50 protein-coding genes and 1 pseudogene (2 of these 51 cut by a window edge) are annotated in these 57,671 nt (G+C 55.4%); 20 read left to right on the top strand and 31 right to left on the bottom strand.

Features of this window, described 5'->3' with window-relative positions; all coding sequences use genetic code 11:
* Window positions 1-1,481, top strand: partial view of an aconitate hydratase AcnA gene (acnA, locus tag NYE74_RS27850; RefSeq protein WP_213510793.1) — the 3' portion only. It extends 1,237 nt beyond the left edge of the window; 1,481 of the gene's 2,718 nt are visible here — the last part of the coding sequence; its start codon lies beyond the left edge, outside the window; its stop codon occupies window positions 1,479-1,481.
* 94 nt (window positions 1,482-1,575) lie between these two features.
* Here the strand turns inward: acnA and NYE74_RS27845 are convergent, their stop codons facing one another.
* Window positions 1,576-1,794, bottom strand: coding sequence for a GNAT family N-acetyltransferase (locus NYE74_RS27845; protein ID WP_036626176.1), 219 nt, complete (start codon window positions 1,792-1,794; stop codon window positions 1,576-1,578).
* Between the two features lie 338 nt (window positions 1,795-2,132).
* Between NYE74_RS27845 and NYE74_RS27840 the strand changes: the two genes are divergently transcribed.
* Genes NYE74_RS27840 through NYE74_RS27830 form a run of 3 tightly spaced genes read left to right on the top strand, consistent with a single transcriptional unit; the run spans window position 2,133 to window position 5,287 of the window.
* Complete coding sequence (locus tag NYE74_RS27840; protein ID WP_124333259.1) at window positions 2,133-2,528, top strand: GntR family transcriptional regulator; 396 nt, start codon at window positions 2,133-2,135, stop codon at window positions 2,526-2,528.
* Window positions 2,529-2,530: 2 nt separating this feature from the next.
* Window positions 2,531-3,631: a DUF1648 domain-containing protein gene (locus NYE74_RS27835; protein ID WP_036626182.1), complete on the top strand. Its 1,101-nt coding sequence runs from the start codon at window positions 2,531-2,533 to the stop codon at window positions 3,629-3,631.
* A 48-nt stretch (window positions 3,632-3,679) separates the two neighbouring features.
* Window positions 3,680-5,287, top strand: coding sequence for an alpha/beta hydrolase family protein (locus NYE74_RS27830; RefSeq protein ID WP_341005354.1), 1,608 nt, complete (start codon window positions 3,680-3,682; stop codon window positions 5,285-5,287).
* Window positions 5,288-6,104: 817 nt separating this feature from the next.
* Here the strand turns inward: NYE74_RS27830 and NYE74_RS27825 are convergent.
* Complete coding sequence (locus tag NYE74_RS27825) at window positions 6,105-6,851, bottom strand: IclR family transcriptional regulator (protein ID WP_036626188.1); 747 nt, start codon at window positions 6,849-6,851, stop codon at window positions 6,105-6,107.
* 333 nt (window positions 6,852-7,184) lie between these two features.
* Between NYE74_RS27825 and NYE74_RS27820 the strand changes: the two genes are divergently transcribed.
* Window positions 7,185-8,192, top strand: coding sequence for an alpha/beta hydrolase (locus NYE74_RS27820; protein ID WP_082208107.1), 1,008 nt, complete (start codon window positions 7,185-7,187; stop codon window positions 8,190-8,192).
* A gap of 64 nt (window positions 8,193-8,256) precedes the next feature.
* Window positions 8,257-10,080: a Fe-Mn family superoxide dismutase gene (locus NYE74_RS27815; protein ID WP_155620830.1), complete on the top strand. Its 1,824-nt coding sequence runs from the start codon at window positions 8,257-8,259 to the stop codon at window positions 10,078-10,080.
* A gap of 85 nt (window positions 10,081-10,165) precedes the next feature.
* Here NYE74_RS27815 and folE read toward each other — a convergent pair whose 3' ends face one another.
* The 6 genes and pseudogenes from folE to NYE74_RS27785 all read right to left on the bottom strand — a co-directional run bounded on the left by folE (window position 10,166) and on the right by NYE74_RS27785 (window position 14,664).
* The gene (gene folE / locus NYE74_RS27810) at window positions 10,166-10,759 is read right to left on the bottom strand and encodes a GTP cyclohydrolase I FolE (RefSeq protein WP_036626194.1); all 594 of its coding nucleotides are present in this window, start codon (window positions 10,757-10,759) and stop codon (window positions 10,166-10,168) included.
* A 119-nt stretch (window positions 10,760-10,878) separates the two neighbouring features.
* Window positions 10,879-11,115: a YneF family protein gene (locus NYE74_RS27805; protein ID WP_036628819.1), complete on the bottom strand. Its 237-nt coding sequence runs from the start codon at window positions 11,113-11,115 to the stop codon at window positions 10,879-10,881.
* Window positions 11,116-11,201: 86 nt separating this feature from the next.
* Window positions 11,202-12,242, bottom strand: a complete 1,041-nt coding sequence (locus tag NYE74_RS27800; protein WP_036626197.1) for an HD-GYP domain-containing protein — start codon at window positions 12,240-12,242, stop codon at window positions 11,202-11,204.
* A 102-nt stretch (window positions 12,243-12,344) separates the two neighbouring features.
* Window positions 12,345-13,502 (bottom strand): annotated as a pseudogene (queG, locus tag NYE74_RS27795) (tRNA epoxyqueuosine(34) reductase QueG); the annotation flags it as partial.
* A 96-nt stretch (window positions 13,503-13,598) separates the two neighbouring features.
* Entirely contained in the window at window positions 13,599-14,039 is a 441-nt protein-coding gene (gene rnhA, locus NYE74_RS27790) for a ribonuclease HI (RefSeq protein ID WP_036626200.1), read from the bottom strand.
* A 181-nt stretch (window positions 14,040-14,220) separates the two neighbouring features.
* The gene (locus NYE74_RS27785) at window positions 14,221-14,664 is read right to left on the bottom strand and encodes a GNAT family N-acetyltransferase (protein ID WP_036626203.1); all 444 of its coding nucleotides are present in this window, start codon (window positions 14,662-14,664) and stop codon (window positions 14,221-14,223) included.
* A 583-nt stretch (window positions 14,665-15,247) separates the two neighbouring features.
* On the opposite strand from NYE74_RS27785, the gene NYE74_RS27780 reads away from it, so the two are divergent.
* Window positions 15,248-15,862, top strand: a complete 615-nt coding sequence (locus NYE74_RS27780; protein ID WP_341005353.1) for a superoxide dismutase — start codon at window positions 15,248-15,250, stop codon at window positions 15,860-15,862.
* Window positions 15,863-15,896: 34 nt separating this feature from the next.
* Window positions 15,897-16,112: a hypothetical protein gene (locus tag NYE74_RS27775; RefSeq protein ID WP_036626209.1), complete on the top strand. Its 216-nt coding sequence runs from the start codon at window positions 15,897-15,899 to the stop codon at window positions 16,110-16,112.
* 112 nt (window positions 16,113-16,224) lie between these two features.
* Here NYE74_RS27775 and NYE74_RS27770 read toward each other — a convergent pair whose 3' ends face one another.
* The 3 genes from NYE74_RS27770 to acpS form a co-directional block, all read right to left on the bottom strand.
* Window positions 16,225-17,004: a family 16 glycosylhydrolase gene (locus tag NYE74_RS27770; RefSeq protein ID WP_326045020.1), complete on the bottom strand. Its 780-nt coding sequence runs from the start codon at window positions 17,002-17,004 to the stop codon at window positions 16,225-16,227.
* A gap of 684 nt (window positions 17,005-17,688) precedes the next feature.
* Window positions 17,689-19,134 (bottom strand): A/G-specific adenine glycosylase, encoded by a 1,446-nt coding sequence (mutY, locus tag NYE74_RS27765; RefSeq protein ID WP_278737900.1) that lies wholly within the window; start codon window positions 19,132-19,134, stop codon window positions 17,689-17,691.
* A 17-nt stretch (window positions 19,135-19,151) separates the two neighbouring features.
* The gene (acpS, locus tag NYE74_RS27760) at window positions 19,152-19,553 is read right to left on the bottom strand and encodes a holo-ACP synthase (protein ID WP_036626218.1); all 402 of its coding nucleotides are present in this window, start codon (window positions 19,551-19,553) and stop codon (window positions 19,152-19,154) included.
* 573 nt (window positions 19,554-20,126) lie between these two features.
* Here acpS and NYE74_RS27755 point away from each other — a divergent pair.
* Complete coding sequence (locus NYE74_RS27755; RefSeq protein WP_036626221.1) at window positions 20,127-21,038, top strand: AraC family transcriptional regulator; 912 nt, start codon at window positions 20,127-20,129, stop codon at window positions 21,036-21,038.
* 86 nt (window positions 21,039-21,124) lie between these two features.
* Here NYE74_RS27755 and NYE74_RS27750 read toward each other — a convergent pair whose 3' ends face one another.
* Genes NYE74_RS27750 through NYE74_RS27735 form a run of 4 tightly spaced genes read right to left on the bottom strand, consistent with a single transcriptional unit; the run spans window position 21,125 to window position 24,584 of the window.
* Window positions 21,125-21,901 carry a VOC family protein gene (locus NYE74_RS27750; protein ID WP_124333262.1) on the bottom strand — a complete coding sequence of 259 codons (777 nt, stop codon included), beginning with the start codon at window positions 21,899-21,901 and terminating at the stop codon, window positions 21,125-21,127.
* Entirely contained in the window at window positions 21,898-22,713 is an 816-nt protein-coding gene (gene proC, locus NYE74_RS27745) for a pyrroline-5-carboxylate reductase (protein WP_036626227.1), read from the bottom strand. The genes NYE74_RS27750 and proC overlap by 4 nt, the downstream gene beginning before the upstream one ends.
* 18 nt (window positions 22,714-22,731) lie before the next feature.
* On the bottom strand, window positions 22,732-23,556 hold the full coding sequence (locus NYE74_RS27740) for a MetQ/NlpA family ABC transporter substrate-binding protein (RefSeq protein ID WP_036626229.1): 825 nt from the start codon (window positions 23,554-23,556) through the stop codon (window positions 22,732-22,734).
* 2 nt (window positions 23,557-23,558) lie between these two features.
* Window positions 23,559-24,584, bottom strand: coding sequence for a uroporphyrinogen decarboxylase family protein (locus tag NYE74_RS27735; RefSeq protein ID WP_340925716.1), 1,026 nt, complete (start codon window positions 24,582-24,584; stop codon window positions 23,559-23,561).
* A gap of 226 nt (window positions 24,585-24,810) precedes the next feature.
* On the opposite strand from NYE74_RS27735, the gene NYE74_RS27730 reads away from it, so the two are divergent.
* From NYE74_RS27730 to NYE74_RS27720, 3 genes are all read left to right on the top strand, one after another.
* Window positions 24,811-25,845, top strand: a complete 1,035-nt coding sequence (locus tag NYE74_RS27730) for a methionine ABC transporter ATP-binding protein (protein WP_036628822.1) — start codon at window positions 24,811-24,813, stop codon at window positions 25,843-25,845.
* A complete protein-coding gene (locus NYE74_RS27725) occupies window positions 25,839-26,498 on the top strand; it encodes a methionine ABC transporter permease (protein ID WP_036626235.1) in 660 nt (219 codons plus the stop codon). Before NYE74_RS27730 ends, NYE74_RS27725 begins: the two co-directional genes overlap by 7 nt.
* A 459-nt stretch (window positions 26,499-26,957) precedes the next feature.
* Window positions 26,958-27,566 carry a 3'-5' exonuclease gene (locus NYE74_RS27720; RefSeq protein ID WP_036626238.1) on the top strand — a complete coding sequence of 203 codons (609 nt, stop codon included), beginning with the start codon at window positions 26,958-26,960 and terminating at the stop codon, window positions 27,564-27,566.
* A gap of 144 nt (window positions 27,567-27,710) precedes the next feature.
* Here the strand turns inward: NYE74_RS27720 and nadE are convergent, their stop codons facing one another.
* The 3 genes from nadE to NYE74_RS27705 form a co-directional block, all read right to left on the bottom strand.
* Window positions 27,711-28,520, bottom strand: coding sequence for an ammonia-dependent NAD(+) synthetase (gene nadE / locus NYE74_RS27715; protein ID WP_036626240.1), 810 nt, complete (start codon window positions 28,518-28,520; stop codon window positions 27,711-27,713).
* Window positions 28,521-28,684: 164 nt separating this feature from the next.
* The gene (locus NYE74_RS27710; RefSeq protein ID WP_036626242.1) at window positions 28,685-29,119 is read right to left on the bottom strand and encodes a BrxA/BrxB family bacilliredoxin; all 435 of its coding nucleotides are present in this window, start codon (window positions 29,117-29,119) and stop codon (window positions 28,685-28,687) included.
* A 199-nt stretch (window positions 29,120-29,318) separates the two neighbouring features.
* Window positions 29,319-31,019 (bottom strand): two-component system sensor histidine kinase NtrB, encoded by a 1,701-nt coding sequence (locus NYE74_RS27705; RefSeq protein ID WP_036626244.1) that lies wholly within the window; start codon window positions 31,017-31,019, stop codon window positions 29,319-29,321.
* A gap of 190 nt (window positions 31,020-31,209) precedes the next feature.
* Between NYE74_RS27705 and NYE74_RS27700 the strand changes: the two genes are divergently transcribed.
* Window positions 31,210-32,496: a BaiN/RdsA family NAD(P)/FAD-dependent oxidoreductase gene (locus NYE74_RS27700; protein WP_036626246.1), complete on the top strand. Its 1,287-nt coding sequence runs from the start codon at window positions 31,210-31,212 to the stop codon at window positions 32,494-32,496.
* Window positions 32,497-32,959: 463 nt separating this feature from the next.
* Here NYE74_RS27700 and NYE74_RS27695 read toward each other — a convergent pair whose 3' ends face one another.
* Window positions 32,960-34,231 carry an ABC transporter permease gene (locus NYE74_RS27695; RefSeq protein ID WP_155620832.1) on the bottom strand — a complete coding sequence of 424 codons (1,272 nt, stop codon included), beginning with the start codon at window positions 34,229-34,231 and terminating at the stop codon, window positions 32,960-32,962.
* Window positions 34,232-34,245: 14 nt separating this feature from the next.
* Entirely contained in the window at window positions 34,246-34,950 is a 705-nt protein-coding gene (locus tag NYE74_RS27690; protein ID WP_227872940.1) for an ABC transporter ATP-binding protein, read from the bottom strand.
* A gap of 263 nt (window positions 34,951-35,213) precedes the next feature.
* Here NYE74_RS27690 and NYE74_RS27685 point away from each other — a divergent pair, with 263 nt between their 5' ends.
* Window positions 35,214-35,684, top strand: coding sequence for a MarR family winged helix-turn-helix transcriptional regulator (locus NYE74_RS27685; RefSeq protein ID WP_036626252.1), 471 nt, complete (start codon window positions 35,214-35,216; stop codon window positions 35,682-35,684).
* Window positions 35,685-35,749: 65 nt separating this feature from the next.
* On the opposite strand, the gene NYE74_RS27680 is transcribed toward NYE74_RS27685, so the two are convergent.
* The 3 genes from NYE74_RS27680 to NYE74_RS27670 form a co-directional block, all read right to left on the bottom strand.
* On the bottom strand, window positions 35,750-35,923 hold the full coding sequence (locus NYE74_RS27680; protein ID WP_164815280.1) for a hypothetical protein: 174 nt from the start codon (window positions 35,921-35,923) through the stop codon (window positions 35,750-35,752).
* A gap of 21 nt (window positions 35,924-35,944) precedes the next feature.
* Complete coding sequence (locus NYE74_RS27675; RefSeq protein ID WP_036626254.1) at window positions 35,945-36,289, bottom strand: hypothetical protein; 345 nt, start codon at window positions 36,287-36,289, stop codon at window positions 35,945-35,947.
* 99 nt (window positions 36,290-36,388) lie between these two features.
* Entirely contained in the window at window positions 36,389-37,918 is a 1,530-nt protein-coding gene (locus tag NYE74_RS27670) for an MDR family MFS transporter (protein ID WP_371861034.1), read from the bottom strand.
* Between the two features lie 391 nt (window positions 37,919-38,309).
* On the opposite strand from NYE74_RS27670, the gene NYE74_RS27665 reads away from it, so the two are divergent.
* Both NYE74_RS27665 and NYE74_RS27660 read left to right on the top strand, forming a co-directional pair.
* A complete protein-coding gene (locus NYE74_RS27665; protein ID WP_155620833.1) occupies window positions 38,310-40,265 on the top strand; it encodes an Ig-like domain-containing protein in 1,956 nt (651 codons plus the stop codon).
* Window positions 40,266-40,915: 650 nt separating this feature from the next.
* Window positions 40,916-42,112: an IS4 family transposase gene (locus tag NYE74_RS27660; RefSeq protein ID WP_115311341.1), complete on the top strand. Its 1,197-nt coding sequence runs from the start codon at window positions 40,916-40,918 to the stop codon at window positions 42,110-42,112.
* A gap of 514 nt (window positions 42,113-42,626) precedes the next feature.
* Here NYE74_RS27660 and NYE74_RS27655 read toward each other — a convergent pair.
* The 5 genes from NYE74_RS27655 to NYE74_RS27635 form a co-directional block, all read right to left on the bottom strand.
* Window positions 42,627-43,823 carry an IS4 family transposase gene (locus NYE74_RS27655; protein WP_115311341.1) on the bottom strand — a complete coding sequence of 399 codons (1,197 nt, stop codon included), beginning with the start codon at window positions 43,821-43,823 and terminating at the stop codon, window positions 42,627-42,629.
* An 846-nt stretch (window positions 43,824-44,669) separates the two neighbouring features.
* Complete coding sequence (locus NYE74_RS27650) at window positions 44,670-46,283, bottom strand: ABC transporter ATP-binding protein (RefSeq protein ID WP_341005351.1); 1,614 nt, start codon at window positions 46,281-46,283, stop codon at window positions 44,670-44,672.
* Window positions 46,280-46,882 carry an ECF transporter S component gene (locus tag NYE74_RS27645; protein ID WP_213511183.1) on the bottom strand — a complete coding sequence of 201 codons (603 nt, stop codon included), beginning with the start codon at window positions 46,880-46,882 and terminating at the stop codon, window positions 46,280-46,282. The genes NYE74_RS27650 and NYE74_RS27645 overlap by 4 nt, the downstream gene beginning before the upstream one ends.
* 95 nt (window positions 46,883-46,977) lie before the next feature.
* Window positions 46,978-47,730: an energy-coupling factor transporter transmembrane component T family protein gene (locus tag NYE74_RS27640; protein WP_063836334.1), complete on the bottom strand. Its 753-nt coding sequence runs from the start codon at window positions 47,728-47,730 to the stop codon at window positions 46,978-46,980.
* Window positions 47,731-47,747: 17 nt separating this feature from the next.
* Window positions 47,748-48,314 (bottom strand): GNAT family N-acetyltransferase, encoded by a 567-nt coding sequence (locus tag NYE74_RS27635; RefSeq protein WP_124333267.1) that lies wholly within the window; start codon window positions 48,312-48,314, stop codon window positions 47,748-47,750.
* A gap of 222 nt (window positions 48,315-48,536) precedes the next feature.
* Between NYE74_RS27635 and NYE74_RS27630 the strand changes: the two genes are divergently transcribed.
* On the top strand, window positions 48,537-49,499 hold the full coding sequence (locus tag NYE74_RS27630; RefSeq protein WP_341005350.1) for an alpha/beta hydrolase: 963 nt from the start codon (window positions 48,537-48,539) through the stop codon (window positions 49,497-49,499).
* Here NYE74_RS27630 and NYE74_RS27625 read toward each other — a convergent pair.
* The gene (locus NYE74_RS27625; protein ID WP_051985710.1) at window positions 49,481-49,681 is read right to left on the bottom strand and encodes an aspartyl-phosphate phosphatase Spo0E family protein; all 201 of its coding nucleotides are present in this window, start codon (window positions 49,679-49,681) and stop codon (window positions 49,481-49,483) included. The two genes, NYE74_RS27630 and NYE74_RS27625, sit on opposite strands and share 19 nt — an antisense overlap.
* Window positions 49,682-49,889: 208 nt before the next feature.
* Here NYE74_RS27625 and NYE74_RS27620 point away from each other — a divergent pair, with 208 nt between their 5' ends.
* Window positions 49,890-50,396: a GAF domain-containing protein gene (locus NYE74_RS27620; protein WP_155621315.1), complete on the top strand. Its 507-nt coding sequence runs from the start codon at window positions 49,890-49,892 to the stop codon at window positions 50,394-50,396.
* 531 nt (window positions 50,397-50,927) lie between these two features.
* Here the strand turns inward: NYE74_RS27620 and NYE74_RS27615 are convergent.
* The gene (locus tag NYE74_RS27615; RefSeq protein ID WP_341005349.1) at window positions 50,928-53,171 is read right to left on the bottom strand and encodes an endonuclease MutS2; all 2,244 of its coding nucleotides are present in this window, start codon (window positions 53,169-53,171) and stop codon (window positions 50,928-50,930) included.
* Between the two features lie 593 nt (window positions 53,172-53,764).
* Between NYE74_RS27615 and NYE74_RS27610 the strand changes: the two genes are divergently transcribed.
* Entirely contained in the window at window positions 53,765-55,639 is a 1,875-nt protein-coding gene (locus NYE74_RS27610) for an LTA synthase family protein (protein ID WP_036626270.1), read from the top strand.
* Window positions 55,640-55,806: 167 nt separating this feature from the next.
* Here the strand turns inward: NYE74_RS27610 and NYE74_RS27605 are convergent, their stop codons facing one another.
* Window positions 55,807-57,219, bottom strand: a complete 1,413-nt coding sequence (locus tag NYE74_RS27605) for an MATE family efflux transporter (RefSeq protein WP_213511179.1) — start codon at window positions 57,217-57,219, stop codon at window positions 55,807-55,809.
* 151 nt (window positions 57,220-57,370) lie between these two features.
* Here NYE74_RS27605 and NYE74_RS27600 point away from each other — a divergent pair, with 151 nt between their 5' ends.
* Window positions 57,371-57,671, top strand: partial view of a helix-turn-helix transcriptional regulator gene (locus tag NYE74_RS27600; protein ID WP_036626272.1) — the start only. The gene runs 605 nt beyond the window's last position; only the first 301 of its 906 coding nucleotides appear in the window; the start codon lies at window positions 57,371-57,373; its stop codon lies beyond the right edge, outside the window.

Genomic DNA, 57,671 nt, shown 5'->3' with positions numbered 1-57,671 from the left:
ACAAAATCGGGCAATCGGTGGCGGTCAAACATCCGGACGGTTCCACCAGCGAGCTGAAAACCGGCGCGGTCGTGATCGCGGCGATTACGAGCTGCACGAACACGTCAAACCCGAGCGTTATGGTGGGCGCCGGCCTGCTGGCGAAAAAAGCGGTCGAACGCGGCCTGAAAAAGCCGGGCTACGTGAAGAGCAGCTTGACGCCGGGCTCCCTCGTCGTAACCGAGTACCTGCAAAAAGCCGGCCTGATCGAGCCGCTCGAAGCGCTGGGCTTCCACGTCGCCGGTTACGGCTGCGCGACCTGCATCGGGAACTCCGGTCCGCTGCCGGAGGAAGTCAGCGCGGCGATCGCCGATAACGACATGACCGTGGCCGCGGTGCTGTCCGGCAACCGGAACTTCGAAGGCCGCGTGCACGCTCAGGTGAAAGCCAACTACCTGGCTTCCCCGCCGCTCGTCGTCGCTTACGCTTTGGCCGGCACGGTCAATATCGACCTGCAAAACGATCCGATCGGCTACGACGGGAACAACCAGCCGGTATATCTGAAGGATATCTGGCCGTCTTCGGCGGAAATCAAGGAAGCGATCGCCGCATCCTTAAGCCCGGATATGTTCCGCCGCAAATACGAGCATGTGTTTACGCAAAACGAGCGCTGGAACGCGATTCCGGTACCGCAAGGCGAACTGTACGAGTGGGATGAAAAATCGACGTACATCCAGAACCCGCCGTTCTTCGAGAAGATCGGCGAAGGCCTGTCCGATATCGCCGACATTCGCGGTGCGAGCGTACTGGCCCTGCTCGGCGATTCCGTGACGACCGACCATATTTCCCCGGCCGGCAACATTTCGCCAAGCAGCCCGGCGGGCAGCTATTTGAGCGAGCGCGGCGTCGAGCGCAAGGATTTCAACTCCTACGGCTCCCGCCGCGGCAACCACGAGGTGATGATGCGCGGCACGTTCGCCAACATCCGCATCCGCAACCAGGTAGCGTCGGGCACGGAAGGCGGCGTAACGAAATATTTTCCGGAGGGTGAAGTGATGTCGATCTACGACGCCTCGATGAAATACCAGGCGAACGGCCAGAACCTCGTCGTCATCGCCGGCAAAGAGTACGGCACCGGCAGCTCCCGCGACTGGGCGGCCAAAGGCACGTACCTGCTGGGCGTCAAAGCCGTCATTGCCGAAAGCTTCGAGCGGATTCACCGCAGCAACCTGGTCGGCATGGGCGTTCTGCCGCTGCAGTTCCAGGAAGGCACAAGCTGGAAAACGCTGGGTATCGACGGCACGGAAACGTTCGATATCGCCGGCCTTAGCAATGACGTGAAGCCAGGTCAGGAGTTGACCGTAACGGCGACCCGCCAGGACGGCAGCACGTTCCAGTTCCCGGTCATCGCCCGCCTCGACAGTATGGTCGACGTCGATTACTACCACAACGGCGGTATTTTGCAAACCGTGCTGCGGCAGATGATCGCGGCAGGCGTGTGATTTTTGCGGAAATCTCCGAGATAAAAGTTTGAATGATAAAGCGCGAGTGCGAAGGGCTGAACGCCCCTTGCAACTCGCGCTTTTGTTTTTTAGATTATATATCGTTTAAGCTGCTTACGTAATAGTGAAACTCCGCCGTAATTGCGAATCCGGCCTTTTGATACAGGCTTAACGCGTTTTGATTTTGCGTGATCACGCTCAGACGAATGCGGGGCAGCTTTTTCCCAAGAAGCAGCCGCACGGTTTGCGAAAGAATTTCCCGCCCGAAGCCTTTTCCCTGACAGGCAGGAAGGACGCAGAAATCATGAATCACAGCCGTACCGTCCGGAATATGATTAACCCGGACTGGTCAAAATCTTTGCATAGCTGCTCCAGCTCTTTATTTTCTCGGGGTACTTTGTGCGTCATCTGGCGATCCCCCTCATCTACGGAAGGAACCACGCTGTTTATGGACAAGCAGGGGTTATCCTCCCCGGTAAATTTGTCCGCTGTCTGTAAGCTGCCATAGCTACCGCCTCCACTTCATGCTAATTAGGACCATCATACCTTTTACAGGACGATACGGGAATAGCAAGACCTGGCTCTTTCAATTTTTAGTTCCACGTGTTATATTATAACTATAACAGTTGTAACAAAGGAGATGCCTTACCCTTGATCATGAAATTGGATTTGCAGTCGGAGGTTCCCATTTATACGCAGCTGGTGAACCAAATCATCGAAGGGATTGCCAGCGGCAAGCTGAAATTGGGGGAACCTCTCCCCTCGGTGCGCAGCCTGGCCTCCGATATCGGCGTCAACCTGCATACGGTCAACAAGGCCTATACCCTGCTGAAGCAGGAAGGTTACATTCAAATCCACCGCCAAAAAGGCGTCGTCGTCGATCCCGTCGGCATGCCGCCGGTTACCGCGGAGTTCCTGGAGAAGCAGGAGCGGGAAGTGCGGCCGATTGTGGCGGAAGCCATTTGCCGGGGCATGAACAAGGAAGAGCTTCTGCAGATGGTGGAACGCATTCACCACGAAATTACCCAATCCGAAAGGAGCGAATAAAGATGCAATGGATGTCCGCTTTGATGCTGATCTTGATGTTTGTGCCGCTTTTGGCTTCACTCGCTTTTATGCCCTACTTGACGAGGGAAACGGTCAGCTTCGGGGTGTCCGTCAGCGAAGAGCAATATCGCAGCGAACCGTTGCGCCGGATGCGCAAGCAGTACGCCGTCCTCAGCTGCGCGATCTATACGGCCCTGCTTCTGTTTTGCATCGCCGGGATGCTAAGCGTAGAAGGGAACGGGCAAGGCGGAGTATTCGCCATATTTGTCACGGTTACGATCGTCGTTTCGATTTTGCTGAATATAAGCTTTTATTTCCGGATGAAAAAAATCCGTCCGACGCTTCCTTCCGTCCAGGCGCATAAAGCTCTGTTGGCGGTGGACACCGGATTTCACCGGCAAAAGCTGACTTTTTCCGGCAGATGGTTTCTGATTCATGTCCTGATCATAGCCGTAAGCGCCGCAATCATGCTCATGAACTACGAGGCCGTTCCCGATCCGGTCGCCATGAAGTTCGATTTCGCGGGCAATGTCGTCAGCAGCGCGGCCAAATCGTACCGCGTCGTCCTGTTTCCTAGCGTCATGCAGGCGATCATGACCCTGTTGTTCTGGTTCGTCAACTGGAGCATTCAAAAGAGCAAGCAGCAAATCCACGCCGGCAACCCCGAGCAATCGGTCCGGCAAAATGCGGCCTTTCGCCGCAGATGGTCGCTGTTTACGATTTTGTCGTCATTGGCGCTTGTATTCATGTTTTCGTTTATACAGGTTAATATGCTTCATCCGCTTGACACAAACATCGTCACGCTCGTCAGCCTGATTGTTCCGGTTTTTATCGTGTTGTTTGCGATGGTGCTGTCTGTTGCAACGGGCCAAGGCGGAAGCCGGCTGGGAAGATCGGCCGAAGCTTCGGCGGCCGCGCCGCTGAACGATGACCGCTATTGGAAGCTCGGAGCGTTTTATTTCAACCCGCAGGACCCTTCCGTTTTTGTGGAAAAACGATCCGGCATCGGCTGGACGCTCAACTTCGCAAACCCGGTCGGTTGGTTTGTGCTTGCCGGCATCGCCGCCGTGATTATCGGTTCCAGCCTGTTTTTCAAGAACTGACCGGCCAAATAAATGAATTAAGAGGTAAATCCCAAGGAGGAGACGATGATGAACAAACATCCCAAAAAAGTAAAACACGCCGTTGCCGCTACCCTGGCTTTAAGCCTCGCCGTGCCCACAGCATCCGCGTTGGCCGCCGAGCAAAGCAGCGCGGCGCTTGAACCGGTAAGAGAAACCGCAACTAAGCTTGGCGCCGAGGTATCGTGGGAACAAAGCACCCGCACGATAACCGTAACAAAAGGCAGCCATGTCCTGAAGCTTGAGGCCGGCTCGGACCGGGCGGTTCTGGATGGCGAAACCGTCGCCCTTAACCAGCCGGTCCGCCTCTCCGGCGGCCGGACGCTGGCCGACGCCGGTTTGATCGCCAAAGCGCTCACCGGCGATAACGGGCAAACGGAGGATGCGGCCGATTTGTTCCTCGAAGCATTGCAGGCCGGAGACGGGGCCAAAGCCGCCGAGTACGTAAGCGAAGCATCCGCCTATGCGCTGCCGGCCGCCCTGCTGGACCGGCTGTGGAGCAACTACGAGGCCATGTTCGGCAAAACAGCGGGCGAACCAGCCAAAAGCGAAAGCTTGAACACGGTGCACCGGAATGTAACGTACTCTTTCCAAAGCACCATCGTTCCGTTTCAAGTTACGCTGCGTCTGGATCAGAACGGGAAGATCGATGATTTATACATCGCCGCGGCCTCCGCTTCCGCTTATCAAAAGCCGGCTTACGACAATCCCGCGGCTTATAGCGAACGGGAAGTTACCATCGGAAGCGGCCCGATGGCGCTCCCCGGCACCTTAACCGTGCCTGCGGGAGAAGGCCCCTTCCCGGCGGTTGTGCTCGTCCACGGCTCCGGCCCGCACGACCGCGACGCCACGATTCTGGGGGCCAAGCCGTTCCGCGATCTGGCCGCCGGTCTCGCCGCCAAGGGCATCGCTGTACTGCGGTACGACAAAGTGACCTACGAGCATTCCTTCAAGGTGGCGGCCGATCCGAAATTTACGCTCAAGCAGGAAAGCGTTGACGACGCTTTGGAAGCGGTGAAACTGCTGCAAAACACGTCCGGCATCGATGACTCCCGCATTTTCGTCGCCGGCCACAGCCAGGGCGGCTACGCCATGCCGCTGATCAGCGCCGCCGCCCCGGATGGAGGCATCGCCGGAACGATTCTTCTGTCCGCTCCAAGCGGCAAATTCGCCAACGTGCTGGCCGAGCAGCAGGCCGAGCTGGTCCGCCGCGTCAAACAGCTAGGGCTTGATTCGACGCTGTACGAGCAGCAAGCCGCGATGTATACGTCGATCGCCGATATGGTCAACGACCCTGAATATACGGTTGACCATATGCCTGAACAATTCCCGCTGCAGCCTGCCTACTGGTGGTTCGAGCAGAAAAATTACGTGCCGGCCGAACTCGCCAAAACGCAAACCGGGCCGATGCTCGTGCTGCAGGGCGAAAACGACTGGCAGGTGACGATGAAGCAATTCGAGGGCTGGGAAACGGCGCTGAAAAACCGTGGGGACGTCGAGTTCAAGTCTTACCCCAAGGTGAACCATCTGCTCGCCGAATATGACGGCCTGTCCACCGGGACCGAATACGGCAAGCCTTCCAATGTGTCCAAGGCCATCATCGACGATATTGCAAATTGGATTCATAGCGTGAAATAAAGCAAATAGGAATAGGCCGTCCCAAAACAGTCAAATTTACTGTCGGGACGGCCTTTGGGCTTTTGCCGCGTCTAGCTTATGGTCTGGCTTACCGGGCTGCGTTCTTGGCGTCGATTGAAACCTTCATTTGCAGCTCTTTCATGTATTCCTTTTTCTGCCCCTTGTCCGTTTTCTTATACACATACGGTTTCAAGGTTACCGATTTCGGCGTTGTTTGAAACGGCTAGGTTTTCGAATCAAAATAGGGTAAGCCGGAAATCTAACGGTTGCAGCAGCGGTTATTTTCCGAAAAAAGACCTCTTCAAAACTCTAACGTTTGTGATGGCCGTTATTTGCCTGATCTTATGCGCAATTAGCCGATTTTCAGTGAAATAAGCGTGATGGCAACCGTTAGAATTCGAAATCAAGGTTCTTGGAACAAATAGCGCTTGTGGCAACCGTTGCTAGAATAGTTGTGTGACTAGAAAATGTAACTTGTCGGATAAGACTTGATGCAACGCTAGTGGCGAAGTTATAGAAGGATAGCTGAATTTTCCGGAAATTTCCGGCATATCGCAACAAACGGGCGTTTCGTATGAAGATAGTTGCATTTTCTACATTTATCCGGAAGGTGGGCAGCGATAATTGCCATCTAATTGCAAACCATGCAGTTAAACAGGTCTAGCCGGAACCCCTCTCTGACTTCAGCAGCTTTAGTTGTACCTTTCGCAATTATTTTCCGCTCAACCGCAAATCCCGCCCATTTAAATGTACTTTTTGCACTTACTACTCCTATTTGCCATAGGTGCTGCCCCAACGGGCCAACGGGCCAACGGGATCAGCCCTGGATCATCATTCCCATCTCCCGGGCCGCTTCAATCAGCACCGGGCCGTATTCTTCCAGCCGTTCCGGCGTCAGGCGGCTGACCGGCCCGGACACGGACAAGGCGGCGGCGATTTTGCCGCTCCGGTCGAAGATCGGCGCGGCGACGGCGGAAACCCCCGGCTCCCGTTCCTCATAGCTGGTGGCGTATCCGCGCTCGCGGACCTGCCGCAACTGGGACACATAAGCCGCCGGGTCCAGCCCTGCCGGCCAGTCGGGGCTGTCCAGGACCGCCCGCGTCACCGGCTCGTCGGAATAGGCGACAAGCACCTTGCTGGACGCCCCGACATACAGCGGCAACCGCGCCCCGACCTGGGCCACCCGCCGGATCGCCTGATTGCTCTGCACGGCCTGGATGCGCAGCCGGTCGTTGCCGTCGCGCAAATAGAGGCTGACCGTTTCCCCCAACCGGTCGCGCAGCCGCTCCATCAGTGGCAGCAGCAGAACGGCCGGATCGTCGTTATGCGACAAATGCGCCGACAGCTCCCATATTTTCAAGCCCAAGCGGTATTTCTCCGTCGCCGGATCGCGCACGACGAATCCACGCTCTTCCAGCGTGGTCATCAGACGGTGCACCGTGCTTTTATGTAAGCCGATCTCGCCGGCAATCTCCGTTAACCCCAAATCGCTTCCTTTCGTAAAACACATCAATATATCCAGCGCCCTTTCGACGGCGCGAACCGTTAGCTTCCGGTCTTCCATCCGGCATCCACTCTCCTTAGGATGTTTCACTATATGAAACTCGGTTACATAAATTATATGAAAGACCGTGGATTCCGTCAATGAACGGTAACGGTCCTGCCCATGCCCCGGTTTTCCATTGACTTTACGGCACCCCGGACTTACGATAAATTAAAGGGTGTCGCCTTATTTCGACATTATCTACGTAATTTGCTCGTATCGGCAGTATCAATATATTGGACTTATCCGTAAACTGCGGCTTTTTTCATCATATACTCTAATAAACGCAATTTTAAAGATTTTAAAGAAACAGGAGGGAAGCCTATGAGCCACACCGGCCGCAACGACCTTCCCATGCCTTCGGCGTTCCCTAACAACGATATTCCCGCAACCGCAAGCCGGCGCATCAGCATCAAGCATATTGCCGTGGCTTTGCTGTTGTCCATTTTGTTTTTCCTGATTTTCTGCTTTGTTTCTCTGCACGGATATATCGCCTGGGTGCTGTCCAATCCGACGGTGGCCCCGCTTTATTCCAATCCGAAGCTGGCCCAAAATCTGGATTACGAGAACATCACGTTTCCTGCCGCAGACGGGAGCCGAATGATGCAAGGGTGGTATATCCCCGCTGAAGATTCCGCCAAAACGATCGTTTTTAGCCACGGTTACGGCGCCAATCGCGAGGAATCTTGGATTCCGATGTACGAGTTGGCCAGTTTTGCCCACCGGCTGAATTTTAACGTCTTAATGTTCGACTACGGCTTCGCCGCCCAGAACAGCAAAGAAGTGGCCACCGGCGGCAAAAAAGAAGCCCAGCAACTGCTTGGCGCCATTGATTACGTGAAACAGCGCGGGGCGCGGGAAATCGTTGTCTGGGGGTTCTCGATGGGCGCCGGCACGGCGCTTCAGGCGGGACTAACGAGCGGCGATATCGACGGCATGATCCTCGACAGCACGTTTCTGCTTGAGCCGGACACGATGTACCACAACATCCGCCAGCAAATCGATCTGCCGCGGCATCCGTCGCTGGAAATCATCGGCATGCTGCTGCCGGTGCTGAACGGCACGAGCCTGCGGCAAATTCCGTACACGCAGGTCAAATCGGAGGACTACCCGTTCCCGACCTTGTTCATTCATGGGACGGAAGACGAGAAGGCGCCTTATCCGATCGCCGAGAAGCTGGCCGCCAATCAGACGAATCCCGATTCGGGCGTTTGGATTGTGGAAGGCTCGCATCATGAACTGATTTTTCGCGAACATCCCAAGGAATATTTGCGGAAAGTGTCGCTTTTCCTCAGCCGGATCAAAACCGCCGCTTCCGGCAGCGGCAGCGAAAGCGCCCTTACCGGGTCCGCAATCGAATAGCATAGGCCAAACCTCCCCGCGAATAAGCTGGTAGTAATGACTAAAGCAAGGGGAGGTTAACCGGATGCTGTTCGTTTACGGGCCTTATTTGCCTGTACGCATTTTGGAAGAAATCCGCTTCTGGAAGCAGCAGGAAGCGGAGCATACGGAAGTGATCAAAGCGATCATTCCCAATTTGGAGCACCACTACGTTAAGCTGCTGGACGAGTGGAAGAAGGTGTTTACCGCCACGGAGGCGGCGGCCGACCGGCTGCTTCAGCACGGTCTGACGTCCAAGGAAGCGGCCTCGAGCCCCCAGCTGATCAAGCAAACCGAGCGACTGCTCGGCGCCGCCTTTCAGCAGTCGAAGGAATTTATCCGCCAGCTGCACCATATTCTCGACCGGAGTGAGGCGGTCAAGGCCGTTCCGCTCGCCCCCGTCGTGCTGATGCACATTATCCGCGAATCGGAGTATTTCCTGGCCGTGCTGGAAAGGCTGAACCGCCCCGGAGAGATCGCGGGCTGTGTCGCCGGCGATCCGCCGGTGTACGACCCGTATCATCAAGGCGGGGGAACGCAGGCCTATGAGTCTTATCAGCAGCCCACCGGACCCGCTCCCTATGGGCCTTACCAGCAGCCTACCGGGCCAGCTCCTTTCGGGTCTTACCAGCAGCCTGACGATCCGCCGCCTTATGGGCCTTACCAGCAACCCGGCGGACCGGCCCCTTTCGGGCCTTACCAGCAGCCTGGCGGACCCGCTCCTTTCGGGCCTTACCAGCAACCCGGCGGACCTGCTCCTTTCGAGCCTTACCAACAGCCTACCGGACCGGCCCCTTTCGGGCCTTACCAGCAGCCTGGCGGACCCGCTCCTTTCGGGCCTTACCAGCAGCCTGGCGGACCCGCTCCTTTCGGGCCTTACCAGCAGCCTGGCGGACCCGCTCCCTTCGGGCCGGCGGCAGGCGGACAGCCGCCTTATTACGGGCCAACCGGCACGAGAGCGGAGGAGGCGGCCGAAGGACGAGCAGAAGAACCCGAGGAATCCTGGCCGCAGCACTCGCCGCATCAGCAGGCGATTTCACCGGAGGAGGCGAATTCCGGCTTCGAAACACCAACTGTTTCGAACACGGGGCTTGAAGCGGAATCGGCCGCGCCAGCCGAAAATCTGCCGAATGACAATGCGGCGGAAAGTTTGGCAGAAAGAAATGCCGATGAGGCAGCCGGCAACGAAAACCTGCGGTATGAAAACGACGCGCCTTCCGGTGCCTCCCGTATCCCCGAGCGTCCCGTCCCGATCGGCGGGCACACGCTTCCGCCCCTGCCCTACCCTTACAATGCCCTCGAGCCTTACATCGATGAGGCAACGATGCGCATCCATCACGACAAGCACCATAAAACCTACGTCGATGACTTGAACAAGGCGGAAAAAAAGCTCCAGGAGGCCCGCAAAAACGGAAACTTCGAGCTGGTCAAGCATTGGGAACGGGAACTCGCTTTTAACGGCGCCGGCCATTATCTTCACACCATCTTTTGGGAGATCATGAACCCGAAGGGCGGCGGAAGACCGGAGGGCGAACTGCTCCAGCAAATCACCCGCGATTTCGGCAGCTACGACGCTTTCCATCGGCAATTCTCCGAAGCGGCCGCCAAAGTGGAAGGCGGCGGCTGGGCGATCCTCGTCTGGAGTCCGCGCAGCCACCGGCTGCAAATTTTGACCGCGGAGAAGCACCAAAACCTGTCGCAATGGGACATCGTGCCCTTGCTTCCGCTCGACGTTTGGGAGCACGCTTACTATTTGAAGCATCAAAACGTGCGGGCCGACTACATCAAGGATTGGTGGAACGTCGTGTACTGGCCGGCCGTGGCGGAGCGCTACGAAGCCGCGAAAAAACTAAAATGGCAGCCGTATTAATACGGCTGCCATAATGCGGAAGACTCCCCCGCAGGCGCGCTCGGTAAACCCTCAACCTTTGTAACCGACGGAGCGCGGCTTTCCGTTATTCCTTGATCAAGGACAAAAACTCCGCTCGCGAAGCCGCGTCCTTGCGGAAGCTGCCGCGCACCGCGGACGTGACCGTTTTGCTGCCCGGCTTCTTAACGCCGCGCGCGCACATGCAGAGATGCTCGCCTTCCACAACGACCATTACGCCCTGCGGGTTCAATACTTCTTCCATAATGTCGGCGATCTGCGAGGTGATGCGCTCCTGCACCTGCAGGCGGCGGGTTACCGCCTCCACCAGGCGGGCCAGCTTGCTGAGCCCGGCGATTCGGCCGCTCGGAATGTAGCCGATATGCACTTTGCCGAAGAAAGGCGCCATATGATGCTCGCATTGACTGTAATAGACGATGTCCTTGACAATGACGAGCTCCTCATGGTTCTCTTCAAACGTTACCCCAAGCACGTCGCGGGGATCAACCTCATAACCGGCAAAAATCTCCTCGTACATCCGGGCAACCCGGGCGGGAGTATCGAGCAGCCCTTCCCGTTCGACGTTTTCCCCGATCAGCTTTAAGATTTCACGAACATGATGTTCGATTTTCTCGTGATTTTCTCCAACCTGCTTGTTTACGTAATCTTTAAGTCCAGCCATTTAAGCGCCTCCTCCTTTCAAAAAAAGCATGGCGATGACGCACCCGGCGCCGGTTATATGCTGACGCCGCGAATTGCGAACAGGCCACACTTTTTAAGACTCTTCATTCGAGCCGATGTTTATTTTTTCTTTCGCGGCCGCGCCCCTCCGGGAACCTGGCCCTGGTTTTTCATCATTTGCTGCGCGCGCTGCATCTGCTTGCTGTTCAGATTATAACCCATCTGTTTCGCCACTTTTTGCAGCATTTCCGGATCGTTTTGCATTTTTGTCATCTGCCGCCGCAAATAAAAAACACCGATCAGAAAACCGCCGACCAATCCGACGACAAGCGTAATAATTGGAATTACGATATCCATCATTCAGCCACCCCTGCATTAATATCCGTGCAGCCCCCCGTTTGGCTAACGCACTCCAAATATAATAGCATTCACCCTGCCGCGATTCAAGCCAGAACCGTTTCGATAAACAGCGTTGTTTCCGTTGCCAGATCCACTTCCTTCACGTCCAGTTCATCCCCGGCGCCGCGCGCGATGCGGATGACCGGGCGGCCCGGCAGGCCCCGGTGCTGGCTGACGACCACGCCGGTTTCCTTCGTCGACAACCTTACCGCCGTGCCGTTCGGGTACACGGATACGATGCGGGTGAACTCCACCAGCACGTCGTGATCCAACTCATGCTCCGAACAGGCCATCAGCTGCTCGCAGGCCTCGTGCGGCAACAGGCCGCGCTGCGATCCGCCTTCACCGCCGCCGCTGATCAGATTGTCGTACATATTCGCAACGGCGATAATGCGGGGAAACAGGTGAATTTCATCCCCTGCCAGGCCGCGGGGAATCCCGGTGCCGTTAAGGCGTTCATGATGCTGAAGCGCCGCATGGGCGATGAGCAGATTAAATTCGCGTTTTTGCTTCAGCATTTCATATCCCCGCCACGTGTGATGATGCTTCGGATCGTCCTCCGCCGCGCCTTCCGGCAGAGGAACGGATTTGCCGATATCGTGCAGCAGCGCTCCGATCGCCAGATCCTTTAACTGGGAATAGCCCAGTCCCATGTTCAGGCCGATCATGGACGAGATCAGGCAAACGTTAACCGCATGCAGATAAGCCGCGTTGTCCGCCGTGCGAATATCGGTCAGCTGCAGAAGCACTTCCTTGTTGTTCAGCACGTCCGTCAGCAATGAATCCACGCTGGAGTTGATCTTTTTCGTGCTCCATTCCTTCCCCGACCGGATCGCTTCCTGCGTTTCCACCATTTCGTGAAATACCGCCTGTTTGGTCGATTCGCTGATCACATCTTCGACTTCGACATCATCGTAATCGGCATCTTTGATGTACAGCATCGTAACGCCGATCCGCTTAAGCGTATTGATCATAAATACGGTCAGCTGAATCCCCGCCGACAATAGCACGGTGCCGTTTGCGGAATAAACCGTTTTTCCCAAGTATTGCCCTGGCTCGATATCTTCAATACTGATGAAACGCATCCTTTCATCCCCCTTGACGGCAATCGCTTCCCGTCATCGTTGTCAATCCGGTTTGCTTTCCTTCACCGTCGGGCGGCTTTCTCCAGGCGACGCTCCCCCTCGCAGCTTCCGGTCCGCCGCCTGGAGACGCTCAAGCACTTCCTCGTCCTGTTCGCTCTCCAGCGCCCGGCTCACCGCCTCCGCCGCCGCTTCTCCCCCGATCCGGGCGAGCGCCCAAGCGGCCGTGCCGCGCAGCACCGGACGAGGATCATGAAACAGTATATCTATTAATTTCGGCACGGAAGCGGTATCTTTGAAGTTGCCGAGCGCAATCACCGCATTCCGCTGGATCGGCTTCTTCCCTCTCCAGGCCGCCGCGCTGTCGCCGAAGCGCTCTTTAAATTCCCGGTTGCTGATATCGAGCAGCGGCAGGAGCAGCGGCTTGACCGTCTCCGGATCGGGCTGCAGCTCCGGCCGGTGGTTCCAGGACTTGCCCCTGTTTTTCGGACAAACGATCTGGCATGTGTCGCAGCCGTAAAGCCGGTTGCCGATTTTGAGCATGAACTCTTCTTCCACAAACCCTTTCGTTTGCGTCAAAAAGGAAATGCACCGCTGCGCGTTCAGCACGCCGGGCCCGACCAGCGCCCCGGTCGGACAGGCGTCGATGCATTTCGTGCATTCGCCGCAATCCTCGGTGACCGGGGAATCCGGCGGAAAAGGAATGTTGGTAATCATCTCGCCAAGGTAAATCCACGATCCCCATTTAGGCGAGATGATCGCGCAGTTTTTCCCTTTGAAGCCGATTCCCGCCCGCTCCGCCACCGCACGGTCGACCAGCGCTCCGGTGTCCACCATGCTCTCGATCCGCGCTTCCGGAACCCGCTGGCGGATGAAATCCTCCAGCTTGGCCATCGCCTCGCGGAGCACCAGGTGGTAATCACGCCCCCAGGCCGATCTGGCCAATATCCCGCGCCGCTGCCCCGGCTCGGACTTCGGCGGGTTATCCATCTTGGACGGATACGCCACGGCGATCGAAACCAGGGAAGCCGGCTGTTCGAGAGACAGCTCGGGGTAAATGCGCTTATCGATATCCGGTTCCTCAAACCCGGATTCGTATCCTTTTTCACGCCGGTCCAGCAAAATGGCCTTCAGCGAAATAAAAGGGTCCGCGGAGGCAAAGCCGATATCGTCGATGCCGAGCGAAGCCGCGTTTTCCTTAATTTCGCGTTTCAAATCCGCCCACGCGCCGGCGTTTGCGGAAACGACGCTGCCGTCGTGTATTGTCTTTGCCACTCCCTTCCCCTCCTTGATGTGAATTTTACGGGCGACAAACGTTCCCCATCCCCCATATCGTTGTTGTTTTTCGAACGAAGCCAATCAGGAAGACAGCCGCTTGATCGCTTCCCGGGCCAACATATCGCAATGATTGTTGAGCTCATTGTCGCTGTGCCCTTTGACCTTAACGTATTCGACCTGATGGATGCCCATCAGCCGCCACAGCTCCTGCCACAGGTCTTTGTTTTCCACCGGCTGGTTTTTGCTGTTTTTCCAACCGTTTTTAAGCCATCCGCGAATCCAACCCTGTTGAAAACAGTTCACCACATAGGCGGAATCGCTGTATACTTTGGCCCGGCACGGCTCCTTCAGTTGACTGAGCGCCGAAATAACCGCTTGGATTTCCATCCGGTTGTTTGTGGTCATTTTCTCGCCGCCGGACAGATCCTTGCGATGCCCGTTAAATATTAATACAGCGCCCCATCCCCCAGGGCCCGGGTTTCCGGAACAGGCGCCGTCGGTATATATCGTTATCTCCTTCACCGTTCATCCTCCAAGATTCGCAGGCCATAAACCGCGGATTTTGCCGACAGGCCAAAACATGAATTCGGCCTACCGACGATTTGGTCAATCTATAAATAGAAAAGCATATCCCGCACCCATTTGCAACGGATGGAAGATATGCTTCAATCATTCCTCTTCTTACCTGTCTATAATTTAAAAATCAATTAGACCCCGATAAAGAACGCGCAGCAGCGATGCCAAGCTTCTGGAACGCCTCTAAAAATTTGCTTGCGCCGTAGCCCATCGCTTCGTACAGCGGCATAATCGCTTTGTTATGCTCGTCTCCGGCCACCATGATCCGGCGGACATTGCGCTGCTGAAAACGTTGTTCCATCGCGGAAACGAGGCTTCTGCCTACGCCGCGCCGGCGATAATCCGGGTGAACGGCCATCCGGTAAATACACCCGGTATGCTGATCGATCGTTCCGATCAGGACCCCCTGAATTTCTTCCTCCGCTTCCGCAACTAGAATCAGTTCGGAATCCCAGGCCAATTGTCTGGCAAAAGCTTGTTTGGTGTCCTCGTAGCAAGCCTCGGACAAGGATACCTGCAAAAGATCCATCACTTGATTCACATCACTCAACTGAAAGGAACGAATAAGCATGCTATGATCTCCTTTTTCCTTAACACTAGATAGATTCATGCTAAAGGCGCGGCCTTTATTTTTACATCAAGCAAATAATTAAAACCAGACAAAAAACGAGAAAAAAACTGCTTCTTTGTCCATTAAACCATATAAATCAACGAAATACACCAATTTTCTTCTGAAAGCGCTTAATGTTAAGCGTTTACATTTATTTTTTGTGAATTTCCCTTCACAAAACAGGTTTTCATACATATATTTTGATCATATGTAAATAATAGGTTTTGTTTCGAGTATGTAAATGCGATCGACATTTTAAGTGCGTGTTCAAAAAGTCGGGTTTTCAGCACCGAAGCGTATGCTTACGATGTGCGTTTTTTCAAAACGCTGTAGGTCGGATGAAGCTAGGGACGAAAGGAGCGGTGCGTACGTTTTGGGTGCGTGAGCATCTGAAATGTTTCCGCAGGAAACATGCTACGGAAGCATGTGCTACGGCCCGGCTGAATTCAAGATTCGACGCCCGATCCACTTTCTGACCTGCTTCGTGATCAAAAGACGACTTTTTGAACAACTCTTTAACAAAAAAATCGGGAGGTTTTCCGTTATGGCCCATGAATTGCCTGCTTTACCCTATCCGGCAAACGCGCTTGAACCTTACATCGATGAGCAGACGATGAACATTCACCATGATCGTCACCACAATACGTACGTGACCAATCTGAACGCCGCGCTGGAAAGCGCCCCGGCACTGCAGAACAAAAGCGTGGAAGAGCTCATTTCCGACCTCGGCAGCGTTCCCGAAAATATCCGCACGGCCGTGCGCAACAACGGCGGCGGCCACGCCAACCACAGCTTGTTCTGGACCGTGATCGGCCCCGGCGGCGGAGGAACTCCAAGCGGCCCGGTCGCTTCCGCCATAGACAGCGATCTTGGAGGGTTCGACAAATTCAAAGAGGAGTTTACAAAAGCGGCGGCGACCCGTTTCGGCAGCGGCTGGGCCTGGCTGGTCGTCGGCAAGGACGGCAAACTGGCCGTAACGAGCACGCCAAACCAGGACAACCCGCTCTCCGAGGGGCAGACACCCATTCTTGGCCTGGACGTCTGGGAGCACGCCTACTATTTGAAATATCAAAACAAACGCCCGGATTACATCGCGGCATTTTGGAACATCATCAACTGGGACGAAGTGAACCGTCGTTACGAAGCCGCCAAGAAATAAGGGCGATTGACGATCGCCGGAAGGAGGTTACACTATGGCCGAGCAAAAGCGTAAGCTGACCAACGATCCGGAGGAGCTGCTGAAAGCCAAGCACGCGGAAGACGAGCATAAGCAGCAGTTCACGAACTTCGCGCACAGCGTTACCGGTGGAGCCGAGGCTGCGGATCCGGGCAAAGTGGTGGGCGAAGAACACCGCGAACCGGATACGCAAAACTATATGAAAACGGTGGAAAACCGTATGCTGGAATAGTGACGATAAAAAGTGGTCTCCCTTTGGAAGGGAGGCCTCTTATTATCGGCTATGGTATGAAAACGACCGGCGCCAGCTTGAACCGGCGCACGGCTTGATTCTTACTGGGCCGCTATTCCGCCGGGGTATACTTGATCCAGTCATAGTACGCCCGAACCGGGGACCCGGGATAAATGAATTTCCCCGTCCAAGTTTTGGCAGCATCGCCCGCGCCTGCCCAGAAGTTGACCATAATGCTGCCCGGATGGCTCGGCAGTGGTCCGCGGGAACCGTCCTCGGTATGCACCAGCTTGCCGTCGACATACCATTTGATCGAGGCCGGCGACCATTCAAAAGCATAGTCATGGAAGTCCAGCGATGCATCGAAGCCAAGATCAATGACCGTGCTGTGATCCCCGTCTCCGGCCGTATAATAGTTGGTCTCCAGTTTCGTCGGATCTTTTCCCAGAATTTCAATATCAATTTCGTCATTCTCTTCCGTGTCCGGATCCGGATTGAGGTCATAATAAGTGAACAGTGAAGTGACCAGTCCCTCGCCTTTCGCCACCTTCATTCGCGCCTCCACACGCCCGTAGCCGTAGTCTTCCCCAATGGTCGCATATTCGCCGGAGGCGTACTGCTCGCCGGAGCATCGGCTTGGACACCCCGACTTGTCCAGTCGAAGGGCCATGACTCCGTTATTGAATTCGATATTGTTCGCCCGCCACCCTACTCCGAAATCCTCTCCGTTCTCCCAGCCGTCCGAAGCATAAAACATGCTCCCGTTAAAAGCGTTCAGCGGCTCCGCAAACCCGTCCGCCGCCGCCGCCGGGACCGCCAGCAGCAGGCTGCAGCCTATCAGACAGACTCCCAAACCGCCGCGGACTTTTGGCAAAAACGTAAACTTTTTCATTATATCCCTCCTCATAATTTACCGCGTCATGAATTGCCGCGTCGTAAATGCCGCAAAAAAATCGCGGGAAATAACGACGGTTTGCTCCAGCATTTCCGCTGGAAAGCTCCGCTCCCTCCTTTGCGCAATGTATCCGCCATGCCGATCCAAGCTGTCTATTATATGCATAAATGTACCATAGAAGAAAGATGTTGGGTATGAGCAGGAAGTAGCAGCATCCAGTGGAGTAGCATGATAAAGCAGTACTAGAATTTTCAGCGGCACGCGGACGTGGCACGCGGACGTGGCACGCAGCATGGGATTCTGCTATGCGGAATTCGTGGTGCGAGGTTCGTGGTGTGAGGTTTCGCGGTGCAGGGTTCTGCGGTGCAGGGGTATGGCGGTGCAGGGCTCCGCGGTGCGTGGGAAAGACCAATGGTTTGGTGAAAGTAGCTCAACTGCAAAAGTGCATCTCATTTTCCCGTAACCTACCTATTTGGGGCGTATGAAATGCAAAAATGCATCTATTTTAAAACTATTCGGTAACAAAGAGAATTTTAAACAGAAATGGACTGCACTTTTGCATTTGACGAGCCATTTTCGAGAAAGTTCGACAAATACCGCATGCACTTTTGCATCTCGCGGAACCCCATATTGCGGAAAAGAAAACCGCACCCAGGTACTACACCCACGTGCGGTTTTTGCCTATACTTGTTTAAAATACCGGTTTAATATCCGCAAAAAAACGTTCGGAAACGCCAGACTTCCCATATCTTCCTTGGTGATCCAGCGGTATTCCGCGGAGTCCGCGGCCAGATCGAAGCCCGCTTGCTTGACCCCGCCCCCGGCCGGCGATGCCGCTTCCGGCTTGGCCGCACCCGTAGACGCGCTCGCTTCGCCGGCCTGATTCGCCCCCGCCTCATAAGCCGCGGCGGTTTCGGCGGCGAATAAGCCGGCCGAACCGGCTGCCGCCTGATGCTGCGCCGCCGAATGGACGTTGCCGGCGTACGGGACGGAATTCGGAGCGGCAACGGAGGCCCCGGCATAGGGAGCCCACCCGTATGCGGCCTCGGCGGTGCCGGTCATACCGTCGGTCCCGCCCGTCACGGCCACGTCGTTTTCGGCCTCATCGTTTTCGGCCTGGCCGGCGGCATCTTCCGCGGCGAACCGGAACACGCGGAGGTTCCAGTGAATGTGGCTGAACGTATGCTCCGCGTTCATCCACGCTTCCCCCGGCCGCGCCGGCATGCCCGCGGCGGCCAGCGCCGCCGCCAGCCGGTCCATCGCCGGGCCGTCCGGCAGCCCGGCGCCTTCGCCCGGCACGGCGTCGGCCGGGATATGGGGCAGCTCCCACATCCGCGCGAGCAGCCCCGTATCCGGCCGCCGGCGCACGAGCACGCGGCCCCCAAGCGCCCCGCCGCCCTCCACGAGGGCGACAAGCCGGTATTCCGGCCGCGGCGGCTTCGCCTTGCTCTTCACCGGCAGGCGCTCCTCCGCGCCCGCAAGCCGCCCGGCGCAGCGGGCCATGACCGGGCAAATCAGGCATTGCGGCGACTTGGGCGTACAGACTAATGCCCCCAGCTCCATCAGCGCCTGATTAAAATCCGCGGCCCGGCCCTCGGGGATCAGCTCCGCCGCCAGGTCCTCCATCAGCGTGCGGGTCCCGGTTTTCATAATATCCTCTTCGATCAGGAAATACCGTGACAGCACCCGCATTACGTTCCCGTCGACGGCCGGCTCGGGCCGGTTAAAGGCGATGCTCATGATCGCCCCCGCCGTATACGGGCCGACCCCTTTCAAGGCGGACACGTCGGCCTTGTTGTCCGGCACAGCCCCGCCGTGCCGCTCGACCACCTGGCGCGCGGCCGCCTGCAGGTTGCGGGCCCGCGAATAATACCCGAGCCCCTCCCAGCATTTCAGCACCTCTTCCTCCGGGGCTTCCGCCAGGTCCTGAATCGTCGGAAACCGCTCGATGAACCGGTGGAAATACGGAATCACCGTATCCACGCGCGTCTGCTGCAGCATGATTTCCGAAACCCAAATATAATACGGATCGCGGTGCCTGCGCCAAGGCAAATCCCGCTTGGAGCGCTCATACCAATCCAGCAGCTCCGTACTGAAGAAAATCTTGTTTTCCCTGCTCTCCTGCATCGATCTATGTTCTCCTTTTATGTGCCCTGTTCAATGCGTTCCACCACGGCAAAGGCGGACGCCAAATTCCGTTCGTGCGTAATGCTCAAATGGACCGTATACCGGCCATGGCCCGTCAACCCCAGCCGCTCCCAGGCTTCCGGCGGCATAAATACGCACGGCTTGCCGCTCGCATCCGGCAAAATCTCCATGTCGGCAAACCCGAGCGTCCTGCCGATGCCGCAGCCAAACGCCTTGCTGACGGCCTCCTTGGCGGCGAACCGCCCCGCCAAAAACTCTGCCGCACGCGCGGTTTGCCCCGGCAATTGCCGTTCGGCCGCGGTCAGGATGCGCCGCGTCAGCCGCTCGCCGACCGAACCGCTTAACATCCGCCGGACGCGTTCGATTTCGACAACATCATGTCCGATTCCGTAAATCAACGTAAGCCCTTCTTCCTCATACGGTTGGGATTATAGCCTGGCTTGCCTTACAAGCCGCCAATCACATTGTAACAGGGAAGCCGCTCCGGCGCGAGTCCGGCAGGGACAAAACGGCGCCTGCCTGACACCCGCCGCCTTCCTAAGCGAGTAGCGGTGCAGGTGTAGCTTACGAAGTGCGGTGCGATTCCAAATACTCCCCCGCTTCCCTCCCCCGGACTAGCTCCTGCCATTTTACTCTTGATATACTAGTGGACAAATGAAATAGCTGCAAAATGTACAGTTACTTATCCGGAAATGCTGCCACAGCGCTCGATTAAGTGTAATACCTGCAGTTCTCAGGTATCTTTCGAAAAATGAGGCTAAAAACGTAGAAATAAATGTACGAAATGCAATTAAACGAATGATTGGATAAATGGTTATAAAGTTAGTTGTATAATTTGCAATTAACGTTCAGAGTGGGGCCGATCAAGCGCGCTTTTGCCCCGCCCCTGGTTTCCCGGAAAGCAAGAATGATCAAGAAGAAGCGGCGCCCCCCATTTATACTAAGCACATAGACCGGTCTGGAGGATGTTCATGAACGCTGTCAGCACTATCATGCAAAGCATCGACTACATTGAAGAGCGGCTCGGCGAAGAGCTGACGCTAAGCAGGATCGCCAAAGCGATGTTTTATTCCGAGTACCATTTTCACCGCACTTTTTTGTACTTTGTCGGCGACACGGTCACATCCTATGTGCGGAAACGGAGATTGTCGACGGCGGCGGAACTGCTGACCGAAACCGACTTGAAGGTGCTGGAGATCGCGCTGCGGTGCGGCTTCGGCTCCCATGAAGCCTTTACCCGGGCGTTCCGGAAAATGTACGGCATCCTGCCGACAGAGTGCCGCAAGCTGGGCCGTCCGCCGTTTCTTGTGCCGCGCGCCGCGCCTCTTCCGACCATCGATGCGCAAATAACCAGTGATTGGGGAGATCAAATCATGCAATACCGTATCGAACAACTACCCGCCATGCGGATTCTGGGCTACGCGATGCAAAGCACCATCGTGGAAGGCAAAAACCATGACGATATTCCGGCATTTTGGCAAACGTACATGCAGGAGCGGCTCGGAGAACGGATTCCCGGCAAAAAAAATCCAAACGTCGAGCTTGGCGTTTGCTCCCCTACCGACGAAGACGGAACCTTCCAATATATCATCGGCTTTGAAGTGGACGAAGCGGCCGAGGTTCAGGAGGGCATAACAGAATATCTCATTCCGGCGGCTACCTACGCCATCTTTACGACACCTCCGGCCGGCGAGGACAATTTCAGCACGTCCATCCAAACGACCTGGGACGGGATTTTTGCGAACTGGTTCCCTGTATCCGGTTACGAGCAAATCAATGCCCCCGATTTCGAATGGTACGATGAACGCTGTTGGCCAAAAGAAGGCAAGCAGATCGATATCTACATTCCCGTCCAGCCAGCGAAATCCAATCCGGAAGCTTAAGTAGCCAACAACGCAAACAAAACGACAAAGAGGCTGCCTCGTAAGCCGCTGCGGCTAACGGGACAGCCTCAATATTTTCATTCAACTCATTCCGGCAAAAAGACAAACTGCGCTTCGCCGATTTCCAGCGTCCTGTTCTGCAAGCCCGGCGCGCCGGTCTTAAAAACAAGCTGCGTTAACCGCTCCGCGTCCCCCCGCTTGAACAGAAACGACTTGTCTCCGATGCCAAGCCGGGCCGATTCGCCGCCAGGTTCCGATTCCAGCAGCGGCAAACCGAACAACGCTTGCCAGTGTGCGGCCGCGGCCGCCGGATCGGAGACCGTAAACACGGCGCTGTGAATGTCCACTTCTCCCGCGGGATGATCTTGGATAATCCCCGATGCTTTCAGCCCCGACAAGCGCTCAGCATCCGTACCGTTCCATTGCAGGATAAACGGATAATTTAGGCCCCGGTAATGCCCGTCGATCGTAAACATCCGCCATTCGATCCAGTTCCCTCGCGCATCGAGCCTCCGCCCGTCCAAAATCGGCGAGAGTTCAAGGCCTTGACCCTGTAGACGGGACGCCAGCCCATCGATATCGTCCGTGCGCAGCGCGACCCGGCTGAACGCTTCGCGGGCTGGCAACTCCACCAAGGCGTCGCGGACAACCGCGTTGGGCGTATCGATTTTTTCCGCCAGCGGCCGGTCCTCGATCCCGAGAAATTCGATATACGTTAAGCCAAAATAACTTAGCGCGTTATACGTCCCCCAGAACTTATGGGAACCGCCTTTAAAGGCCGTCAGTCCCCATTTTGCAAACGCCTCAACCGGTGTATTCAAATCGTTGACGTATTGCACGGTGTGGTCCCACTTCAGCATCATTGGGACACTTCCTTTCCAAGTTCCGTTGTCCGTCTGACCGCCGTCAGCACGCTTCGCTGCAACCCGGCGGCAAAATCGCTGCGGTTCAGCTCGTGCAAGGCGTTAATGCCCACCCCGCCGGGGGAATTGTTGATGTCGAGAAGCTGGCGCGGATGCAGCCCGGTATGCCGCAGCATCGCCACCGCGCCTTCGACGTTCTCCAAAGCGATCCGCCAGGCCTGTTCCCGCGGCAGTCCGGCGAGCACCCCCGCATCGGCAAGGGATTCGATGAAATAATAAACATAATTCGGTCCGGCCACGCCGTAACCGGTAAAAACGTCAAGCTGCGCTTCGTCCACCACCTGCACTTTGCCAAACCCGTTCAGGAATGCTTCCACTTGGGCCAGTTCCGCATGTTCGTTAAACGCCACTCCGCTGTATCCGAAGCCGGTGTCCGTAAGCGTGTTCGGAATAACCCGGACAACGGAACGCTTGGAGCCGACATAACTTTCCAGCTTGGCTATGGTCACGCCCGCTACGATTGATACGACAACGCCGTCCTTGCCGGCAAACTCGCGGATCAATCCGCCGACCCCGGCCAAGTCATCCTGCGGCCGCACAGCGATCACGATCAGCTCGGCCTCCGCCAGCGCCTGTTTCGGTTCTTCCGCGGCCTGTATACGGTAGGTTTCACTTAAATATCGTACGCGCTCCTCCCGAACATCCGCCGCGCTGATCAGATGGGCCGGCACCGTCCCACTGCCGACAAGCGCCCGGATGATCGCTTCGGCCATCTGCCCTCCGCCGATGAAATGAATACGTTGCTGCGCCATTTTACATTACCTCCTCTATTAATTGTTCTCCCATGCCGCCGGCAAAATAAATCCGTCATACTTGTCCTGGGACTTGATGTACTCCTCGAACTCCGGGGATTCATAAGCGGCTTTCAGGTCTTTTGCCCATTGCGTGTTTTCGTCGGCCTTGTTTATAGATACGATAATCCGGTGCTGCTCAGGCGTATTTTCGATTTTTAAAGCCTCGGTAATTTTCCGCTTCGCATTCGCGATATAGTTGCCGTTCACCACCCCGAAATCGACATCCTTCAGCGACACTAAAATTTGCGCCGGATCCAGCACCTGAATGTCGATAGCGTATTGCCCCGGCGACACGCTGTTCAAGTTGAAGTCGGTCGTGCCGGCATTCTCGGCCACCTTCACCCAGCCCAGCTCCTCCAATATCCGGACGGCGCGCTCCTGATTCACCGGATCGTTGGGAACGGCCACCGTGCTGCCGTCCTTCACTTCGTCCAAAGACTGATGTCTCTCGGAATACAAGCCCTGCGGCGCGCTGGGAACAAAGGCGATGCCGGTCATGTCCATATGCAGCTCGTCATTGATCCCTTCCATGTATGCGGTGCTCTGGAACACGCTGGCATCGATAGACTCTTCCTGCATCGCCGGATTCACCTGCATATTTTGGGAAAAAGTTTTGATGTTCACTTTGTACCCTTTTTTCTCAAGGATCGGCAAGATGCCCGCCCGGAATTGTTCCTCATAGGTTCCGACGCCGAAGCCGACCGTAATCTCCTTTTTGTCTTGGCCGGCGGTGCTTTGTTTGCCGCAGGCGGAAAGCACCAGCAACAGTCCGATCAATAAAACAGCCGAAAATTTCTTCATGTTTACAACCCCTCTTCCAGTGAATTGCGCAATTGGTATAAAGCAGCGTCCGTCGCATTCACCGGCACCGCACAGTTCGGCGCCAGCAGGAACGGTTGGCCCCGCATCAGCGAAAGCGCCTCGCGGGCTTGCGCGCGAATGCGTTCAAGATCGCCGCCGGCGAACAGGGCATGGTCGATCCCTCCCACCTTCGTTGCCCGGAGCGGAGCGTCCAATCCGGCGTTGCCGGCGGCGTATGTATCCCAACTGATCCCCTCGATAGGATAATCGTTAAACCGTTCAGGCTGGGAATGAGCTCCGCAAGTATGCAGAATCCGTTTGCCGAAACTTGCCGCTTCAAGCACGATGTGATCATAAGGCCTTGAGAACTCGTTAAAAGCGGATTCGTCGAACAATCCCGGATGGGCGGTTCCCGTCACCGCGTAAAAAATGCCATCGATCCCGATCCGGCCGAGCTCCTCCACATACTCCGCCAAAGTTACCGCGATGGCGTGCAAAGCGCGGTGCACTCCGGCCCGCTGCCCGCCGAATAAAGCTTCGAGCGGGACGGGCCGTTCGCTGCCGTAAACCGTATCGTTCACGTAAGCCGACTGCCCCGCCAGAAACAACAATACCGTCAGCGGCGAGAAGACGGTTTGCGTCAACGGCGTATCCGCCAGTCCGGACCGGATCAGCCGGGCCGCCTGCAGCTGCTCCGCCAGTGGGGCCGATTCCGCCGCCCGCCGCGCCTCAATCCGCCATACATCGGCCGCCTCCCGAATGGCCGCCGCGGTCTGTTTGGGAAATACCGTGCGGTAATCGCGGAAATCGTAGCTGTTTCCCCAAGTTTCCGCGTAATAGGTCGCCCGCGGATTGATTTTGACCCAATCCCAAGCGAATTTCCGCGTAAAAGCGATCGTCGCTTCCGCCAAGTCCCCGGCATTTTGTTCTTTATTCAAAAAATGATGCCAGCCGCTGACAATCGGACGATCCGCCGTTTCGCCGGACAACAGGGCCCGAAATCGGGCCGTTTTATTCCAGTCTGCCATGTCGTTGTTCTCCCTCCAGCAATTCCGAGTTATCAGGTTGGATAAGTTTAAATCATACTAGCATACCAAAAAGTTTGACGTCAATGTGATTTTTAATTGACACTCCTTCATTGATGGGGTTATATATATTTGAAAATACTATAAAGTTCATCGGAAAAGTATGCATACGAGCATCAATGAATCAGGAGGAAGCCACATGACTCTAAACTCATCGGCAGGACGGCAAATGATTGAGATCAGGGATGTTTACAAAGTTTTCGAACGCAAAGGAATTTCCAGCACCGCGCTGCAAGGGGTAAGCTTAACCGTGGAAAAAGGGGATATTTTCGGGGTAATCGGCTACAGCGGAGCGGGCAAAAGCACCTTAATCCGCTTGGTCAACCGCCTGGAAAGACCCACCGGCGGACAAGTATTTATCGAAGGGCAGCCGCTTGATTCCTTAAATGCCGAGCAGCTGCGGGCTTTGAAGAAACGGATCGGCATGATTTTTCAGCATTTCAACCTGCTGGAGTCGGGGACGGTTTATCATAACGTGGCCATACCGCTCATCCTGCAAAAAAAGCCGAAGCAAGAGATCCGGGAACGGGTCAGCGAGCTGCTGGAATTCGTCGGCCTTGGCGACAAAGCCGCAAGTTACCCGAGCGAACTGTCGGGCGGCCAAAAACAGCGGGTCGGGATCGCCCGGGCGCTGGCCTCCAATCCGTCCATTTTGCTGTGCGACGAACCTACCTCGGCGCTGGACCCGCAAACCACGCAAGCGATTTTGCAGCTGCTTAAACGCATCAACGCCGAATACCATATTACGATCATGATTATTACGCATGAAATGGCTGTCATTCAGGAAATTTGCAACCGCGTCGCCGTAATGGAGGCCGGCCGGATCGTCGAACAAGGCCCCGTGCTGGATGTGTTTGGCCGCCCGCAGCATCCGACGACGCGAAGCTTCGTGCAGACGGTCATTCACGACCGCCTGCCGCAAAGCGTTAAAATAAGCCTCGACCGGAAAGCGGAGAAAGCCCGCCTGTTTAAGCTGGGGTTTGTCGGGGCCGCCGCATCTTCCCCGATTATCAGCAGGCTGATTCGCCATTTTACCGACATGGAGGTTAATATTTTGTTTGCCTCCACCTCCGAAATTCAAGATACGACGCTCGGAAGCATGATCCTTCAGCTCCAAGGACCTTCCCGTACCATCGATGAAGCGGCCTGCTTCCTTCACGCCCAAGGCGTTCAAATTCAGGAGGTGACCGAAACCGTATGTTAAGTACAACCATTACCCTCGATCAATTTATGCAAGCCATCTATGAAACGATTTACATGGTCAGCTTCTCTTTGCTGCTTGGGGCATTGCTGGGCATACCGCTGGGTATTTTGCTCGTAGTAACGCGGCCCGGAGGTTTGCTGGAAAATAAGGCGGTGTACGCCCTGCTTAATCCGGTCATCAATATCGTCCGTTCGCTGCCGTTTATCATTTTGCTCGTCGCTATCATCCCGTTGACTCGGGCGATCGTTCAAACCTCCATCGGCACGAACGCGGCCATCGTTCCGCTGATCATTTATATTGCCCCGTATATTGCGCGGCTGGTCGAGAACTCGCTGCTGGAAGTAAATCCGGGAATATTGGAAGCGGCGGAAGCCATGGGGGCGACGCCCGCGCAGGTGATCTGGCACTTTCTGCTGCCCGAAGCGTTCGGCTCGCTTATTTTAAGCCTGACCACCGCAACGGTCGGATTGATTGGCGCAACCGCGATGGCCGGAACGGTTGGCGGGGGCGGCGTCGGAGATCTGGCTATTTCGTACGGATACCAGCGTTTCGACGATGTGGTGATGGTGGCTACGGTTATCGTGCTCGTTTTGTTCGTTCAGGGGCTGCAATCCCTCGGCAACTGGCTGGCGCGAAAAGTAAGGCGCCGCTAGTGCGCGGCGAAGCGGCCGCATAAAACAAGCTCAACCTGGAAGCCGGCACTTTAACAGCCGATTAGCGGAACGGCCGGCCGTCGGCCTGCAAAATAGCGGCACTTTATGTACTTATGATCCGGAGCCCGGCTAGTTCGTCTCCATTAGCGCCATTTTATGTACTTATTTCCCTATGAATGGTCCAGAACGCGGGCATTTCCTGGCGACGAGGGGAAATAGCGACATAATTTGCCTCTAATTCTCTCAATTGAACGGATATCGCCGGAATAACGCGCTTTTTTGTCCTTATTTTTTGCCGGATTTGCCCAAGGCAGGATGTACGTCTGATAGTTCAGCGTCCAAACGCAGTTTTGGGGTGCCGGATAAAAAGATGTTCTTATCCTCATAGCGCGGATTATATTTGCCTCCTATACTATTAAAGTAGAGACTGATATACCTGATTGATAGGAGGATGTACCGGTGAATTTTACAGCCATTGATTTTGAGACCGCCAATGCAAGCCGTTCAAGCGCCTGTTCCCTTGGGCTGGTTCAAGTTAGAAATGGAGTGGTGACGGCAGAACATGTCTGGTTGATCGATCCGCTCCAGCCGTTTGACAGGATGAATATCGCGATTCACGGAATCACTCCTTCCATGGTTGAGGGACAACCTTCCTTTGCCGAGCTTTGGCCTATTGTGGAGCCGCTGCTTCAAGGAGAAGTCGTCGTAGCCCATAACGCCGTTTTTGATATAAGCGTGCTGCGCTATTGTCTGGATGCCGCGGAATTGCGTTACCCTGATTTCCAGTACTTATGTACATACCGCATTGGAAAGGCGATGCTCCGGGAGCTTCCTTCCCATAAACTAAATATCGTCTCCAAGCATTTCGGCATCAGCTTTAAACATCATGATGCGCTTGATGACGCTAAGGCATCCGCTTATATTCTATTGAAACTAATGGAGCAGCAGCAGCAGGCCGATCCGCTCCAGCTTGCCGTCAGTCAGGGTTACAATCCCGGAACGATGTATGCGGGCGGTTATACTCCCTTTAAAGCTTTGCCCAAAAAACAGCAAAAAGTCGGCCAATGAAATGCAGGCAAAGAGTCAATTTTGGGGCATTCCGCCTGCCGTAAGACCATCGCACAAGGCAAAAAAAGCCAAGCAAAGGGACTTTAAATAAATTCATCCTCTTTAGCTTGGCTTCCTGCAAGCGCACATGCCGGCCGGCTAATGTCAGATCCCCGGGATCGGGCTGCGCTTATGCTCCGTTTTCAAATAGAACGATTCCAGGCGCTCCCGAACGGCCGGATCGACCTCTTTGCCTTCCAGATAGTCGCTGTTGTCTTCGTAGCTGATTCCCAGCTCCTTCTCGTCCGTCTGGCCTTCCCACAGCCCGGCGGTCGGCGCTTTGTCCAGCACGCTCTGCGGCACGCCAAGGCGGGCGGCGAGCTGGCGGACCTGGCGCTTGTTCAGGGAACTGAGCGGGGTAATGTCAACCGCGCCGTCCCCCCATTTCGTATAAAATCCGGTGATCGCTTCGGAGGCGTGATCGGTGCCGACCACCAGCAAATTCAATTCAAAGGCGAGCGCGTATTGCATCACCATTCTCGTCCGCGCTTTGACGTTGCCTTTGCCCGGCGCGCTGAGATGGCGCGGTTTGCCGATGTTTTTGAGGCCGTGCTCCACCTCCAGCGCGATTTCGTCCACAGCTTCCTCGATGTTCGTCTCCACGGTATGCTCGAGTCCAAACGCCTTGGCCACCTCGTAGCTGTGCTCAATGTCTTCCTGCTGCCCGTAAGGCTGGAACACGCCAAGCGTCATGTAAGGCTGGCCGGTTTCCTGCGTCAGCTCATCCGTCGCCCGTTTGCACAGGCCGGCCGTCACGGCGCTGTCGATGCCGCCGCTAATGGCGATCAGCAGACCGCTCGTCCGCGAGCTTTTCACATGCTCCTTCAAAAAATCGACGCGCTTACGGATTTCCGCATCGACGTCAATGACGGGCTTTACGCCCAAACGCTCAATAATTTCCTGCTGCAGACTCATTCCTTATCCCTCCAACTCCAATATCTTTTTTGCCATGTGCCATGAGCCCGTTTGGAACTCGCGCTACTATGTAAAAATGCCCCTGCGGTAACGGATTTGAGCCGAACCTCGGGGCGCTTGCGGCGCTGGGCGGATAGCCCTGCCGCGGATTGCAAACATGCGGATTACCGGCAGAAGCGGTCGAACGCGCTGGTCAGATCAGCGGCGATTTCCTCGGCCGAGCGGTCTTCGATTTGATGGCGCTCGATAAAATGCACCAATTCCCCATCCTTCATCAGCGCGATGGAAGGCGAGGACGGCGGATACGGCGCGAAATATTCGCGGGCTTTGGCGGTTGCTTCCTTATCCTGTCCGGCAAACACCGTAAACAGATGGTCCGGCGTCAAATCATGCTGCAGCGCCTTCGCCACGCCCGGACGGCATTGGCCCGCCGCACAGCCGCAGACGGAGTTCACGACGACCAAAGCGGTTCCTTTCGCTCCGGGCAGCTTCTCCTCAACCTCTTCCGGCGTCCGCAGCTCCTGAATCCCCAGTACGGTTAATTCGTCTCTCATCGGTTGAACCATGTCTCTCATATATTGGTCAAATGACATAGACATTCAAATCACTCCTTGTGCATACGAAATAAGTGGCACCCGCAGCCTTGCCGTACCTATAGCTCCCGGCTTACGGATTATATCTATTATACATTCATCAAGTTGGAAAGCAAAGACAAACGGCGCAAGATTGAACCCTGCGTTGACCGGCCCGTTCCTGACGGCGCCCAACTTCTTGCGGAGCGGTTCTTCACTAGGCGCTTTACGTCTCGGCGAACGGAAAAAAGACCGTAAACGTCGTTCCTTCCCCTTCCCCGGAGCGGACGCTGATTTTGCCCCGGTGGCGTTCGATGATGCTGAGGCATAAGGCCAGTCCAATCCCCGTCCCCTTCTCTTTCGTCGTATAAAACGGTTCGAACAGCTTCGCCTGTTGACTTGGCGGTATTCCCGGACCCGTATCGGTCACGAGCAGCTCCACGCCGGAATCGGCCAACCTCGTTTCCATCGTCAGCTGCCCTTTTCCCTCCATCGCTTCCATGGCGTTGCGCGCCAAATTCAGGATCAGCTGCTTGATCTCCTTCCCGTTCAGCAGCAGCGCCGGCACCTGCTCATCCAGCTTGACCTCGATCGTCTGTCCGCGCAAATTGGCATCCGCCCACAGCAAAGGCGTCAGCTCCATGATGATGTCGTGCAGATCGCACAGCTCGTTTTCCATCGGGCGGTTTTGCGCCAGCGAGAGAAAATCGTTGATGATGCCGTTGGCCCGGTCGAGCTCGTCCAACACGATCCGGTAATAGTGGTCCAGATTGGACGGACTCTTCTCCCGCATCAGCTGCAGAAAGCCGCGAACGACGGCCATCGGGTTGCGGAGCTCATGCGTAATGCCGGCCGCCATTTGTCCGACGAGGCTCAGCCGCTCGACATGTCCCCGCTCCATGCGGAGGGTTTCCAGCTCCGTAATGTCCTGGACGATAGCCACGGCGCCGATGATTTCCCGGCTTTTTAGGATCGCCGAAGCGCTGGTAAAATAAATATGGTCATCGCTTTGCAGCAGCTCGGACGTTTTCGACTTTCCGGCAAGCGCACTTTTCACCCGGGAAGCGAGCTTGCCGATCGGCAAGCCGCCGAGGACGTCCTCCAGCTTGCGCGAGATCAGATCCGCGCGCGCCGCCGTTTCCGCCTGCTCGTTGCGGTGCATTCCATATAACTGGAGAAACGTATCGTTTACCGAGATAATAAAGCCTTGCTGATCCAGCAGAACGATGCCAAGCGGCGCGGCATCCATCATCTGCTGCAATCTCTCGGCTTCGCGGAAATATTCGCCCGAAAGCTGCGTAACCTGCTCGCGGAGTTTTTCCTTTTCCAGCGTGTTCTCCACCATATGGACAAACAAGCTGCCAACCGCCATCGCAATGCCGACATTAAGCAGAGTGGAAATTAAAGCGCTTAAATCCGAAATCAGGGATAAATCCCCCGTCAGGAACGGAGATCCGCCGCTCATCAGCCCGCCGCCCATGAAGCACAGCGAAAGAATCGCAACTTTGCCGTGCCGTTCGGTCCTTCTGAAATAACGGGAGGCTAAAAATACAAGCGGATAAAGCGGCAGCCCCGTCTCCAGTATAATTCCGGCCAAGGTGTGGTTTATTGTATACAACGGATAGATTATAATATGAAGCGCCGCAAGGATCGCTCCGCTCCGAAACCTGCCGTAAAGAATGAGCGCGAACAGCGGCAGTATTCCGAAATTAAGCGGGACCGCTTCCCACAGGCGAGAAGCGAACAAGGCGCAGAGCAGCATGCTGAACATACACGTAAACGTAAGTCCCTGGACGTAGGGCGTCCCTTTAGCAGCGGCACCATTTTGCTGTAAATGACAATTTCTTTTTTCATACGACAACGGAAACAGAAGCGCAGGCAAGCTGGCAATGAGCACCTGCAACACGATTTCTTTTACAGCCTCCACGTTCTCCCTCCTCAGGCGGAAGAATACCATTCTAGTTCGATTAAAACATAGGCGACAAAGTTTTACAATAATGCTTGGTTCAGAAAAATATAAATTATTTTAGGGCACAGGTGGATGAGCCTCGCAGTGTTGCATCGTCTCAAGAGTTTTAAAAATAAGTAAGAAAGTACAAACGGAAAGGAACGACGGCATGAAAAAATACGACGTTATCGTCATCGGAGGGGGGCCTTCCGGATTAATGGCGGCGATCGCCGCGGCCGAACAAGGCGCAAATGTGGCCCTGCTCGACAAAGGGGACAAGCTCGGACGCAAGCTCGGCATTTCCGGGGGCGGCCGCTGCAACGTAACCAACAACAAGGACATCGACGAGCTGATCGCTTATATCCCGGGGGGCGGCCGTTTCCTGTACAGCGCCTTTTCGCTGTTCGGCAACCGGGACATTATCGCTTTTTTTGAGAATTTGGGGATCGCCCTGAAGGAAGAGGACAATGGACGGATGTTTCCGGTGTCGGACAAAGCGAAGACGGTGGTCGACGCGCTGATCGGCAAAGCCCGCTCGCTCGGGGTAAAGCTGCTCGTCCATCATCCCGTCGGCGCAATCGAATACGGGGCGGACCGGGTGCGCGGGGTAAAGCTGGCCTCCGGCGAAACGCTGCCCGCCGCCTCGGTCATCGTGGCAACCGGCGGCAAATCGGTGCCGCATACCGGTTCCACCGGGGACGGATACCCTTGGGCCGCCGCCGCCGGCCATACGATTACTGAACTATATCCGACCGAGGTGCCGATCGTTTCCCGGGAGCCGTTTATTCAAAGCCGGGAGCTGCAGGGCCTGTCGCTGCGCGACGTGGAGCTGTCCGTACTGAACCCGAAAGGCAAACCGGTTGTTTCCCACCGGGGAGACATGCTGTTTACCCATTTCGGGTTGTCCGGCCCGATCGCCTTGCGCTGCAGCGGATTTATCCGGGGCGTCAAACAGAAAAACGGGGGCGCCGACGTCACGATGGCCATCGATCTGTTTCCGGGCGAAAAAGCCGGCGAATTGGAGCTCCGCCTGCGGCAGCTGGCCGCGGCGGAACCGAAAAAAGCGCTGAAAAACGTGTTTAAGGGCACCTTGCCCGAACGCCTGCTGCCGCTGTTGTTCCAACGGACCGGCCTCGCCGCCGATACGACTTACGAGCATCTGCCCAAGGAGCCCTGGCAGCAATTTGTCGCCGTGCTCAAAAACTTTACGCTTAAGGTCACGGGAACCCGCTCGTTTGAGGAAGCGTTCGTCACCGGCGGAGGCGTCAACCTTAAAGAAGTCGATCCGCGGACGATGGGCTCGAAGCTGATGCCGGGGCTGTATTTTTGCGGCGAAATCTTGGACATCCACGGCTATACCGGCGGCTATAACATCACGGCCGCCTTCGCGACCGGCTACACCGCGGGGCATCACGCCGGGCTGGCGGCGCTGGAGAGCGCAGGAAGGGATGCCTAGTAGACGATTCTGAAAATAACGTTAGCATGATGGCAAGTGAAGACTTGAGAAAACGGAAAAATGGCCTATTGAAGATCTCGGGTGACAACATCAAGGAAAAAAAGGGCGCTATTTCCGCGACATCCCCTATGTTGCGTAAGTATTGAGGAATTTTATGGCGCTATTTTCACGATTTAGTGGCAAAAGGCCGCCTTTCGACATGTTCATCGAAAAATAAGACCCAAAAGTTCCCCTATGGTGATGAATAGGCCCAAATTCGGAAAATAAGCCCCTAAAGTTCCGCTATTTCATGGGGATAATACTGTGCACAAGATGGCCCCCGTCCGCAGATAAGCCATATTATTTCCGGATCATTCTACTAGTAGAACGATCCTACAGTAAGCCAATCCTAGCTAGCCTCCTTGCAGTCAGATCGTCCGTCACCAACGTTCATGATTTCGGGAGGCAGATTTTACGCTCTGTTTTACGCTCTGCGCAAAAGCAAGATCCCGATTTTTCCATAAAAGCCGCCCAGCACGATCGCCAGCAAAACGCCGCAGAGAATCGCCCCCGGGCCTCCCCAGAGCGGCGGATACAAGGTGAGCCCAAGCCCGGCCGTAAAGCAAACCAGTCCGGGAAGCAGCAGCAGGGTCATCGCCGGAACCGCCGTGCGGTACTCCAGCATTTCCCCGGGATTCAGCATCCTCATGGCATCCCTGGCGAAAAAAGCGCGCAGATGGCCGCTTAACCAATACATCAGCAAAAAAATCAGGGCGATATACACGATGGCATTCACCGGATAAGGGGGAAGCACAACCGCGGCCAGGCCGGCCAGGACCAATTGCCCGTACAGCTTCAGCTCGCCGCCGCGAAAAAAAGCTTTGACGAGCGCTTCCGCGGTCCGCGCCTGCGGGCTGCGCGACGGCAGCAGCTTGCGCCAGCGCCGGAACAGCCAGGGCCTCGCCCCCGGCTTCGGCGCTTTCGGCGCATCGACGGCAGGAACCAGCAAAAGCGCGATCAGCTTCGTTTTTTGCCGCTCCTCTTCGCGGACTTCGGCATCAAACCGCCCTTTCAGCCGGAACCTCCACCCTGCAAGCACCGCCGCTAACAGCGCGGCGGCCAGCAGCGCAAGCAGGAAGTTTGCCGCTTCCTCTGACGCCCCCGCAGCGAAGGCCCAAACCGAAAAAACGGCGCTCAGCAAGCCGTAGGACAGCCAGCTATATATGATGCGCCGCCAGCCTGTGGTCAAGACGCCCAGCAAATTGGCCAGCAGCATCTGCACGGCTTTGAGGCCGTACGCCACGGCACACCAGGCGGCGACGGAGGGCCAGCTCATCCCGAACACCCGAACCAGCAGCGGGCTTAACACCGCAAAAACCGCGCACAATACCGCGGCCTGCCTTGCCATGGACAACATCCATCCGCGCAGCAGCAGCCCCTTGACCCAGCGGGGGCGCTGCCTGAGAAACAATACGTCGGCGGCTTCGATATAAAGGGACAGCCCGCCAATGGAGTACACCAGGAACAGCAGCAGCACCGGAACGGCCGCAAACGGCAGCGAAACGAGCCAGGCCGGGAGCTCGTCCCGCCAGAGCCCGTAGTAGGCCCGCCCCCCCAGCAGCAGCCCGGGGATGCCGATATACAGCAAGATCGTCAGATCAAAAGTGCTGCGCAGGGCGCCGAGCTGCAGCCCCAAACGATCCCTCCACCTGCGGAAGAACAACCGGTTTACGGTTATGGAAGTAATATTTTTCATGCGGCATTGTCTCCTTAAGTCAAAGCGTCGAAGCAGTCGAACAGCGACGCCCCCGGCAGCGAAGCGGCGGCGCGGATATCATCCAGCGTCCCGCCGGCTTTGGTGCGGCCGTCCGACACGAGAATAAAATCGTCGCAGATCCGCTCCGCCGTATCCAGGACGTGCGTGGACATCAGCACGCCGGCGCCGCGCCGCCGCTCTTCTTCCAGCAGGCCGAGAAAATCCTTGGTCGCCCGCGGATCCAGCCCGATAAAGGGCTCGTCGACGATATAAACGTCCGGGCGGCCGAGAAATCCGACCATCAGCATCATTTTCTGGCGCATGCCCTTGGAGAACCCGTCCGGAAGATGATCCTTCACTTTCGTCATACGGAACTTTTCCAGCAACAGCCCCGCCCCCTGTTCGAAGCTATGCTCCTCCATGCCGTAAACGGCCGCGGCCAGGCCCAGATGCTCCCATAACGTTAACGTGTCAAAATAGACGGGATGCTCCGGAATATAAGCGTACCGCTCGGACCCGCCGCGAAACCGCACCTCGGCTTCCGCGTAAGGCAGCAGGCCGAGAATGGCCTTTAATGTCGTGCTTTTCCCCGCCCCGTTGGGGCCGATCAGCCCGGTCAGCCGCCCCGGCCTCACCTGAAGCGAAACGTTCTCGATCGCGGCCTTCCCGGGCTCGTATCCGGCCTTGCGGATCGCCACGTCCAATAGTACATCTGTCACATCTTTCACCTGCCGTAAACTGTAATATTACGATTATACCTTAAACCGGCAGCGGGACACGAGGACAGGCTTCAAGCGCCCGGCGCCGCCGCTTCCCCTTGAGTGTGGTCGCGGTGCAAACGGTTCGCAAAATTGTAACTTTTTTACATTAAAAAACCGCAAATTGTGATAAATTATATTTTTTTAAAATTCCGATTGTTTTAAGATAGCAATAATTCACCCATGTAAAAATATTCACAAATATAAGATAAGGCGGGATGTATATGTTGAAAACCGAGGAAATCGGCACGGATTTGTCCATGCATTTGTACCGGGTTTTTGCCAAATCCTTCAAAAGCGTCAATGAACACGCCGTGACCGGAAGTAAGATCCAGGGCTTCAACCCGACGGCCTTTGCCGTGTTGGAGGTGTTGTATTACAAGGGCTCGCAGCCGATCCAGCAAATCGGCGCCAAGCTGCTGCTGCAAAGCGGCAACGTGACTTACGTGATCGACAAGCTGGAAACGGCGGGTCTGCTGCACCGCACCCCCTGCCCGCGCGACCGGCGCGTTATTTACGCGGAGCTTACCTCCAAAGGGCAAGCGCTGATGGACCAGCTGTATCCCGAATTTGCCAACCGGATCGATTATGCCTTAAGCGGCCTGAACGATGAAGAGAAACACATTATGATCGATCTGCTGAAAAAGATGGGACGCGAAGCGGAAAAGCTGGCCCCGCTGGCGCGTAAAGGTTAAGCTGACGCAAAAAAGCCTGCGCTCTTGTGTGTGTAAACCAAGAGACGCAGGCTTTTTAATTACGGCTAATGTGTAGGGTCCATATCCTTGTTTTTATGGCGGTTCAGAGCGTCCCGGTGTCTCCGGTCATTGACCGCTTGCTGCATTTGCTGGGCCTCATGACTGTTTGCCGGATCACGCTCCAAATCGGAAACGACGTTGGTCAGGTTTTTGTCCACCCCTGCCTTGCCTTTGGCCATTCGCTTATCCTCGCTTTCTCGTCATGGGTTCGTGAGCTGCCCGAGAGCTTGGGCGCATTCGTGGATATGACGGACGTAATCCCCCGTCAGCTCCTGGATTTGCTCGGTGTGTTCGGAGATCGTCTGTCCGCCGCGTTCGACATCGACCAGTTCTACGTTAACCTCGCGCGGATCCATGTAGGAGCATGAAAAATCAAAGGAATACATTTGATGGCCCGCCGCGTCGATATGAATCCGCAATCCTTGGGGATTCGCCATGTCGGCCAGCACCTCGGCCGAATCTCCGGGGTTCAGGTATTCCGGAAGCTGTTTTTTCCACGCGTCTACGAGCGTGTTCTGGTCCACGTTCATATGTTCCTTACTCATGGTAACACCTCCCCTTTCCCGTTAAGATGCGGAGGAGAGGCCATTTTTATACCGTGCCGGGGACTTAAACCGGTCACAGGCACGCCGCCCTTCCCCGGTTTAAACTCCGGAAGCGTCCGGCGATTCGGCCGCGCCTTCCCCCTGCTCCTCGTCCGTACCCGGAGCCCGGTTTCGCAGCCCCAATACGATAAGCACGCCGATCACGGCCAACACCGCCATCACCAGAAACAACGAATGCAGGCTGGCTCCAAGCACGTGTTTTAACTCGCTCCACAGATCGCGCGGCAGCAGATGCACCTTCTCCGGGGACAGCAGCTGGTCGATGTCGTTTTGAGAAACCTCGATCCCGGAAGCGGCGAGGTCTTTGGTTTTGGCGGCGATTTGCAGATTGATCAGCGTGCCGAAGGCGGTGACGCCGATCGTTTGCCCAATCGATTTGACGAACGAGTTCAGGGCGTTGGAAGCGCCGCGCAAGCTATACCCCACCGACGACTGGGCGATGATCGTAAACACGGCGAACGAAAAGCCAAAGCCGATTCCGTACAAGGCGTTAAACAGCAGCAGCGGAAGCAGCGGCGTCCCCTCCGTCATGAACGCGAGCCCGCCAGCGCCGGCGGCGACCACCGCCATCCCGATCAAGGAGGTCAGGCGCGAGCCCCGAGTAATAATCATCCGGCTGCCCAGCACGGAGCCAAGCATCCAGCCGATGGACATCGGCGCCAGGATCAGGCCCGAGGCGGTGGCGCTTTCCCCGCGCACCCCCTGCACCCACAAGGGCAAATAGGAGGTCAGCCCGATCAGCAAGGCGCTGGCCACGAGACTGGCCAGGTTCGAGTAAGCGATGTCCCGCACCCGGAACAGCTTCAGCGGTACGAGCGGTTCGGAGGCTTTTTTCTCGACGATAAAAAAGAGGATCAGCGCACAAGCCGCAAGCGCCAGAATGAAGATCATCCACGGCGAACTCCAGGGGAGCTGCTGGCCGCCGGTCGCCAGTCCGATCAATAAAGCGCCGACGCCGATCGTTAACGTTATCGCGCCCGCAATATCGATTTTGACCTTTCTCTTCTCCACACGCTCCCGCAAATATTTGATGATAAAAAATAACGACAGCAAGCCGAACGGTATATTAAAGTAGAACACCCACCGCCAGTTGAGCGAATCGACGAAATACCCGCCAAGCAGCGGCCCGACGAGCGAGGAAATCCCCCATACGGAGCTGATCCAGCCCTGGATTTTGGCGCGTTCTTCGATGGAAAAAATATCGCCGATGATCGTAAACGTCACCGGAAGCAGCCCGCCCGCGCCGATCCCCTGCAGGGCCCGGAAGCCGATCAACTGCTCCATGTTTTGGGCGATCCCGGACAATACCGAACCGGCCAAAAACAGCAGCGAGCTGATGACGAACACCGGCCGTCTTCCGTAAAGGTCGCTGATTTTCCCGAAAATCGGCGTCGCCACGGTCATCGTCAGCAAATAAGCGGTAAACACCCAGCTCAGCAGATGCGCCCCGCCCAGATCGCCGACGATTCTCGGCCCGGCCGGCCCAATCACCGTTCCTTCGATCGCCGCCAGAAATGTCGAAAGCAGCAGCCCCAGCAAAATATAATTGCGTTGCAACCCGGTTTTCAAAGATAAAACTTCCTTTCTTCTTACAATACGTGTCATTAATCCGTAATCTTTAATTATAGTGGAACACGCTGGAAAAGAAAAGGACAGCGGTCCACAGCGATTTTCTCCGCTCCGCCGCCCGGTTTGGTGCAGGCGGACGCCCGGCTTCTAAAATCATATGGCTTGCTTTACGGCCACAGGAAGCTCGGACAGGGAGCTCGGACAGCGAGCCGGACAGCGAGCCCGTTCCCGCCCGGTTGTTTAGTCCCGGCCTCATTACCCTTATATGTCCGGATGACCATTTTACAGCTTTCTGGAAATAAGCGTTTAGCGGGATTCCCTGTCCATCCGGCTTCCTCGATAATAAAATGGAGGAATATTCCTTGAAAACCATTTTGAGAGGAGATTACTGATGTCGCTATTTTTGAAAAGACTAACTGCGATATCCTTCAGCTGCCTGCTGGCCTGGGGCGGTTGGCCCTGGAGCGGTATGGCCGCCGCGTCTGCGGAGCAGCCGGATCCGGGGACGCCGAAAGTCGAGTGGAGCTTCGATTACGGACAAGCTTTTAGAACGGCGAAAGGAAAAGCGGTTGTCTCCGCTGCGGACGGAGGATACGTTGCTGTCGGGGATGTATCCACCATTTCCAATTCTTTTGGTTACGTCATAAAAGTGGATGAACATGGCCGCACCCTATGGGAGAAAACCTTGGATGTTGAAGGAGATCCCGATATAGAAGACGTTTCGGTCTCTGAGATCATTCCTGTACGCGATGGCGGTTATTTGGTAGGCGGGTCAACGATGGACCGGACGGAAAGACCGGCAACCACCATTCCCTATTTGGCCAAGCTGGATGACCAGGGAAACGTCGAGTGGTCCCGCTACTACCACCTTTTGGACTACACTCATTTTTATGCTGGATCCGTAAGCGAGACTGCGGATGGCGGGTTCGCTGTTACGGGGTACAGCGCCAATTCCGGGTTTTTGGCTCCGGTTTACCTGCTGAAAGTGGACAGGGAAGGAAATGAGGTGTGGCATAAAACCTGGTGGATTGGTGACAACCAGTTTTTTAATGAAGTATTAAGCACTTCGGACGGAGGGGTACTGGCAGTCGGAAGAATCGACAGTACGGCAACTTCGGATTCCGACGCCTCCCTGGTCGTTAAAGTGGACGCGAACGGCAATGTGGAATGGGAAAAACAGCAAGTTTTTCCCGGCAGCGGCCGCTCCGCTTGGTCCGCACAGATGACGCCGGACGGGAACTTTATCATTTCCGGGACGATGCGTCAAGACGGAAAGCAGGTTCAGTTCGTATTCAAAATGGATAATAGCGGAGAGATCCTATGGGAAAAAACCTACCCGTTTGCGGAGGGAAGACATTTCTTTGAGCAGCTCGTTTCGACCCCGGATGGCTATGCATTGCTGGGAAGTAACACCACCGGCGACTATCCGGATCAGCAGACGCAGTATCAAGTTTTGCGGATCGACAACGACGGGGAAGTAACCGGAGATCTTCGGTTTGCAAGCCCGGGATTGGACTCGGTCGGGAAAGGTACGTACACCGCGGATGGCGGTTTTCTCATGACGGGTGAAATTAGAGAAAAGAACAGCCTTCCCTTGATGCAACTAATAAAGGTGGCGGGCGAAGGCCAGCAGCCTCCGGCAGATTTGCAGGAACTCCGGTTTGGCGAACCGGCCCTGGAGCTTGGCGTCGGCGAACGCCGGCCTAGCGTCGTTCAAGCGGTTTATGCGGATGGAACCGCGGTGGTCATTACGAACCAGGCCGTACTTACCTCGCTTAATCCAGAGATCGCCGCCGTGGATAGTGACGGATTTATTACCGGACTGTCCCCTGGGAAGGCGGAAATCGTCGCCGAATATGCAGGCTTCTCCGCAAGGCTGCCGGTGACGGTGGCTGTGACGGATAACCCTTCCGAAACGCCCGGGCGGTTTTACCTGGATTCGGAAGATTACTCACTGATGACAGGCGGTGAACTCGATATCCAAGCCCTCTTCACCGACGAGGCAGACCAAACCTCGATCGTCAACGGGGAAACCCGGTTTACGATCGCCGATCCCGACATCGCACAGGTGGACGAGCACGGCTATCTTCTCGGCCTTAAGCCAGGGTCCACTTCCGTGACAGCCGTTTACCGGGAGCATACCTTTACGGCCAGCGTGCTGGTCGTGAAGCCGTATGCACCGGTGCCAGTGCCGGAGCCCACGCCGGTGCCGATGCCAGCGCCGGCCGAACCGGCGGCTTTGGAGCCGGAAGTGAACGATGGGCCTGAGGTGGACGAAGAGCCTGCAGTGAGCAAAGAGACGGTGGTGAGTAAAGAGATGGTAGTGAGTAAAGACGGTAGTGAGTAAAGACGGTAGTGAGTAAAGACGGTAGTGAGTAAAGACGGTAGTGAGTAAAGACGGTAGTGAGTAAAGAGACGGTGGTGAGTAAAGACGGTGGTGAGTAAAGAGACGGTGGTGAGTAAAGACGGTGGTGAGTAAAGACGGTAGTGAGTAAAGAGACGGTGGTGAGTAAAGAGCTAAAGTGTGCACACTGCCTGTAGTGGATGAAGAGCCGGGGATGCCCGCCGAGTCTCCTGTAGAAGGGGCTTCGGCGACGCCCGTGGCCCCTGAAACGGCGGACGGCTTAATACGTCCAGCCTGGACAACAAGCCCGAACCAGGACAACAAGCCCAAGTCTGGTTCGGGCTTGTTCCTTTTGCTGTGGATTCACGGAAGTTGTAATTGCGCCGAGAAAACATGCACAACCAGGCTGCCTGCCCCCGAGAAATTCCAGCGAAAACATGAGCCACAGGATATTGAGCCACAGTTAACCGCGGACGGCCTATGGCACATAAGAGCAAAAATTGCACTAGCGTTGCATAAAACCTAACGCGAATAATCAAATATTAGTTAAATATGGGTAATTATGATCATTTTTCATGGAAAAAGCATAAAAAATCTCCTATTGTAAAGAGGTAGGTACGTTGTCCATAACTCTCTACAAAAGGAGACCAACCATGGATAACGTTAAAGCTAAAACGGTCATTCGTCAACTGATTTCCTTACTGCCCATCGATGTGCATCAACGTTTACTCTTCGACCATTACACCAAGAAACTTACCACGATGAAAGCGATCATGCTCTTCATCAATGCTCAGTTGAAACAATGGTCATCTTACGGTGAAATGGAAATTGCACTTCGTGCTGAGCCGAAACTTCAGCAGCTTCTACAGTTGGAGAGTATCAGCGGCTCGCAATTATCCCGAAAACTCGATCAGATCCCAACGGAGCTGTTGGAGTGGATGTTTCAGCATCTGGCATCACAAACACAGCAACGTGCTTGCCACCAGGGCCAGAGCGGGAAATTGCACATCATTGATTCTTCCAGCATTCGACTGCCGCTTCAACTTGGAAGTTGGGCCAAGATGTCAAATAAGAGTAGCGGCGTCAAGATGCATCTGCGCCTCGTTGTTACAGCTCCCGACAAGCTATTTCCTGATGCCATGATCCCCAGTTCGCTCAATGTAGGGGATCGTGCGGGGGCCGTTGAACTGGTCGTCCCCTCGGATGCGATTTATGTGATGGATCGCGGTTATGATGATTATGCCCGGATGGATCAATGGGTCCAGGACAACATCCAGTTTGTGATCCGTATGCGAGATCGCGCGCTTGCCACCGTCATTGAGGAGTATCCTGTTCCGGAAGGCTCGAACATCACGCGGGACGCCAAGGTTTGCGTGGGCAGTTCCTTCCGATCCATGGAACATTCCGTTCGTTTGGTGGAGTTTTATGACGAGCAGGAACGGACTTATCGTATTTTTACATCGGTATGGGATAAGACCGCTGAAGAAATCGCGCAGATCTACAAAAATCGCTGGCTCATCGAGTTGTATTTTAAATGGCTGAAGCAACATTTGCGATTGAAGAAGCTGCACAGTCATAAACCACAGGCTATTTGGAACCAATTATTCTTGGCTTTAATTACTGCCTTGCTCGTGGAGCACATCCGGCACAGCACCCAAACGGCAAAAACAAACTGGCAAGTGCTCCGGATTCTCCGCGAGTATTTGTACCGTTCATGGCGATCCTTTCGAACCGAACTGGATCGGAAACCCAGTCGAAGTAGTCCGGGGAGACGTCCGGGGTCAGGTCCCAAAGCGTTATCGGTGCGCACAATGGTTGGGATAATTAAGCCAAGCAAGTTCAAGGAATAATATCCATTATATACATTTAATGGGACATCGCGACCTACGCATTAGGTAACCTTGGCTTTTTGGTCTTAAGCTTAAAAAATGACTGTAAAAAAATCCATTTATAGTTTCAATAATCCAAATGTGGGTTTTGCTGAAAATTGATGTTAGTGTTCTTGCAACGCTAGTGCAAAAATTGTCCTTATTCTGCGATAACCGTCCATTTGAGAGAAATAGAGGCATTTTAGGTCGCTATTCTCTTTGGTCGCCAGGAAATGCCCCTGTTCTGGGGTATTCCCAGGAAAATAAGTACATAAAATGCCGCTAATGGAGATGAAAAAGCCAAGCTCTGGATAATAAGTACATAAAGTGCACTAGCGTTGCAAGAACACTAACATCAATTTTCAGCAAAACCCACATTTGGATTATTGAAACTATAAATGGATTTTTTTACAGTCATTTTTTAAGCTTAAGACCAAAAAGCCAAGGTTACCTAATGCGTAGGTCGCGATGTCCCATTAAATGTATATAATGGATATTATTCCTTGAACTTGCTTGGCTTAATTATCCCAACCATTGTGCGCACCGATAACGCTTTGGGACCTGACCCCGGACGTCTCCCCGGACTACTTCGACTGGGTTTCCGATCCAGTTCGGTTCGAAAGGATCGCCATGAACGGTACAAATACTCGCGGAGAATCCGGAGCACTTGCCAGTTTGTTTTTGCCGTTTGGGTGCTGTGCCGGATGTGCTCCACGAGCAAGGCAGTAATTAAAGCCAAGAATAATTGGTTCCAAATAGCCTGTGGTTTATGACTGTGCAGCTTCTTCAATCGCAAATGTTGCTTCAGCCATTTAAAATACAACTCGATGAGCCAGCGATTTTTGTAGATCTGCGCGATTTCTTCAGCGGTCTTATCCCATACCGATGTAAAAATACGATAAGTCCGTTCCTGCTCGTCATAAAACTCCACCAAACGAACGGAATGTTCCATGGATCGGAAGGAACTGCCCACGCAAACCTTGGCGTCCCGCGTGATGTTCGAGCCTTCCGGAACAGGATACTCCTCAATGACGGTGGCAAGCGCGCGATCTCGCATACGGATCACAAACTGGATGTTGTCCTGGACCCATTGATCCATCCGGGCATAATCATCATAACCGCGATCCATCACATAAATCGCATCCGAGGGGACGACCAGTTCAACGGCCCCCGCACGATCCCCTACATTGAGCGAACTGGGGATCATGGCATCAGGAAATAGCTTGTCGGGAGCTGTAACAACGAGGCGCAGATGCATCTTGACGCCGCTACTCTTATTTGACATCTTGGCCCAACTTCCAAGTTGAAGCGGCAGTCGAATGCTGGAAGAATCAATGATGTGCAATTTCCCGCTCTGGCCCTGGTGGCAAGCACGTTGCTGTGTTTGTGATGCCAGATGCTGAAACATCCACTCCAACAGCTCCGTTGGGATCTGATCGAGTTTTCGGGATAATTGCGAGCCGCTGATACTCTCCAACTGTAGAAGCTGCTGAAGTTTCGGCTCAGCACGAAGTGCAATTTCCATTTCACCGTAAGATGACCATTGTTTCAACTGAGCATTGATGAAGAGCATGATCGCTTTCATCGTGGTAAGTTTCTTGGTGTAATGGTCGAAGAGTAAACGTTGATGCACATCGATGGGCAGTAAGGAAATCAGTTGACGAATGACCGTTTTAGCTTTAACGTTATCCATGGTTGGTCTCCTTTTGTAGAGAGTTATGGACAACGTACCTACCTCTTTACAATAGGAGATTTTTTATGCTTTTTCCATGAAAAATGATCATAATTACCCATATTTAACTAATATTTGATTATTCGCGTTAGGTTTTATGCAACGCTAGTGCATAAAGTGCTATTTTGAGAGAGGACGATCGGATAGCAGGTTGGTTGTTAGGTAAGTCGCTAAGTTGGTCGTTAAGTAGTCGTTAAGTAGTCGTTAAGTGGTCGTTAAGTGGTCGTTAGGTAGTCGTTAGGTAGTTGCTAGGTGGAGGTTATGTGATCTGGTCGTTAAGTAGTCGCTAGGCTGTGCTGGGTGGTCGCTAGATGGTCGCTAGGGGGCGTTAAGTAGTCGTTAAAGTAGCCGGGGGTAAAGCATCTATTTCTGTTTTAGCCAAAACGGTGTCACAACACAAACATGGACCTTAACTGTGAGGCAAGTGCAACAGCGTAAAAGAGCACGAAAAAATCTAACGGTTGTGAGCGAAGCTATTTAGGCAAAAACGAACGGATATAAAATGTAACGGTTGCCAGCGAGCTTATTTCCCGTTTTTCCGGGAAAAATAGGGCGTTTTGCCTAAATAAGCCCGATGACAACCGTTAAAAAAGAAACCTCTGCTTTGTAGCTCGAATAAGCGCGATGGCAACCGTTAGCGCAGAAAATGTTACCGGATAGCTTGATCCTTCGAGATTAACACATTAGTCAAGTGCCGATTTTCGGATCAAGTCACAGGGTACAGTAATCCAAAAGTTGCGGTTTGTCAAAATAGCACGGTTAACTTCGAATCACACCATTTCTGCAGTTGCCTGATGCCGTTACGGTTCAATCCGCTGCCTCCAATCTACCTTCGCACATCGACCACTGATGGACCGGGTTCCCGGCGAAAAGCCCTGGCTCATGGGTGATTACGATCAGCGAAGCGCCGCCGGTCAGAGCCTGACGGCAAAGAGCGATCAGCATACGCACGCCGTTATAATCGATGCCGGCCGTTGGCTCGTCGAGGATATACAGTTTTTTGGGACTGATCATCGACGCTGCGATGCTGAGCAGACGCTTCTCCCCTCCGCTCAGCAGATACGGCGAAACGTCGGCCTTATCCCGAAGCCCGATCGTTTCGAGCAGCTCGAGCGCCCTTTGGCGCAGCTCCTCCGGCAGCGGATCGCGTTTCCTTAGGCGCAGCTGGCAGCGCGGTCCATACAGCAGCTCGTCCCACACGGTCGCGGCAACGAACTGCTGCTCCGGCTGCTGGAAGACGTAGCCGATGTCCGCCGCGAGCTTGTACAGGGACAGTCTGGCCGCATCCTTGCCCTGCCAAAAGACGGCGCCTTTGGGCGGACGGAGCAGCCCCATGAGGAGCCGGGACAAGGTCGTTTTGCCGGAGCCATTTTCGCCACAGAGCAGCCGCCATTCGCCCGGGCCTAACGTCAGGTCGATACCTGTGAGCACCGGCGCGCTTTTTGGAGCGTAGGCGAAGGTCAGGCCCCGCACCTCGAGCAGCGGGTCGGCGGGGGCGGGCGACGCGGTAGGCACGGACGGCGCAGCGGGCACGGGCGGCACGGCGGGCACGGGCGGCGCGGCGGGGGCAGTCGGCGGGGCGGGGGCAAGCGGCGGGGGCGGCAGGCCGGCCGCTTTAGATGCCGCCAGCAGCGGTACAAGGTCCGCCGCGCCCGCGCCCGGGGCTGCTGCTGCACCTGGCGGCAGCAGCCCCAAACCCTCCATCCGCGCGCGTTCGCCGCGGATGAGCTCGCCCGCCGGACCGTCCATGACGACGGTGCCGGCGTCCAACACGACGAGCCGCGCCGCCGCCGCCGCGAGCTCGTCGATCCGGCCGGACAGCGTCACGACGGTCCGGCCTTCGCGGTGCAGGCGGCGCAGCAGCGCCAGCAGCCGCGTCCTCGCGGCGGCGTCCAGGCTGGCCGCCGGCTCGTCAAACACGAGCAGCGGCGGCTCCAGCGCCAGCGCCGCTGCAATCGCGGTGCGTTGGCGCTGGCCGCCGGACAGCGCGTGCACGCGCGCCATCCGCTGCGGCGTCAGCTGCACCGCCGCCAGCGCCTCCGCGACCCGCCGCTCGATGCCGGCGGCGGGCACGCGCAGGTTTTCCGGGCCGAAGGCGACCTCGTCTTCGACCCGGCCCTGCACGAGCTGTGCGTCGGGGTCCTGAAACACGACCCCGATGCGCTGGGCTACGGCGGCGATGTCCGCCTCCGCGGGGTCAGCGCCGAAGACGAGCAGCCGGCCCGTCCGCACGCCGCCCCCGGAGCGCGGGAGATACCCGCTCAGCAACTGGGCCAGCACCGATTTGCCGCTGCCGCTTGCTCCCGCTACGGCAATCCATTCCCCGGCTTCCGCGCGGAGCGTTACCTCCTGCAGCGCCGGCTTTGCCCCCGCCTCAAAGCTGTAGCCGACCCGCTCCAAATCAAAGGCCGGGGCCGTCATGTCAGACTTTTCGCCCCTTGGCCGGCCGCAAACCGGCGCAGCAGTCCGCTGCGCGCCAACCCATCGCCGATCAGTTTCGTCAGCAGCCCGCAAAAAACAACTCCGCTCAAAGTCCGGACCACGAGCGCAATCAACAGCACCCCGGTTCCCCATTTCGTATAGCCGAACATCTGCGCGGCAAAGAAAAACCAAACCGGCACCATCGCGCCTCCGGTCACCAGCATCACCGGCCAGCCCCAATTTTTATAACGCGTCAGCGCAAAAATCCCCTCGGCAATCACAAGATAACACGCCGCGGCGGCAAAACAGGAAACGATGCCGTAGGCGGAGCCCATAAACGACTGCACCACCGCCCCGATCCCGTAGGTGATCAGCCCTGTCCCCGGCTTGCGGATAATGTAATAGGCCAGCAATCCGTAAATCATGTACAAACCGGTAATCGTCGAAGTGGCGATAGGTCCCCCCAGCCCGTTCAAAGCTTGATTAACCGGCGACAAATACACGGTCATCACCGCGTTCGCCGCCGCCAGCATAGCCATCAGCACGATATCCAGCGTGGTAAATTTGGCAAAAGCGTTTTTTTTCGTCGATTCGTTCATGTCTGCTTCGTCATCCTCTCGCAATCAATTGTTAACCATAATTTAAAATTTAGGTTAACAATCATGGCGCGTCAAGTCCTTTTTTCGGACCTAACCTAAATAAACCATAATCCGGCGCCGCAGATCACGCTGACCGCCATCAGCCACACCCCGCCCCGGGACAAAGCCGCCTCCCGCAAAAACGTCCGCTCCGGATAAGCTCCAAAGCCCTTGGCGTCCATCGCCCCGGCAGTCTGCTCGATCCGGCGGATCGCCCCGGCGAACACCGCCAGCAACCGTCCCCGAAGCTGCGCCAGACGTTCCGTGAGCCCTCTGGGCGCTCTGGCGGAACGGATTTTGCGCGCATCGGCGGCAACCCGCCCCTCCTCGGCCAGCAGCGGCAAAAACGTCAACGCCATCGACACGCCGAACACAAAGCGGTAAGGCAGCTTGAGCCGGGTCGTCATCATAACGACGAATTGTTTGGGGTCCGTCGTTTCAATGTAAATCAGCGAGGACATAAACAGGCAGAACATCCGCAAGCATACCGCCGCCGCCGCAGAGACCGAGTTTAACGGGATTGACAGGAATCCGGCGGAAATCTGCTCCCCGGAGGAAGGGGCGGCCAAGGCGGTGACGGCAAACAACGGAACGCCGAAGCCGGCGATATACCCCATTCGCCTTCCCAGCTTGCCCCAAGGCATCCCGGCCCCGAACCTGGCGGCCCCTGCCAAAAAAAGCAGCATGACGCTTAACGGCGCTGCCTTGTCCCAATGCATGCTCAGCGCCGCAACGCACAGCAGCGCGACCAGCTTGCTCAGCGGGTCCAGCCCCTGAAACGGCACGCCTGCCGAACACAGCTTTTTCACAGCTATCACCTCGTCCGTTAAATACTTTTTACGTACTCTTTTTTGAGCAACGAGTACATCAGCAGGTCGACAAACCCCTTTTCCGTCTGCTGGTATTCCCGCAGCAGCCCTTCCTCCTTAAACCCAAAAGATAGCAACAGCTTGAGCGATCCGGCGTTTTCCGGCTCCACAAGCGCTTCGATCCGGTTGAGCCCCATCGTGTCGTAGCCATAGGCCAATAGCAGCCTTAGCGCCTCCGACATATATCCGCGCCCCCAGTATTCCCGTCCGAGATCATATCCGATCTCGCCGCGATAAGCCCCGGACAGTTCCCAAGCATTATATCCGCAGCTGCCGATCAGCTTCCCTTCTTCCTTCAGCTCGATGCCAAAACGCATCGCATCCTCGCTTTCGGACAATCCGTTCAGCAAATTGATCATGTCCCAGGCTTCCTCCACGGAGGCAAACGCTGATACGTTCATGTACCGGGTCACTTCCGGATCGCTCCAATAACGGAACATCACCTCGGCGTCGCCGCGCTCCATTCTCCTTAACCTCAGCCTTTCGCTTTCCAGGACAGGGATATTCCCGCCGCATTTGTACATATGCTATTCTCCTCTCTTTACTTGAAACACAAAACCGGAGGATTCGGCAAACGCCCCCTCCCCGGTATGATTATAGCTAATCATATCGAAGCGATCCCGTCAAAGGTAAAAGGCAATTTTTGCAGACTATGATTTTCTTGCCGTCTTTTCGGTGATACTATGGTCTACAGATAGAGCATTTACGGATAGGTATCAGCTCAAAAATAAGGAGGGAACACCCGGATGATCTACACTTTCGGCATCGCCATACTGCTGCTGGCCGCGCTGATCTCCGGCGGCCTGCCGCGCTACGCCCTTCGTCAGATCACCCAAATGAAACTGCAGACGAAAGAGCGCATCTATGAATATTTGGAGAAAACGGGCGTCTATTCCATGGAACGGTTTGACCGTCTGAACAAACGCCAAGTGCAGGCCACGTCTCAGGACGGCCTGCTGCTCAGCGGGTATGTGCTGGAATTTTTTCCGGAAAGCCGCCGCTGGATGATCATCGTTCACGGTTATACGGTTTCGCTCCACGCCTCAACGCAATATATCGACATGTTTCGCGACGCGGGCTTCAACATTTTGCTGATCGATCAGCGGCGTCACGGCGGCAGCCAAGGCAAATACACGACTTACGGGTATTATGAAAAATATGACGTGCAAACCTGGGTAAATTGGATTTTGGAACATTACGGGGAACAAACCGAAATCGGTCTGCATGGCCAATCCCTTGGCGGTGGAACCGTGCTGGAATATCTAAGCATCGCGCATCCGAACGTGAAGTTCGTCATTGCCGATTGCCCTTACTCCGATTTGACGGAGTTGATGCGGCATCAATTCACGAAGCTGAACAAGCTGCCGGCGTATCCGCTGCTGCCTTTGGTGAACAGGCTTTTGCAGCGCAAAGCAGGCTTCCGGCTCGATCAGGTCAGTCCGATCAAAGCGGTGGAAAAAAGCCGCCTGCCCGTTTTATTCATTCACGGGACGGATGATAACTACGTTCCCACCTACATGAGCAAAGAAATGTTCCGGCATAAACCGGAACCGAAAAGATTGCTGTTAATCGAAGGCGCGGTCCATGCCAACGCCTACGGCGTTGATCCGAAACGCTACAAAGCGGAGGTTCATTCCTTTATTCATGAAGTTCTTGGCGCGGAAATGGTGGCGGAAGCAGTAACGGCGGCTTATTTGCCCAGCATCTGATTTTGGGCCATCACGATGTAATGATCCAGACGCTGGCTTAACTCCAATATAGCGCCGCTGCTGAAGTTGTCCTCCACCGCGGCGTTCATCAGCTCAGAGCGCAGATTTTCGATCGTCGCTTTGAGCTCGTTGCTTACTTTTTTATGTTTTGGTCGGGTTTCCCTATACATTGATGTCGCCATAAAATCACCTTTTCTACGATCTTTCCCCTATTTTACCTCATGATGCCAAAAAACATATTTTGCAAAATTGATAAAAAATAGCACACCGTGTCGGAGTTTGTAAAATGAACGCACCTACCCTTCGGACGCGAGCTGGCTTATAATAGCTTTATCGCGTAGCGCGTTTCCGGGCTTGATCCGGAAGCGAAGTCAAGGAGGGAATACCCGTATGTTTCACGCAAGCGAATACTCGGGCTCCCGGGAAGAGCGGCAAAACGCCGTATTGTCGCAGCTTCGGGGCTTGATTTATGAGGAGAGCAGCAACGTGGCGAATTTGGCCAACGCCGCCGCGCTGCTGAATTTTTATTTGGACGATATCAACTGGGTCGGGTTTTATCTGTATGATGGCCGGGAACTGGTGCTCGGACCGTTTCAAGGGCTGCCGGCCTGCATCCGTATACCGCTGGGCAAAGGAGTCTGCGGTACCAGTGCACAGCGCCGGGAAACGCTGCGGATCGAAGACGTGCACGAATTCCCCGGGCACATCGCCTGCGACGCGGCTTCCAACAGCGAAATCGTCGTGCCGATCGTCAAGGACGGGCAGCTGTTTGGCGTGCTCGACATCGACAGCCCGATCAAGCGGCGCTTCGACGAGGCCGATCGGGCTTTCCTCGAGCAGTTCGTGGCCACGCTGGCCGAGCAGCTCACCGCTCCGGCTGGGGTTAACCGGGGTTAAAAACATAATAATGCGGCAATGCGGCCTGGCACTGGCACAATGTATCTGATTGGAAATATCCAATAGAACTGGGAATCGAGCTGGAAGACAGCGGCTTGATTGGATATTTCCAATAGATTTACTCAGTAGGGGGCAAAACGGGCGGTTTGAGCGAATTCTGTTGGATATTTCCAATGAGAGCTCGAAATTGCCCGCGATGTCCTTTAATCTATTGGATTTTTCCAATCAGAGGCGGGGCGGCAATCAGGTTGGGGGGAGTTCCGGCGTATGATGCGCGATCATTCTCACGATCATTCTCACGATCATTCTTGCAATCATTCTTGCGATCATTCTAGTGGTTGGTAAGCTGCACTATATGGTTGCATGGCGCACAGCCCCCCGCCGTCCAACCGGTGATAAACTAGTTTTACTGCATCCCATTCGGGTCTGCACCCCTTCCTCCCGTTAGAGCAATAAAGGGACTCCCTGCTGAAACAGAAGAAGCATCCTCACCGCTATACGGCGGACTGGGATGCTTCTTTTTAGTTCAACCTAGTTCTCGCCCGGTCTCCGGACGATCTCCAAGCCTTCTACGTGCCGTTTGCCCATCAGCTTCCGCTTTTTGCGGTTTTCCTTGGTGTCGAACACAATATCGAAATCGTAATCGTCGGGATACAGTTCTTCTTTTTTGATGTAGGGCTTGAGCCGTTTATGGTTGACCTTGATCAGCTGCTTCTGCACGAGCACCTCGACGATGCCCCGGTTGTCCTGCGGCGCGCTGACGATACCGACCTTCCCGATCGAAGTGACTATCACCGCATCGCCCACCTCGAAGGCCTGGGGTTTCTTTTTCGCCGGCTGCTCCGGGTCAGAAGAGGCAAGTTCCGGCTGGCCCTGCAGCCCGCTCTTGTCCGGCCCGGCTTGTTCCGGTCCTGGCTCGGAGGCAGCTTGCCCGGGTGAGGCATCCCCCGGTGAGGCAGGCCCAGCTAAAGCATGCCCAACTGAGGCAGGCCCGGGTTCCGCGCCGGCCGCAGCCCCTCTAGGCCCCGCCGCTTTCACAGCATCGGCCCGCATAGGCTGCGGCGGCTCCGGTGGTGACACGGGGCGTACCGGCCTCTGCGCCAGGTCCAGCGCAAGTTCCTGCGCCGGCGTCTGCATCGACCACGTCGCCGAGCCTTGCTCCATCCCATGCGCCAGCTCCTGCTCCGGTGGCGGCACAGGCTCCGGCAAAATGTCGTCCCATAGCACCGAGCCTCCGGTCCCTTCGGCTGCCTGGCGGCTGACGATATGCTGCGACCGCTCCACGATGCCCGGGGCGATCCCCAGCCGGCTCGCGATCTCCAGCGCGTAGCTGCGGCCGGCCTGGCCGATCGTCAACCGGTACAGCGGACGCAGCGTCTCGGCGTCGAATTCCATGCGCGCGTTCTGGAAGCCTTGCGCCCGGGAGGCAAACGTCTTCAGCTCGTTAAAATGCGTCGTCACCAGCACCGTCGCCCCTTTGCGGGCGAACTCCTCAAGGATGGCGATCGACAGGGCGATGCCTTCGCCGGGGTCGGTTCCCGCCGCCAGTTCGTCGATGAGCAGCAGCGTGGACGGCCCGGCTTCGCGCAGCATTGTAACAAGCGCGCTGATTTGCGCGGAAAAGGTGCTGAGCGACTGCTCCAGGTTTTGCCCGTCGCCGATCACGGCCATAATGCCGCGGTACACCGCGAACCGGCTGCCGGGGGCCACCGGCACGAGCAGCCCGGACTGGACCATCAGGGCCAGCAGTCCGAACGTCTTCAACACGACGGTTTTGCCGCCCGTATTCGGTCCGGTGATAATCAGCGTCCGGTATGACCGGCCGATCTCCACGTCCAGCGGAACCATCGCCTGCAGCAGCTTCGGATGCTTGGCCTCGCGAATCACGGTGTAACCGTCCTCGCAGATCTCCACCGCCCTGCCGCCGATCGCCGCCGCATATTTCGCTTTGGCGAAGATGAAATCGTACGTCCCCGTAATTTCAATATTCCGGTATATCGCCTCGGCTTCCCGCTCGACCAGCTCCGCCAGGTAGCCGAGCACCTTGGCTTCCTCCCGCGCCTCTTCTCCCTGCAGCAATTCCAGCTCGCTTTGCAGCGCCGACACCTCCTGGGGCTCGATAAACACCGTTTGCCCGCTGGTGGACTGGTCCAGCATACGGCCGTTCACCTGCTTGTAGTAATCCTTCCTGACCGGGATGACGTACCTGCCGCCGCGCACGCTGACGATGTTTTCCTGCAAAATCGCGGCATGGCGGGCCATCACGGACTGAAGCTTCTTCTGAATCCGCTCTTTCACGACCGCGATCCGTTTGCGGACTTTCTCCAGCTCCCGGCTCGCTTCATTCGTGATCACCCCGTGCCGGATGCAGCGCAAAATTTCCTGCTGCAGCGCGGGCAAATCCCGCAGATCGTGCGCGTAAACACCGATTTGCCAGGCCAGCTCGCCTTTGGAGGCCATATACTTCTTCAGTTGGCCGCAGCTGTGAAGAAAGGTTTGCACCGCCGTTAAGTCCTGCTCGGTGAACAGGTAGCCGGTGCCCAGCAGCGAGGCTACCAGCTCGATTCCATCCAGCGAAGGGAGCGGAACGCTGGCCCCTTTTCCATATAGCGCAAGCGCCTCCGCCGTTTCCGCGATCGCCCGTTCGATCAGCCGTTTCTCCTCCAGCGGCGTCAGCTCCGCGATCCGGTTTCGCCCTTCGTACGATACGGCGTAGCTCATCAGCTCCTGTTTGATGCTTTCGTATTCCAGCATGTGCAGCGAAAATTTTTCCATGTCCAAAACCTCCTCATTTTCGGTTCATCCTTCTATCCGAGAGCACAAAAAAAGGCAAAGGACAGCACGAATGCCATCCTTTGCCCACACCTCTTCCGCTATATGCCTGCGTTCCCGCAAAATGCAAAAAAGCCGCGCTGAATACAGCACGGCTTTACATTCCATAAGCAGGCAGCGGCCAAAGGCGCTTGCATGATGTTCCGCGTGTGTTCTTAACTAAATTCAACAGACCGAAACAAGAGTACGTTCAAACAGACGTATGCTCCTAAGCTCAAACGGCCGCGAAGTCGCCCTGAATGCGTCCCTGAAAACCTGCTTTCGGTCCATATGAAATTGATTAGTTAAGAACATTCACCGACATTAAAATCTCTCCCGTCAGAAGGATACCTCTAATTTAGCAAAAACCGCCGTAACAAGTCAATAATGAGAACTAACGCGATGTTAACGAAGCCATGTTTGGGGTATCTTGTTAAATGAGTGAATTGAATTATTTTATTCTTTCTCCTAATTCATGTATTATATTAGGGGTGTAAAAATGTAAAGCCAGTATTAAATAGCGAACTACGTAACAAAGCGGAAAGGAAGGAAACGTCGTGTTACAATTCAATCGCATCCGGCTGGCCAACATTAAGCCGTTTGTCTTTTTCTCCGTCATCATGATATTGAAAATTTACGTCGTTTGGATCACCATCTTTGACGAAGTTCCCGCCTGGGGGCCTCTGCTGAGGGAAATTCCTTTCATTTGGGCGCTGTTTTGCCTGATCGAATGGTTTTCTTCCAAGCGTAAAATCGGCCTCTATCTGACCGTCAACTTCATCGTCACCGCCATATTTTTCGCCGCAGTTATGTATCATAAATATTACGGGGTCATTGTTAATTACCATGCCCTGGAGCAGGTCAATCAGGTTACCGCGGTCAAACACAGCGTATTTTCCTTGCTGGCGCCGTACTATCTGCTGATTTTTCTCGATATCGTCATCATCAGCTACTGGCTGCTGCGCAAAAAAAGAGCCGAGCAGCTCAAAAGCTTTTTCAATTTAAAAAAGACCAGCACCGGCGTAATCGCGGGTATTTTTGCTGCTTCGGTCCTCCTGTGTATCTTCAACGTATGGCCTAACCGCGCCAGCATGAACGAAATTAAGCAAGCGGAGAAAATGGGCATCCTGAACTACGAAGCGTACACGATTTTTTCCGGCAAAAAAGAAGATCTCGTCGACAGCAAACAGATTAACCAAACCAAAATCGACCAGCTTAAAGGGATTGCGCAGCCGGCCCACCCGAAATATTTCGGCGCGGCCAAAGGCAAAAACCTGATCATCATCCAGCTGGAATCGTTCCAAAACTTCCTGATCAACCTGAAAGTCGACGGCCAGGAAGTGACGCCGGTCATGAACCGGCTCGTGAAGGACAATACCTATTTCAAGCATTTTTATCAAATGGTCGGACAAGGCAACACCTCGGACGCCGAATTCGTCGTGAACACCTCGTTCTACATTCCCTATAATGAGGCGGCCACGCAAAACTATCCGGACAAGGAGCTGCCCAGCCTGCCGAAATTGATGAAGTCGCAGGGGTACGACACCGCTACCTTCCACACCAATGCGGTCGATTTCTGGAACCGCGGGGAACTATACGCCGCTCTAGGCTGGGACCGTTACTACGACCAGAAGTTTTTCGGCACGGAGGATACGGTTTTCTTCGGCCCTTCCGACGAAGTGCTGTACAAGAAAACCGCGGATGAGCTGGATAAAATGCAGCTGGGCGGCAAGCCATTCTACGCTCAAGTCATTTCGATGACGGCGCACCATCCGTTTACGACGCCGCATGAAAAGGACAAAATCCAGCTGCCGGAACGATATCAGGACAATATGGTCGGCGACTATTTGCGGGCGCAAAGCTACGCCGATTACGCCCTCGGCCAGTTTATCGACGATCTGAAGCAAAAAGGCATTTGGGATAACAGCGTTGTCGTCATTTACGGCGACCACCTCGGCCTGCCGATGTATTCCCTGGACAAACACGGCCTGGAGCTGATGCAGGAAATCTATGGCCGGGAATACAGCTATATCGACATGATCAACATCCCGCTGATCATTTCCGTCCCCGGCCAATCTCCGAAGGAGATGGAGAACGTCGGCGGCCAGGTTGATATTTTGCCGACGGTCGCCAACCTGTTGGGGGTTTCGCTCCACGATCACATTCATTTCGGCGAGGACATCCTGAATCAAACGGAATACAATCTGCTGCCGCAGCGTTACTACCTGCCTTCCGGTTCGTTCCTCAACAACAAGGCGTTGTTTATGCCGGGGGTTTGGTACAACGACGGGACCCAATACCCGCTGGCCAAAGACGGCGTAAGCCAAGCTTTGACGACGGAAGACGAATACAACCGGGCGCTGGAGCTGCTCCGCCTCTCCGACAGCTACGTCCAGCAGCTCCCGGACCGTGTTAAGGAAGAGAAGCAATAACTTATAAAAAGAAAGCTGCCCCATGGCGCTAGGCGAGCTGCCTCTGTTGTAAAACAGGAGACCGCCGCTCCAGGCTGGGGCAGCTTTTTTGTTTCGCCCGGGTTTGGGGCTCGGCTTGGCGCTATATCTTCGCGAAGCTGCGGATTCTAACGGACACCAGCGCCGCTTCACAATGCCGGGCTCGCCACGCCGTCCAGCGGGGCGCCTCCCGGCGGCTGCTCTTCCCGGCTCAGGTCGGCTTCCTTCATCCGCAAATATTTGCGGCCCCGCCAGCGGAAGTACGAGAGGATGCCGCGCACGTATTCATCGGTGATCATGCTAAGATAGATCGCGATGATGCCCCAGCCCATGGAAACGCCAAACCAATAGGAGCAGCCGGTGGCGATCAGCCACATGAAAATCAGGGAGATGACCATCGTATATTTCGTATCCCCGACCGCGTTCAGCGAGTTGCCGATCGCCATGTTGACCATTTTGCCCGGCTGGAGCAACAAATTCAGCCACAGCAGCGAAACGCAAAGCGCCAAAATCTCCGGATCTTTCGTAAACACGCCCATCAGCGCCGGGCCGATCAATACGAGAATAAAAGCGTTGACGATCACCAGCGGAAGTCCGAAGGCCAGCACGCGGTAGACCGCCCGGTAAGCCTCCTTTGTTTTGCCTGCGCCGTACAGGTGGGCAATCTGGATTTGCGCCGCCATCGCCAGAGAGAAGCCGAGCATGAAGCAAAACGATTCCAGCGTGTTCATATACGTCCTTGCCGCGAGCTCGGTGGAACCGAGGATAGCGAGGAACGAGAAGATCGCAAGCTGCGAAAATACCCAGCTGGCCGAATTGACGCCCAGCGGCCAACCGATGACTAAAATTTCCTTGAACAGCTTGCGGTCGAAAACCGGCAAATCTTTAAAGCCGATGCGCCGCTGAAAGGTGCCGAGGAAAATCAGCAGCAGGACTACCGTTGCAATCAGCCGGCTGATCACGGTCGAGATGGCCACCCCGGTCAATCCCCACTGCGGAAAACCGAAGGCGCCGAAAATAAAGCAATAGTTCATCGCGATATGGATGATGTTCATCCCCACCGCCGTGTACATCGGTCCTTTCGTGTTTCCGGTATTGCGGATCGCCGTTCCGAGCATGGAGATCATCGCGGTCAGGATCATGCCGCCGCCCACGATCGAAATGTACACCTCCGCCATCGGCAGCAATTCTTCCGGAAGCTGCAGCGCCCGGGCGATCGGTTTCGGCACGGCGATCAGCAACACGCTGAGGAAGATGCCGATATACGCCGTTACTTTAAAGGCGATAATCGCTACGGTCCGGGCGTCCTCTTCCCGGCCGGAGCCTATTTTTTGCGCGATCACGATGCCGGCGCCGCTGGCGATGGTGGCAAACAGCGTCGTAAGCGCGTTAAACAGCTGATTGGAGAAACCGACGACGGCAACCGCGTTGTCGGAAATCCGGCTGACCATCAGCGTATCGACGGTGCCGAGCAAAATTTGCAGAAACAGCTCGATAAAAATCGGCCAGGCGAGCAGCCAAAGGGAGAACCGGTCTCTTTCGCCGCCCTTGATTTTCTTCATTATTACAACCTCCTGTAGTACGGGGAGCGGATAATCGCGCTCACTTCTGTCTTGTTAGCATGAAACACATTATAAATGCTATATTGTAATTAATGTATCAACGAATCAACTCAAACTTTCAATATTCCAACCTCAGAGGAGCTGGCGTATTATGCCTCCGATCATCGAATTTACCGCGCCTCCCCTGCCGCATTATATCGTCAGCGGCTCTACGCTGCTGCCGGTGGGGGGCAAACATCCCAGCCGGCAAAATATCGGCGCGTTCGACCTGCTCGTCGTCGTTTCCGGCTGCCTGTACGTCGGGGAGGAGGGCAGAGATTATGAAGTCGAATCCGGCCACGCCTTGATCCTCCGTCCGGATTGCTATCATTACGCCGTGGAGGGCTGCCGGGAAGAGACGCTGCATCATTGGCTGCATTTTCAAATTCTCGGCGATTGGCGCGTCGTCGAAG

Origin of the sequence: Paenibacillus sp. FSL P4-0127, from assembly GCF_038007325.1 — a bacterium.
Classification (GTDB): domain Bacteria; phylum Bacillota; class Bacilli; order Paenibacillales; family Paenibacillaceae; genus Fontibacillus; species Fontibacillus macerans.
Note: the sequence above shows the minus strand (reverse complement) of the source record. Positions and strands in the feature narration are given on the sequence as shown.

What these genes read in the sequence shown, in the direction of transcription:
- NYE74_RS27825 (WP_036626188.1), bottom strand. Translation starts at nt 6,851, where the DNA reads ATGGAAGACCGGAAGCTAACGGTTCGCGCCGTCGAAAGGGCGCTGGAT.
- NYE74_RS27775 (WP_036626209.1), top strand. Translation starts at nt 15,897, where the DNA reads ATGGCCGAGCAAAAGCGTAAGCTGACCAACGATCCGGAGGAGCTGCTG.
- nadE (WP_036626240.1), bottom strand. Translation starts at nt 28,520, where the DNA reads ATGAGTCTGCAGCAGGAAATTATTGAGCGTTTGGGCGTAAAGCCCGTC.
- NYE74_RS27675 (WP_036626254.1), bottom strand. Translation starts at nt 36,289, where the DNA reads ATGAGTAAGGAACATATGAACGTGGACCAGAACACGCTCGTAGACGCG.
- NYE74_RS27660 (WP_115311341.1), top strand. Translation starts at nt 40,916, where the DNA reads ATGGATAACGTTAAAGCTAAAACGGTCATTCGTCAACTGATTTCCTTA.
- NYE74_RS27820 (WP_082208107.1), top strand. Translation starts at nt 7,185, where the DNA reads ATGCCTTCGGCGTTCCCTAACAACGATATTCCCGCAACCGCAAGCCGG.
- NYE74_RS27605 (WP_213511179.1), bottom strand. Translation starts at nt 57,219, where the DNA reads ATGAAGAAAATCAAGGGCGGCGAAAGAGACCGGTTCTCCCTTTGGCTG.
- NYE74_RS27815 (WP_155620830.1), top strand. Translation starts at nt 8,257, where the DNA reads ATGCTGTTCGTTTACGGGCCTTATTTGCCTGTACGCATTTTGGAAGAA.
- NYE74_RS27665 (WP_155620833.1), top strand. Translation starts at nt 38,310, where the DNA reads ATGTCGCTATTTTTGAAAAGACTAACTGCGATATCCTTCAGCTGCCTG.
- NYE74_RS27615 (WP_341005349.1), bottom strand. Translation starts at nt 53,171, where the DNA reads ATGGAAAAATTTTCGCTGCACATGCTGGAATACGAAAGCATCAAACAG.
- NYE74_RS27625 (WP_051985710.1), bottom strand. Translation starts at nt 49,681, where the DNA reads ATGGCGACATCAATGTATAGGGAAACCCGACCAAAACATAAAAAAGTA.
- NYE74_RS27780 (WP_341005353.1), top strand. Translation starts at nt 15,248, where the DNA reads ATGGCCCATGAATTGCCTGCTTTACCCTATCCGGCAAACGCGCTTGAA.
- NYE74_RS27700 (WP_036626246.1), top strand. Translation starts at nt 31,210, where the DNA reads ATGAAAAAATACGACGTTATCGTCATCGGAGGGGGGCCTTCCGGATTA.
- NYE74_RS27680 (WP_164815280.1), bottom strand. Translation starts at nt 35,923, where the DNA reads ATGGCCAAAGGCAAGGCAGGGGTGGACAAAAACCTGACCAACGTCGTT.
- folE (WP_036626194.1), bottom strand. Translation starts at nt 10,759, where the DNA reads ATGGCTGGACTTAAAGATTACGTAAACAAGCAGGTTGGAGAAAATCAC.
- NYE74_RS27750 (WP_124333262.1), bottom strand. Translation starts at nt 21,901, where the DNA reads ATGATGCTGAAGTGGGACCACACCGTGCAATACGTCAACGATTTGAAT.
- NYE74_RS27695 (WP_155620832.1), bottom strand. Translation starts at nt 34,231, where the DNA reads ATGAAAAATATTACTTCCATAACCGTAAACCGGTTGTTCTTCCGCAGG.
- NYE74_RS27730 (WP_036628822.1), top strand. Translation starts at nt 24,811, where the DNA reads ATGATTGAGATCAGGGATGTTTACAAAGTTTTCGAACGCAAAGGAATT.
- NYE74_RS27755 (WP_036626221.1), top strand. Translation starts at nt 20,127, where the DNA reads ATGAACGCTGTCAGCACTATCATGCAAAGCATCGACTACATTGAAGAG.
- NYE74_RS27630 (WP_341005350.1), top strand. Translation starts at nt 48,537, where the DNA reads ATGATCTACACTTTCGGCATCGCCATACTGCTGCTGGCCGCGCTGATC.
- NYE74_RS27805 (WP_036628819.1), bottom strand. Translation starts at nt 11,115, where the DNA reads ATGGATATCGTAATTCCAATTATTACGCTTGTCGTCGGATTGGTCGGC.
- NYE74_RS27685 (WP_036626252.1), top strand. Translation starts at nt 35,214, where the DNA reads ATGTTGAAAACCGAGGAAATCGGCACGGATTTGTCCATGCATTTGTAC.
- NYE74_RS27835 (WP_036626182.1), top strand. Translation starts at nt 2,531, where the DNA reads ATGCAATGGATGTCCGCTTTGATGCTGATCTTGATGTTTGTGCCGCTT.
- NYE74_RS27830 (WP_341005354.1), top strand. Translation starts at nt 3,680, where the DNA reads ATGAACAAACATCCCAAAAAAGTAAAACACGCCGTTGCCGCTACCCTG.
- NYE74_RS27735 (WP_340925716.1), bottom strand. Translation starts at nt 24,584, where the DNA reads ATGGCAGACTGGAATAAAACGGCCCGATTTCGGGCCCTGTTGTCCGGC.
- NYE74_RS27710 (WP_036626242.1), bottom strand. Translation starts at nt 29,119, where the DNA reads ATGTCTATGTCATTTGACCAATATATGAGAGACATGGTTCAACCGATG.
- NYE74_RS27655 (WP_115311341.1), bottom strand. Translation starts at nt 43,823, where the DNA reads ATGGATAACGTTAAAGCTAAAACGGTCATTCGTCAACTGATTTCCTTA.
- NYE74_RS27620 (WP_155621315.1), top strand. Translation starts at nt 49,890, where the DNA reads ATGTTTCACGCAAGCGAATACTCGGGCTCCCGGGAAGAGCGGCAAAAC.
- NYE74_RS27635 (WP_124333267.1), bottom strand. Translation starts at nt 48,314, where the DNA reads ATGTACAAATGCGGCGGGAATATCCCTGTCCTGGAAAGCGAAAGGCTG.
- NYE74_RS27770 (WP_326045020.1), bottom strand. Translation starts at nt 17,004, where the DNA reads ATGAAAAAGTTTACGTTTTTGCCAAAAGTCCGCGGCGGTTTGGGAGTC.
- NYE74_RS27650 (WP_341005351.1), bottom strand. Translation starts at nt 46,283, where the DNA reads ATGACGGCCCCGGCCTTTGATTTGGAGCGGGTCGGCTACAGCTTTGAG.
- NYE74_RS27725 (WP_036626235.1), top strand. Translation starts at nt 25,839, where the DNA reads ATGTTAAGTACAACCATTACCCTCGATCAATTTATGCAAGCCATCTAT.
- NYE74_RS27645 (WP_213511183.1), bottom strand. Translation starts at nt 46,882, where the DNA reads ATGAACGAATCGACGAAAAAAAACGCTTTTGCCAAATTTACCACGCTG.
- proC (WP_036626227.1), bottom strand. Translation starts at nt 22,713, where the DNA reads ATGGCGCAGCAACGTATTCATTTCATCGGCGGAGGGCAGATGGCCGAA.
- NYE74_RS27800 (WP_036626197.1), bottom strand. Translation starts at nt 12,242, where the DNA reads ATGCGTTTCATCAGTATTGAAGATATCGAGCCAGGGCAATACTTGGGA.
- NYE74_RS27740 (WP_036626229.1), bottom strand. Translation starts at nt 23,556, where the DNA reads ATGAAGAAATTTTCGGCTGTTTTATTGATCGGACTGTTGCTGGTGCTT.
- NYE74_RS27785 (WP_036626203.1), bottom strand. Translation starts at nt 14,664, where the DNA reads ATGCTTATTCGTTCCTTTCAGTTGAGTGATGTGAATCAAGTGATGGAT.
- mutY (WP_278737900.1), bottom strand. Translation starts at nt 19,134, where the DNA reads ATGCAGGAGAGCAGGGAAAACAAGATTTTCTTCAGTACGGAGCTGCTG.